At 41.1% G+C, this 57671-nt stretch carries 44 protein-coding genes (2 of these 44 cut by a window edge); 29 read left to right on the top strand and 15 right to left on the bottom strand.

The features are described from left to right. The 8 genes from hemH to panB form a co-directional block, all read right to left on the bottom strand. Positions 1-197, bottom strand: the 5' portion of a protein-coding gene (gene hemH, locus J4N25_RS25235; protein WP_207424671.1) for a ferrochelatase. It extends 820 nt beyond the left edge of the window; only the first 197 of its 1017 coding nucleotides appear in the window; the start codon lies at positions 195-197; its stop codon lies off the left edge, out of view. Between the two features lie 111 nt (positions 198-308). Continuing rightward, entirely contained in the window at positions 309-992 is a 684-nt protein-coding gene (locus tag J4N25_RS25230; RefSeq protein ID WP_207424670.1) for a fatty acid desaturase, read from the bottom strand. 34 nt (positions 993-1026) lie between these two features. After that, the gene (locus J4N25_RS25225; RefSeq protein WP_207424669.1) at positions 1027-1875 is read right to left on the bottom strand and encodes a 4-hydroxy-3-methylbut-2-enyl diphosphate reductase; all 849 of its coding nucleotides are present in this window, start codon (positions 1873-1875) and stop codon (positions 1027-1029) included. A 19-nt stretch (positions 1876-1894) separates the two neighbouring features. Next, a complete protein-coding gene (locus J4N25_RS25220; RefSeq protein WP_207424668.1) occupies positions 1895-2533 on the bottom strand; it encodes a carotenoid biosynthesis protein in 639 nt (212 codons plus the stop codon). Continuing rightward, positions 2530-3621 carry a glycosyltransferase family 2 protein gene (locus tag J4N25_RS25215; protein ID WP_207424667.1) on the bottom strand — a complete coding sequence of 364 codons (1092 nt, stop codon included), beginning with the start codon at positions 3619-3621 and terminating at the stop codon, positions 2530-2532. Before J4N25_RS25215 ends, J4N25_RS25220 begins: the two co-directional genes overlap by 4 nt. Positions 3622-3624: 3 nt before the next feature. Then, positions 3625-4236: a 1-acyl-sn-glycerol-3-phosphate acyltransferase gene (locus tag J4N25_RS25210; RefSeq protein ID WP_207424666.1), complete on the bottom strand. Its 612-nt coding sequence runs from the start codon at positions 4234-4236 to the stop codon at positions 3625-3627. A gap of 51 nt (positions 4237-4287) precedes the next feature. Next, positions 4288-5016: an RluA family pseudouridine synthase gene (locus J4N25_RS25205; RefSeq protein WP_207424665.1), complete on the bottom strand. Its 729-nt coding sequence runs from the start codon at positions 5014-5016 to the stop codon at positions 4288-4290. A gap of 201 nt (positions 5017-5217) precedes the next feature. After that, positions 5218-6033: a 3-methyl-2-oxobutanoate hydroxymethyltransferase gene (panB, locus tag J4N25_RS25200; RefSeq protein ID WP_207424664.1), complete on the bottom strand. Its 816-nt coding sequence runs from the start codon at positions 6031-6033 to the stop codon at positions 5218-5220. Positions 6034-6187: 154 nt separating this feature from the next. On the opposite strand from panB, the gene J4N25_RS25195 reads away from it, so the two are divergent. The 4 genes from J4N25_RS25195 (at position 6188) to J4N25_RS25180 (ending at position 9463) form a co-directional block, all read left to right on the top strand. Continuing rightward, positions 6188-6406, top strand: coding sequence for a hypothetical protein (locus J4N25_RS25195; protein ID WP_207424663.1), 219 nt, complete (start codon positions 6188-6190; stop codon positions 6404-6406). Positions 6407-6409: 3 nt separating this feature from the next. Next, complete coding sequence (gene carA / locus J4N25_RS25190; protein ID WP_207424662.1) at positions 6410-7513, top strand: glutamine-hydrolyzing carbamoyl-phosphate synthase small subunit; 1104 nt, start codon at positions 6410-6412, stop codon at positions 7511-7513. A gap of 203 nt (positions 7514-7716) precedes the next feature. Beyond that, on the top strand, positions 7717-9012 hold the full coding sequence (eno, locus tag J4N25_RS25185) for a phosphopyruvate hydratase (RefSeq protein ID WP_207424661.1): 1296 nt from the start codon (positions 7717-7719) through the stop codon (positions 9010-9012). A gap of 88 nt (positions 9013-9100) precedes the next feature. After that, on the top strand, positions 9101-9463 hold the full coding sequence (locus tag J4N25_RS25180) for a septal ring lytic transglycosylase RlpA family protein (RefSeq protein ID WP_207424660.1): 363 nt from the start codon (positions 9101-9103) through the stop codon (positions 9461-9463). Between the two features lie 71 nt (positions 9464-9534). Here J4N25_RS25180 and J4N25_RS25175 read toward each other — a convergent pair whose 3' ends face one another. The 3 genes from J4N25_RS25175 to J4N25_RS25165 all read right to left on the bottom strand — a co-directional run bounded on the left by J4N25_RS25175 (position 9535) and on the right by J4N25_RS25165 (position 14635). After that, a complete protein-coding gene (locus J4N25_RS25175) occupies positions 9535-10314 on the bottom strand; it encodes a GLPGLI family protein (protein ID WP_207424659.1) in 780 nt (259 codons plus the stop codon). After that, positions 10314-13112 (bottom strand): outer membrane beta-barrel family protein, encoded by a 2799-nt coding sequence (locus J4N25_RS25170; protein WP_207424658.1) that lies wholly within the window; start codon positions 13110-13112, stop codon positions 10314-10316. Before J4N25_RS25170 ends, J4N25_RS25175 begins: the two co-directional genes overlap by 1 nt. 161 nt (positions 13113-13273) lie before the next feature. Beyond that, positions 13274-14635: a methyltransferase RsmF C-terminal domain-like protein gene (locus J4N25_RS25165; RefSeq protein ID WP_207424657.1), complete on the bottom strand. Its 1362-nt coding sequence runs from the start codon at positions 14633-14635 to the stop codon at positions 13274-13276. Positions 14636-14760: 125 nt separating this feature from the next. On the opposite strand from J4N25_RS25165, the gene J4N25_RS25160 reads away from it, so the two are divergent. Then, positions 14761-17049, top strand: coding sequence for a hypothetical protein (locus J4N25_RS25160; protein WP_207424656.1), 2289 nt, complete (start codon positions 14761-14763; stop codon positions 17047-17049). Between the two features lie 183 nt (positions 17050-17232). Here the strand turns inward: J4N25_RS25160 and J4N25_RS25155 are convergent, their stop codons facing one another. The 3 genes from J4N25_RS25155 to J4N25_RS25145 form a co-directional block, all read right to left on the bottom strand. Further along, entirely contained in the window at positions 17233-18192 is a 960-nt protein-coding gene (locus J4N25_RS25155; RefSeq protein ID WP_207424655.1) for a bestrophin family protein, read from the bottom strand. A 106-nt stretch (positions 18193-18298) separates the two neighbouring features. Continuing rightward, the gene (locus tag J4N25_RS25150) at positions 18299-18916 is read right to left on the bottom strand and encodes a hypothetical protein (RefSeq protein WP_207424654.1); all 618 of its coding nucleotides are present in this window, start codon (positions 18914-18916) and stop codon (positions 18299-18301) included. Continuing rightward, positions 18913-19644: a GntR family transcriptional regulator gene (locus J4N25_RS25145; RefSeq protein ID WP_207424653.1), complete on the bottom strand. Its 732-nt coding sequence runs from the start codon at positions 19642-19644 to the stop codon at positions 18913-18915. Before J4N25_RS25145 ends, J4N25_RS25150 begins: the two co-directional genes overlap by 4 nt. A gap of 223 nt (positions 19645-19867) precedes the next feature. Here J4N25_RS25145 and J4N25_RS25140 point away from each other — a divergent pair, with 223 nt between their 5' ends. From J4N25_RS25140 to J4N25_RS25075, 14 genes are all read left to right on the top strand, one after another. Next, a complete protein-coding gene (locus J4N25_RS25140) occupies positions 19868-21685 on the top strand; it encodes a class I mannose-6-phosphate isomerase (protein WP_242696028.1) in 1818 nt (605 codons plus the stop codon). Continuing rightward, positions 21682-23115 carry a sugar porter family MFS transporter gene (locus J4N25_RS25135; protein WP_242696027.1) on the top strand — a complete coding sequence of 478 codons (1434 nt, stop codon included), beginning with the start codon at positions 21682-21684 and terminating at the stop codon, positions 23113-23115. The genes J4N25_RS25140 and J4N25_RS25135 overlap by 4 nt, the downstream gene beginning before the upstream one ends. A gap of 19 nt (positions 23116-23134) precedes the next feature. Beyond that, positions 23135-26281: a SusC/RagA family TonB-linked outer membrane protein gene (locus J4N25_RS25130; protein WP_242696026.1), complete on the top strand. Its 3147-nt coding sequence runs from the start codon at positions 23135-23137 to the stop codon at positions 26279-26281. Between the two features lie 20 nt (positions 26282-26301). Further along, positions 26302-27906: a RagB/SusD family nutrient uptake outer membrane protein gene (locus J4N25_RS25125; RefSeq protein WP_207424652.1), complete on the top strand. Its 1605-nt coding sequence runs from the start codon at positions 26302-26304 to the stop codon at positions 27904-27906. Positions 27907-27920: 14 nt separating this feature from the next. Continuing rightward, on the top strand, positions 27921-29036 hold the full coding sequence (locus tag J4N25_RS25120) for a SusE domain-containing protein (RefSeq protein WP_207424651.1): 1116 nt from the start codon (positions 27921-27923) through the stop codon (positions 29034-29036). Between the two features lie 88 nt (positions 29037-29124). Then, on the top strand, positions 29125-30336 hold the full coding sequence (locus J4N25_RS25115; RefSeq protein WP_207424650.1) for a glycoside hydrolase family 76 protein: 1212 nt from the start codon (positions 29125-29127) through the stop codon (positions 30334-30336). 5 nt (positions 30337-30341) lie between these two features. Continuing rightward, the gene (locus J4N25_RS25110) at positions 30342-32711 is read left to right on the top strand and encodes a GH92 family glycosyl hydrolase (protein WP_207424649.1); all 2370 of its coding nucleotides are present in this window, start codon (positions 30342-30344) and stop codon (positions 32709-32711) included. A gap of 27 nt (positions 32712-32738) precedes the next feature. Beyond that, the gene (locus J4N25_RS25105; RefSeq protein ID WP_207424648.1) at positions 32739-33920 is read left to right on the top strand and encodes a glycoside hydrolase family 76 protein; all 1182 of its coding nucleotides are present in this window, start codon (positions 32739-32741) and stop codon (positions 33918-33920) included. Between the two features lie 9 nt (positions 33921-33929). Further along, positions 33930-34808, top strand: a complete 879-nt coding sequence (locus J4N25_RS25100) for an ROK family protein (RefSeq protein ID WP_207424647.1) — start codon at positions 33930-33932, stop codon at positions 34806-34808. A 213-nt stretch (positions 34809-35021) separates the two neighbouring features. Beyond that, positions 35022-36071 carry a glycoside hydrolase family 43 protein gene (locus J4N25_RS25095; protein ID WP_207424646.1) on the top strand — a complete coding sequence of 350 codons (1050 nt, stop codon included), beginning with the start codon at positions 35022-35024 and terminating at the stop codon, positions 36069-36071. A gap of 93 nt (positions 36072-36164) precedes the next feature. Beyond that, positions 36165-37007 carry an N-acetylglucosamine kinase gene (locus tag J4N25_RS25090; protein WP_207424645.1) on the top strand — a complete coding sequence of 281 codons (843 nt, stop codon included), beginning with the start codon at positions 36165-36167 and terminating at the stop codon, positions 37005-37007. A gap of 29 nt (positions 37008-37036) precedes the next feature. After that, a complete protein-coding gene (locus tag J4N25_RS25085) occupies positions 37037-38608 on the top strand; it encodes a beta-N-acetylhexosaminidase (protein WP_207424644.1) in 1572 nt (523 codons plus the stop codon). A gap of 98 nt (positions 38609-38706) precedes the next feature. After that, complete coding sequence (locus J4N25_RS25080; protein ID WP_207424643.1) at positions 38707-39906, top strand: copper amine oxidase; 1200 nt, start codon at positions 38707-38709, stop codon at positions 39904-39906. A gap of 52 nt (positions 39907-39958) precedes the next feature. Then, positions 39959-40768, top strand: coding sequence for an alpha/beta hydrolase (locus tag J4N25_RS25075; protein WP_207424642.1), 810 nt, complete (start codon positions 39959-39961; stop codon positions 40766-40768). On the opposite strand, the gene J4N25_RS25070 is transcribed toward J4N25_RS25075, so the two are convergent. Then, entirely contained in the window at positions 40754-41965 is a 1212-nt protein-coding gene (locus tag J4N25_RS25070) for an ROK family transcriptional regulator (protein WP_207424641.1), read from the bottom strand. The two genes, J4N25_RS25075 and J4N25_RS25070, sit on opposite strands and share 15 nt — an antisense overlap. Before the next feature lie 532 nt (positions 41966-42497). Between J4N25_RS25070 and J4N25_RS25065 the strand changes: the two genes are divergently transcribed. The 10 genes from J4N25_RS25065 to nagB form a co-directional block, all read left to right on the top strand. After that, positions 42498-45680, top strand: coding sequence for a SusC/RagA family TonB-linked outer membrane protein (locus J4N25_RS25065; protein WP_207424640.1), 3183 nt, complete (start codon positions 42498-42500; stop codon positions 45678-45680). Between the two features lie 16 nt (positions 45681-45696). After that, positions 45697-47493 (top strand): RagB/SusD family nutrient uptake outer membrane protein, encoded by a 1797-nt coding sequence (locus J4N25_RS25060; RefSeq protein WP_207424639.1) that lies wholly within the window; start codon positions 45697-45699, stop codon positions 47491-47493. A 16-nt stretch (positions 47494-47509) separates the two neighbouring features. Continuing rightward, positions 47510-48418 (top strand): DUF5017 domain-containing protein, encoded by a 909-nt coding sequence (locus J4N25_RS25055; RefSeq protein WP_207424638.1) that lies wholly within the window; start codon positions 47510-47512, stop codon positions 48416-48418. Positions 48419-48490: 72 nt separating this feature from the next. Beyond that, the gene (locus tag J4N25_RS25050) at positions 48491-50326 is read left to right on the top strand and encodes an FAD-dependent oxidoreductase (protein ID WP_207424637.1); all 1836 of its coding nucleotides are present in this window, start codon (positions 48491-48493) and stop codon (positions 50324-50326) included. A 51-nt stretch (positions 50327-50377) separates the two neighbouring features. Next, entirely contained in the window at positions 50378-52225 is a 1848-nt protein-coding gene (locus tag J4N25_RS25045) for a sodium:solute symporter family protein (RefSeq protein WP_207424636.1), read from the top strand. A gap of 1 nt (position 52226) precedes the next feature. Beyond that, complete coding sequence (locus tag J4N25_RS25040; RefSeq protein ID WP_207424635.1) at positions 52227-52901, top strand: GDSL-type esterase/lipase family protein; 675 nt, start codon at positions 52227-52229, stop codon at positions 52899-52901. 1 nt (position 52902) lies between these two features. Further along, entirely contained in the window at positions 52903-53640 is a 738-nt protein-coding gene (locus tag J4N25_RS25035) for a GDSL-type esterase/lipase family protein (RefSeq protein ID WP_207424634.1), read from the top strand. A 2-nt stretch (positions 53641-53642) separates the two neighbouring features. Beyond that, a complete protein-coding gene (locus J4N25_RS25030; RefSeq protein ID WP_207424633.1) occupies positions 53643-54584 on the top strand; it encodes a DUF4434 domain-containing protein in 942 nt (313 codons plus the stop codon). Then, positions 54577-55779, top strand: a complete 1203-nt coding sequence (locus J4N25_RS25025; RefSeq protein ID WP_369410885.1) for a n-acyl-d-glucosamine 2-epimerase — start codon at positions 54577-54579, stop codon at positions 55777-55779. Before J4N25_RS25030 ends, J4N25_RS25025 begins: the two co-directional genes overlap by 8 nt. A gap of 28 nt (positions 55780-55807) precedes the next feature. After that, positions 55808-57671, top strand: partial view of a glucosamine-6-phosphate deaminase gene (nagB, locus tag J4N25_RS25020; RefSeq protein ID WP_207424632.1) — the 5' portion only. Its footprint extends 56 nt past the window's final position; only the first 1864 of its 1920 coding nucleotides appear in the window; the start codon lies at positions 55808-55810; the stop codon falls past the right edge of the window.

Genomic DNA, 57671 nt, shown 5'->3' with positions numbered 1-57671 from the left:
ACTTCTTTATATACCTTCGCTGATTTAGGTCCGCGGAAAGGCACGATAATACCTTTTACAAGAAGAGTTCGGTTGATCGGGTTAATGTCAATAACTCGCTCGTCCATCAAAAATTCATCCAGGTACTTTCGTACGTCGGATACCGAAGGACTGTCTGGCGTTCCCAGATTTACTAATAATACTCCTTGTTTTCTCATCGTGTTTAAATTCCTGCTCGCTTAACTTTTGCTGTAGCCTTCTTAAATAGTTTGCAAATATAGAATGACAATTTTGAACAAGGCAGAAAGCAATAGCTTTTTACGTAAGATTCACAATTTAGTGGCGTCTTTCAACTTCCATAGTCGCCACCAGGGAGTGGCGGGAGAGTCGTGATGTTCATAGTGATACCCAAAGAAATAGCATGAAATAAACGCAAGAAAGTGGTTTTTCTTCTGAGAACCTGAATAATGTTTGTTGGAGTGTTCACCGTGGTGAGGAAGCCAGGTACCGAAGTAGAATAGCTGCAATGTGCTTAGTAATGAAGGTAATACCCAAAATAGCAACAAGTTTTTCTCTTCAAACCATAATTTAAGAACGTTGAAAACGGCTGCTAGAAATATGATTTGCCATATAGATATATACTCCCTGATAAATTTAAAATACCAGGGCCAGAACTTGCCTTCGTAAAAGTCGGGATCACTATCTGTGTGAACAAACTTATGGTGTTCGTGATGTTTTTTGTTGAGATTTCGAAATGGGAATGCGGCATAGAGAGCGGTACAAATTGCTCCTATCCAATTGTTTAAAGTAAGGTTAGGGGAAACAGTCCGGTGCATTGCATCATGTGCGGTAATAAAAAGTCCGGTATAGAGATGAGTTTGAACAAGTACTGCAGGTATTATCAGCCATAGATTAGAGGCAATATTGAAGCGCAACAGAAAGCTAAGCGACGTAAACCAGCACGTAATAATCAATAGTCCGATAAAAACGCCGGTATTCTTGGCAGGTTTCATACATTGTTAAACCTGATTTAAATAGATAAGTTTTCTAATAACTTTCCAGCAAGGATTTTACCTGCTGCATTAGCCACATCGGGGTTGAGGTAGCACCGCAAATGCCAACTTTATCACCAGGGTTGAACATGGAGATGTTAAGTTCTTCTGGCTGTGAAACAAAATACGTGTTCTCATTATGTTTCTTACATACATCGTGAAGGACTTTCCCGTTAGACGACTTTTTCCCTGATACGAAAACAATTTTGTCAAAGTTTTTAACAAAGGTGCTTAGGTCATCATATCTGTTCGAAACCTGGCGGCAGATCGTATCGTTTGCTTTCACTTCATACCCTCTTTCGAGAAGCTCAGATTTAATTTTGTAAAATTTGTCGGTGCTTTTCGTTGTTTGGCTATACAAAGTGAATTTTCCGGGAAGCTCTACATTTTCCAATTCTTCAAGATCCTGGAAAACCAGGGCTTCTCCATTGGTCTGCCCTTGTAAGCCAATCACTTCAGCGTGCCCGTGCTTTCCAAAAATCAGGATCTGTTCTCCTGAATCGTATGAATTCTTTATGCGGTTCTGAAGCTTTAGTACAACAGGGCAAGATGCATCGATCAGGGTTATATTATTTTCTAATGCAATCTTATAGGTTTCCGGAGCTTCGCCATGAGCCCTGATAAGCACCTTTTCATCTCTCAGGGTATCAAGGTCTGAATGGTTAATAATACGAAGGCCCTTAGCCTTCAGACGGGCCACCTCTTCATCGTTATGAACAATATCGCCCAGGCAATACAAATAACCATCCTCTTCCAGGATCTCTTCAGCCATATCAATTGCGTATACAACGCCGAAGCAAAATCCAGAATCTTTATCAATCGTTACTGCCAGATTATATCCCATAGTGCAAAAATACTCTTTTTTAGATTATCGTGATGTTTAGAGCAAGGAAGAACAGTGCCTGTATAATAAATAAGATAGAACCTACCGGATTGTTTTTTTCAAATCGCAGCATGTAAAATACCGACATCATAAAGATCGAGAAAAAAAACCAGCCTACAGTATTGTGAAACGGTATTTCAGCATTTGCCCAACTCCAATAATCATATTTTACAGCTACTGGCTCAATTAATATATCAACAATTGACAAAAGGCCGGCACCTAATAAAGCAAGGATCACTCTGCTTTTGATTCTCAGGTTTTCGAGGATTGCGCCCGTAGAATACACCATTAAAACCCAGTTGATACCTATTATTAAAGGGATATCTGCTATTTTATAACCCAATGTTGCTCCATAGGTGTAGTCTCCAAAAATATAGCCTGTTTTAACGCCAGCCAGTTCTATCAGGAATCCGGCTATATAGGTTACCACCACAAATGTATAAAAGGCTCTGTTTTTATTATCGTGACTGATCATGATCAACAGAAACATTAACAAGAGGTGGAATGGAACAAGGTCTTTAAACAGTTCTACAAGCATGTCACTGCTAAGACCGAAAAACCCTACAGTATAAAAAAGAACAACAATTAGTCCGCAGATGCGAGCCTTGGAAAATTTCATGACTTTATAATTCGGCCCTTCCAGCTTATTTCAGATGAAAGGTTTTTTTTAATGGACAAAATGGCAATTATTACGAATGATATCATTTGAAGCGGATGAAGAATGATATTTAGGAAAGCGTTCTGCCCGCTAGCTAATGAGATCATGATGCGGCTCAAAATTATTAGAGTTATTGCGAAGAACAATAACTGAACATCGAGGTACAAGGCAATAAAGATAGGGCCAATTATAACAAGTAATAAATAACAAATCAGACCAGCAATATTATTATTAAAGCCTGCCAGAAGGTTTTTACTAAAGCCCTGTATTGCTTCACCATAGCTTTTATACATCCTGCAGTAAATATATCCGTTGCCCAGCAAGGATTCGGTATTATATTGATAAGCCTTAACAAGTTTGATAATCTCAACATCTTCCACCACATTGCTTTTTACTTGCGCATGCCATGAGTGCTTATGATAAACAGCAGCATCGAAAAACATAAACTGTCCGCTTGCGGCGGCCAGAGATGTCTTCTTAGATAATTTCACTAAGCGTAGGGGCAAGGAGTTTAATAGGATGAAATGCATTAGAGGTACAACTAAACGCTCGCCTACTGTCTCCATTTGCTGGTTCGTGAATAAACTTAGCAAAGCCAATCGCCCTAGTTTCATCCGGTGAATTGAGTTGTTGATTAGGCCATCTTTTATCAGTTCATCAGCATCCAGAAATAGAAGATATTTCCCTTTAGCCTGACTGGCCAGTTGATGGCAGGCGAAGTTCTTTCCGAGCCATCCTTCAGGCAGCTCCTGTCCTTTGATCACCCTGAAATTCTTGTTCTTCTCACAGAATCGCTCGCAGATAGTGTAGGTGTCGTCTTCTGAATTGTCGTCCAGAATAATTACCTCATAATTTTCATAATCCTGCAGTTTTATAGATTTCAGCAAGGTAATAATATCTTCTTCTTCGTTCCGGGCGGGTATAAGGATTGAAACAAGTTCGTTGTACCGGCGAGGCGATTTAGGAAGTTTAGGATTCGAAATGAAATTAAATAGCGTAATCGTAAAGCGGATAATTAAAAAAAAGAATACTACATAAAATATTAGCATTGCTTAGATTGTAATGCGACTATGTTGCTGTCGCGATTCCTGATAGTGTTTGTTATAGATTTCCCTTATCATAGATAAACCTTCCAGTTCATTTGCCGGTACCTGCTTCAGCTTACACCAGACCGAGGGTTTACGTTTATCAAAATAATCAACGAACATAGCAGAAAAAAGGTATTGATAGTTTTTGTTCGATGCATTTATTAAGTTGGTTAGCCCTTTCTCAAACACCACTTCGTCTACATGGTTTGACCCTAGTTTCCCCTGTGGGAAGATAAGGACAAGATTTTGGGGATCATTTAATAATCGGCCGGTACCGTTCAATGTAGACAGCATTTCCTTGGATCGTTTCTTAAGTGATATTGCTCCAAGGTATTTTAAGAAAAAAACCTTTTGATAGTTCTCTTCAGTAACCAGCACATGGAAATTTTTGTTCAGACATCTCCGGTTTAGCTCAAACAGTAAGAACCCATCCCACCAGGAAAAATGATTTGCAATCAGGAGGATTGCTTTATCGGGAGCGATTTCTGGCTGGTTAAAATGAAATGACTGAAAATCCCTTTTTATTATATAAGAGATGTAATTGCTAAAGAAGAATTTTATGAAAATCCTAAACATGCAGGCAAGATAGTTTATGTTAACCTGCCTGCTATACTTTTAGTTTAAATATTAGAGATCTTTGTCTGCAAAGACTTCAAATTTATCCCAGAACCCATCTTTCGGTAGTGGAGCCTTTATGTCAATCGGCTCTTTTTTAATGGGATGAATAAAGCGAAGCCTCTTTGCATGAAGGCATATGCTTTTTTTCAAACTTCCTCTCGGATAGCCGTATTTATTATCGCCAACAATAGGGCAATTTAAGGTGGAAAGTTGGACGCGGATTTGGTGGGGGCGTCCGGTAATTGGATCAACTTCAATAAGATGATAGCCGTTTAGTTCCCCAATCAACTTATAGTTTAACTCAGAGCGCAAGCTTCCGTTAACTTCTTTAGTATGGGCCTTCGTGACGTTTTTCTGCGGGTTTTTTACAAGCCAATGAACAAGGTTTCCTGCTTCAGGGACTGGCCTGTTCCGAACAACGGCCCAATAAGTCTTTTTCATTTCCCTGCCCTTGAACATTGCGTTTATTCGATCGAGGGCTTTGCTGGTCTTTGCAAAAAGAATTACGCCGCTTACAGGTCTGTCAAGCCGGTGTACCACTCCCAGAAAAGCACCGTTAGGCTTATTGTACTTTTTAGCTATATATCTTTTAACTTTTTCGTCGAGGGGGTCATCTCCAGTTTCATCTACCTGTACAATATCACCTGCTCTTTTATTAACAGCTATTATATGATTGTCTTCGTATAAGATGTCTTTATCAGTAATTTCAGAATATTCGGTTCGAGCGCTTTTTTGCATGCTATAACTACGGAAAATCTAGTGCTTGAGTTTCAACTGAAGGAGTCCGTTTTCAAGCTCGGTCTTAACTCTAATTCCATCGGTTGGGTAAGTTCACTTTAACAGAAGAACTATTGTGCGGGAATGCACACGAAAAGCCATTCAACCCATGCCCAGAATCTGTTTCTTTCAAAAGGATGCATTGCGTCCTGTTTTGAAAAACTAATATTGTTCTTTCTCGTTTGGGAAATCATTGCTTTTTACATCCTGTACGTAACCTTTAACCGCACCATTTATCTCTTCGTACAGGTTGAGGTATTGTCTCAGAAACCGCGGGCGAAATCCTTTGGTAAGGCCAAGCATGTCATGTACCACCAAAACTTGTCCATCGCAATGCGGACCAGCTCCTATTCCAATTGTAGGTATTTTAACACTTGCTGTAACTTCTTCAGCGAGTTTAGCCGGTATCTTTTCAAGAACAACAGCAAAACAACCCGCATCTTCCAACAACAATATATCCTTTTTAAGCTTTTCTGCTTCTGCCTCTTCTTTAGCCCGTACTGTATACGTACCAAACTTATAAATAGATTGCGGGGTTAACCCCAGGTGACCCATCACTGGTATTCCTGCCGTTATTATCCGGTCTATCGATTCTCGTATTTCCTGACCACCTTCAAGTTTCACTGCATGGGCTCCAGACTCTTTCATGATGCGGATAGCTGAATTCAGTGCTTCTTTTGAATTTCCCTGGTAAGATCCGAAGGGAAGGTCTACTACTACCAAACATCTGCTTGCGGCCCTCACCACAGACGACGCGTGATAGATCATCTGATCTAATGTAATTGGTAAGGTGGTTTCATGGCCTGCCATTACATTCGAAGCAGAGTCTCCAACCAGTATAGCATCTATCCCCGCCTCATCCACGATTTTCGCCATCGAGTAATCATAGGAAGTGAGCATCGCGATCTTCTCGCCCTTCATTTTCATTTCCTGGATAGTGTTGGTTGTGATTCGCCTAACTTCTTTATTAATTGACATTGCCAGTTATTTTAGGTCAAAGGTAGAAAAACCGGAAGTAAAGTTGAAGGGCTGAATCGTATTATAGATATATTGAAACAATAGGGAGGATGGTTTAAACTGTAATTTTAAAAATGGTTTTAAAAAAAGGATAAAAAGCATACCTTTGTCTCTTGTGAAATTTGAAGTCGATTGCTTCAGTCTATTACCATTTAAAGCCCGAAATTCTTACGGGGATTTACAGTTTTTCCATTTATTTTCTGATAGTGATGATGTAGAATTCAATGCATCTGAATTCCTGATAGCTTATGGAAACGGAAGTGACATGTTCGCCGTAGAATGGATAAGAGACAATAATCAGAGTAATACTAACAATAAAAATAACATCAATTAAGAAATGACTAATTACACCAAATTACCTGCTGTACTTTTGCTGGAAGATGGAACTGTTTATCACGGAAAAGCTGCCGGCAAAATTGGCACTACAACTGGTGAGATTTGTTTCAACACCGGCATGACCGGATACCAGGAAGTTTTTACCGACCCGTCTTACTTCGGGCAGATAATGGTTACCACGAATGCTCATATCGGTAACTACGGTGTTAATGAAGACGAAGTTGAGTCTGGTGATATTAAGATTTCAGGTTTGGTTTGTAAGAATTTTAACATCAATTACAGCCGTAAAATGTCTGATAAATCTATTCAGGATTATTTTCAGGAAGAGAACATCGTTGCTATTTCGGACGTAGATACACGGTCTTTAGTCCGTCACATCCGCGATAAAGGAGCGATGAATGCTATCATTTCCTCTGAAATCTTAGATATCGACGAGCTTAAACAAAAGCTTGCAGATGTTCCTTCAATGGACGGTTTAGAACTTTCGTCTCAAGTTTCTACTAAAGAGCCATATTTCTATGGTAATGAGAATGCTGCTCATAAAATTGCTGTTCTTGACTTAGGTGTTAAGAAGAACATCCTTCGTAATTTTGATCACCGTGATGTTTACGCTAAAGTGTTCCCGGCAAAAACGAGTTTCGAAGAAATGGAGAAATGGGCTCCCGACGGCTATTTTATTTCTAACGGCCCTGGTGACCCATCTGCTATGCCTTACGCGATCGAGACTGTTAAGAAAGTTCTTGAGGCAGATAAACCTCTATTCGGAATTTGTTTAGGCCATCAATTGTTGGCTCAGGCAAACGGCATCCGTACAAAGAAAATGTTTAATGGACACCGTGGTCTTAACCATCCTGTTAAAAACATCATTATTGACCATTGCGAAGTAACGTCACAAAACCATGGATTTGGTGTAGTAGCAGAAGATATTGAGAAATCAGAAAAAGTAGAAATTACTCACGTAAATCTTAATGATAACTCCATCGAAGGTATTCGTGTGAAAGGTAAAAAAGCTTTCTCAGTGCAATATCACCCAGAGTCATCTCCTGGCCCGCACGATTCACGTTATCTTTTCGATCAATTTGTAGATTATATCGAAAATAAATAAAAATATTCTTTTCAAACCCGTTTATTATCTGATAAACGGGTTTGTTTTTTTTCTGAATTAACAGAAAAGTAACCATAATCATTTTTCGAACAATATAAAAAATGCTATTTTTGGCACGCTTCCAAACTTAGTGTTTTTGTTACACTAACTGTAACCTATTAAGTTTGAAAGAACCTTTCAGGTAAACAATAAATTAAAAAGAAATGAGCTTAATTTTAGACGTACACGCCAGGCAGATACTTGATTCCCGTGGCAATCCTACAATCGAAGTAGATGTTATTACTGAAAACGGTGTTGTTGGTCGTGCTGCAGTACCTTCTGGTGCTTCAACAGGAGTTCACGAAGCAGTAGAACTTCGTGACAATGACAAATCTCAATACCTTGGTAAAGGTGTTTTGAACGCCGTTAAAAATGTAAATGAAATCTTAGCGAAAGAACTTAAAGGATTAGATGTATTTGAACAAAATACTATCGATGCTTTAATGATCAAGATTGACGGAACGGAGAATAAGGGTAAAATTGGTGCTAACGCTATTTTAGGTGTTTCATTGGCAGTAGCTAAAGCTGCAGCACAAGAGAGCCGTCAGCCGCTTTACCGTTACATTGGTGGTGTTAATGCGAACACTCTTCCCATCCCAATGATGAACATCGTTAACGGTGGTTCTCACTCTGACGCTCCTATTGCATTCCAGGAGTTTATGATCATGCCAGTTGGTGCTTCTTCTTTCTCTGAAGCCTTACGCTGGGGAACAGAAGTATTCCACAATCTTAAAAAGATCCTTCATGACAGAGGTTTATCTACAGCAGTAGGTGATGAAGGTGGTTTCGCTCCAACTTTCGAAGGAACTGAAGATGGTGTTGAAACAATTTTACAGGCTATTGAAAAGGCTGGATACAAACCAGGTGAAGATATCTATTTAGCATTTGATTGTGCTGCTTCAGAGTTCTACAAAGACGGTAAATACGACTATACTAAGTTTGAAGGCGAAAAAGGTGCTATACGTACCAGCGAAGAGCAAGCTGAATACTTAGCATCATTAACTGAGAAATATCCTATCATCTCTATTGAGGATGGTATGGCTGAAGATGACTGGGCTGGTTGGAAGTTGTTAACCGACAAAATCGGTTCAAGAGTTCAGTTAGTAGGTGATGACTTGTTCGTAACTAATGTTAAACGTTTGCAACAAGGAATCGATAACAGTACTGGTAACTCTATCCTTGTTAAAGTTAACCAAATAGGTTCTTTAACTGAAACTATCAACGCTGTTTCTTTAGCACAAACAAACGGTTATACTTCAGTAATGTCTCACCGTTCTGGTGAAACTGAGGATGTTACAATCGCCGACCTGGCCGTAGCATTAAACTGTGGTCAAATCAAAACTGGTTCTGCATCTCGTTCAGACCGGATCGCTAAATACAACCAACTACTTCGAATCGAAGAAGAATTAGGTGAAAACGCAAAATTCATTGGTAAGAATTTCAAATTCTTAAAAAAATAATTCAGCTAATATTAGTTGATCCAAAAGCCCGCTTGTCGGGCTTTTGTTGTTTCTGGGAAGGAGTGTATCTTTATGCGATTATTGTGTTATGAGGTATCGTGCAATTTTCTTGTTTCTTATTATCTCTGTGGTTACATGCGCCTGTAGCCCGAAAGCCACTCAAACAGGAGGAGCTTCCTATTATGCCAAAAAGTTTAATGGCAAAAGAACTGCCAGTGGCGCCAAGTTCAGGAGTTCTAAGAGAACAGCGGCTCACCGTACCCTTCCATTCGGTACGAAAGTCAAGGTGACAAATTTGAGGAACGGAAAGTCCGTTAAAGTAAGGATCAATGACAGGGGACCGTTCGTAAGCGGCCGAATAATAGATCTTTCACGAAAAGCTGCCCGAAAAATAGATATGCTCGACGCTGGAGTAGTCCGTGTAAAAATAGAATATAAGAAAAGGAAATGACAGTTGAAGAAAGCCTTTTACGGCTCTCTTCGTTTGACACATTAAGGATCTTTGCCCCAAAGCAATACATCTTATAACATTATTGGCTTCAACGCTTCTTTTCCAATAGCGCCCCAGTCTTTCATAGAATTTTCTACCGTTTTTTTAAGTTCGGTATTCGTTTGAGGTTTTCCTTTAGTAGGCGGTTTTATTGTTGCGGCGTGACCGCTTTTTTCAGTAACAGAGGTGGCAAACCAGGTGATATTTTCGTGAGGTAAAGCAACACCCAGGATCATCCCTGGTAGACCTGTAAATGATTCAGGTCCGCCGGACACAGGAATTTTATCAGTATAAAAAGCTACCACATAAATAGAGTCCATAACAATTGCATTGGCCCTTCTGCAATGGTATCCTGCTATTTCCCTGGTTTCATCCGTAATTTTCCATTTGATATTTCTAATGGAGTCTTTAACGAGGAAGTTCTGCTCGAATATATTTTTCTGCGTAATGAAAGTTCTGCTGTTTAGGTCAATATAAGTGGTATTAGGCTGACTAGCTGCGGGATGAAAGCTCATGAAGTTTTGACCTGCAGCCTGCTGATCGGGCTGAGGCGTGTATAAAGTAGCTCCTGAGGAAAAGCTAAGAGTGCTCTTCAATGTTTTAAATTGCGGTTGAGTCTTTTTATACTGGTCAAAAGCCATTTGCATGTAGCTCTCATTGTCTTTATTTATGGCCCTTTTGAAAATAGCAAACATATTTACCCTTTTTTCAAACTGGATAACTCCCTCCGAGGGGAAGTTTACAAACTGAGCAGAAGCACTTAAACCTGTTAGAATGCTGCATACTATGGTAAGGATATATTTAAGTTTCATTATTTGATAGTATTAGAAGTTGATGATTTTAGTCCTCCTCCCATTTTATTGAATTCCCATACAAGGGTAGCAAGGAAGTATCTTTTAATGGTTTGGTAGCTGCGCTGAGTAATAAAGTTATTGCTCACCCGGCGACTAAAACCGTTGTTCTGGTTTAATAAGTCATTTCCTGAAACTACCAGCGCTAGGTTTTCTGCCTTTGTGAATTTTTTCGTTACAGAAGCGTTAAGCAATAGTCGTTCAAAGGTTTCGTTAAAGGCTGCTGTCTTCTCTCTGAATTCATAATTTGCACTAGATCCGATCTGAAATCTTCCCGGTAGATATATGTTGAACCCGCCATTGGAGTTGTAAACCCACCCGTTATTGTTTCTATCTAGCTGCAACGAGGACTCGTTTTGACTATAGGAGGGGTTTAAGGAGATATAAAAATCATACTTTTTTGGCTTATTCTGCGAAATCGAAACATCCCCATAGTAGTTACTTGATGTCGCTCTGTTAAGATTCCCATTGCTGATGCTATAATAAGTGCTACCATCCGTACCTAAACTTCCACCAACATTCAAATCCCATTTTTGGATTTTCCGGCTCAGATACATATAAGTATTATAGTTCCTCGAGTCATGGCTTTTCAAGTTAATAGATTGATAAGTGTTGACATTGGTACTGAGATCTGTGAAAGTTGAATTTACAATGGGGTTCATGGTGAAGGAGTAAGATCCATATATGTAAAACCCTTGATTAGCGAGTACTTTATAGGTGTTATAATTGAAGTTAAAGGTGTTGGTGAATGAAGGTTTTAAGTTTTGGTTACCTATAGTAATGTTCAAAGGATCTGTATTTACCCTAACAGGTTGTAACTGGTCTGTTGAAGGTTGGCTCGTTCTGCCGTTGTAATTGATCCGGAACGATTTATAATTTGAAAACTTATACTGGTAGCTTGCTTGCGGTAACCAGTTTATAAACTGACGGTCGTATCTGGTATTTCTGAAAAGATCCTTTTGGTGAAAGTTAACCGAAGTTGCCCTGGTGCCGAAGTTTACGTTTGTTTTTTTTGCTTTGACGTTGAAAATTGCTCCTCCCTGGTGAGAAATTTGATTCAGGTCAAAATCATTACTATAAACTGAATCCAGAACGTTATAGTTTCCTCCGGCTGAATTATAAGACTTGCGGACTGAAGAACTGTTAGTAATTCCAAAGCCGTAATTAACAACAAGCGAGAATACCTTTGTAAGTGGCTCGGTATAAGTCAGGTTAGTGTTTGTCCTAAACGTGCTGTTATCATTGTCTTTGAACTGGTCTATTACCATCGAATCTCTCCTGGTTCCAGCGCTATCGAAGGTGACGTTTGTAGACTCAAGGTAGCCTGAATTATTGCCTTTGTTCAAGCCTTGGGTGAAATTCACCGAAAAGGTTCTTCCTTTTTTTCTTAGTCTTTTGCTAAAAAAGGCCGAGGCATTAAGGCTCTGCTGTTCTCCATCATTGTCCAGAGTTCTGCGGTTATCATTAATCCTTACATTATTGAAATTTAAGCCCGTTCCAATGTTAAAACTATTACTCTTTGTATTGCGTAGTGAGGCATCAATAGAGAATTTCCAATTGGTAGTAGAATCGGGCCTTAACTGGTAGGTAGCATCTAGCTTTTGACGGAAAGTCGAGTTTGAGAAAATTGAATTATTGGTGTTGTTAATAAAGCTCTCCTTTAGATTATTCTGTGATAAGTTGCTTTCTATTCCATCTACACTAAGGTATCCGCTTTTGTAGTTAGTATTGATAGACTCTTTATCCTTATTCCATTTATTATCGTAATGAACGCCCCCAGTTTGTATTTCCGGTATTCCACTTCCCCGGTAGTTTGAAGCATCCAGATCGTCACGATCGTTAGAGTACATAATTATACCACCATCGTCGGTCATCTCCATGTTGCCACCAGTATATTTATTATTGTCAGACCAGTTCAATCCTGTTCTTCCTGTATTTCCAACAGTTCCATAAGCCGAAAACTTCTTCTTTCCTTTAAACTTATTGAACATTCCCTGACCAGCATAAAAATTGCCATCGAGCCCCCCTCCGTCAAGCTTACCAAAATATCCGTTCTTTTTGTCCTCCTTCAGTTTTAAATTAATTGTTTTATCCTTTACCCCATCATCTATCCCTGTAAAGGTGGCCTGGTCACTTTTTTTATCATAAAGTTGAACTTTGTCGATCATATCACCCCTAAGGTTCTTAGTAACCAGTGTGGGATCGTCTCCAAAGAACTCTTCTCCATCTACTAATACTTTATTTACAGTTTGACCCTGTGCTGTGATCTTTCCGTCTTTATCTACCTGTATTCCTGGTAGCTGCTTTAACAGATCTTCTACCTTAGCATTAGGGGCGATCTTGAAGCTTGATGCGTTATACTCTGTTGTATCTCCCTTAATTTTAATAGCTGCAACAGTTCCCTTTACTACAATGTCTTTCAAGAGGTTGGATTTCAGAAGCATATTAATATTCCCAAAGTCCTTAGTAGGAGAGAGGGAATCTAACTTGAAGCTTTCTACATAGTCGGCGTAGCCTGGATAGGTAGCTAATAGGATAAGTTTACCTGCTGGTAGCCCACTAATTGAGAACGAACCATCTCCCGCGGCCCTGGTAAACTTTATAAGGGTAGAGTCTTTTGCGTTCAGGATAGAAACAGAGGTGTTCTTTAATTTAATAAGAGACGTTGTGTCTCCGATCGTGCCTTTTACTGATGAGGTTTGGGCGTTGAGGTTGCAAAACGACAGCGTTAGAAACACTGCCATGAGTAGCGCTTTCATTTAGGTTGTTTTTGAGGTTTTTGTGTAAGTAATTAGTTTGCCTAAAATAGAGAAATTTTCATCTCTGTTAATATCTTTTTTAGGTAGACGCTGGTTTTTGTGAACTGTTACATGAAAAATTAATTAAAGATAAAGATTAGGAGAAAAGATGTTCCAGGTGGTTAGATCTCTTTCAGTATTCTCAGTTCCTTAGGCAGATAATTATTAATCCTGTTCGACAGGATTTTTGCCCATCCCAGGCCAAATCCTTTAAAGGTCATCAATGTCCATCCCTGACCGATGTTTTCTAATTTTAAATCATCTTTTCTAAGATAGCTGATCGCTTCTTCGTAATTTAGTTCGGCTTTCTGTATGTTCTTATTAAGGATCAAACTAAGGGCGAGTTCATGATCTGGTATAAGGTCTTTTCCAACGATTTTCCCTGCAAATACACCTGATTTTTTCAGGTATAGATTTGATTGCAACAAGGTGATATCCGCTGCATGTACGGGATTGATTATAGAATAACCCTCTTTAACAGGAATAGGTTGTAGTGGCAGCTCACCTGTGATCCACCTTTCAATAACAGGAAGTTCATTCTTAGGTATGTTTGCAGTTCGCGACTTTGTACTTTTTATCATTGAAGAACTGTCATTCTTTATAAAGCAACTGACAAAAAAGCCCTCTCCCTTAACAAGATGCGGGTAGAAACGGTATCCGTGGTTCTTGTGTTTTACCGATAAGCTTTCCTGAATTTGCCACTCTGGCTTAACTGGAATTTTAACAGTAGTTACATTAAATGTGTCGGATAGCCAATCTGTTATTTCCTCATTCTCTTCTTCGGAGTATGAGCAGGTAGAGTAGATCAACAAACCTCCTTCTTTTAATGCAGGGTAGATATCTGCAAGTATCCTCTGCTGTCTCTGGCTGCAAAGCTGCACATTGTTCTCCGACCATTCGTTGATCGTCTGTGGATCCTTCCTCCACATACCCGATCCAGAGCATGGAGCATCCACAACGATTACATCAAAGTATCCTCCTAATCGCTGAAAATCCCTCGGATCGTTATTGGTAACCACCGAATTAATTACTCCCCATTTAGTCATATTATCCGCCAGAACAGGGACTCTTGTTTTAATGATTTCATTAGATACAAGAAGACTGTCACTATTGATAACTGAAGAGATCAAAGTGCTTTTACCTCCGGGAGCAGCACAAAGATCAAGTACCTTTAGGTCTTCCTTCAGATCCGTGCTATGTCTCAGAATATGCTCTACAAACATTGAAGAAGCTTCCTGCACGTAATAACCTCCTGCATGGAACAATGGGTCGGCAATGAAAGAGGGGCGTTCCTCTAAATATCGGCCGTACTCTGTCCATCCTATTCTATCCGCCTCTTCAAAAGCATTAGATGGTTTGAAGGGATTTAACCTGACAGATGTAATGAACTCTCCTTCTTCATGTACCCTGAAAAAAAGCTCCTGGTCCAGGCCGAATTTTTCATTCAATGATCTGATTAAAGAGGAAGGGAGGATGTTGCTCATAACGCAAAGGTAAGGCTTTATACCAAGGCCTGAAAGATTTGTGTAGCGGCTTCTTCCTGCCTCCAAATTTTATTTGTTTCTACAATTCCCCTAAATCATTATTTTTACGCATACTTTTTTTTAACATGATTTCTTGTTTTAACCTTCATCACATTCAAAAGGAGATTTCTCCTTTTACACGATTTTACTTAAAGTTTTTCATCTCATTCTTTCTTGTCTTAACTGTCGCAGGCGAATCAGCCTCAAGTCAGAAAAAAAGCAGTTCGCAAGGTGGTGAATGGATCACTTTCAAACAAACTGCTGGTGCCTTTTCTGTTAAAATGCCTCATCAACCTGAGTATATGGAAAAGGAGATGGACAATCCTGGCGGGAAACCAGGGGAGTACAAAATGAAGATCTATTATGCGAGCGATGATAATAATAAGGCAAGTTATCTGGTTCGGTACAACGATTTTCCCCAGGGAATATTCCTTGCTGACAGAAACAAGGTTTTTGAGCTGTTTCAGAAAGACCTAGCTGCAAAGGGAGAAATAGTTTACGGACCAGAAGCTGTTAAACATAACGGAATGGATGGAGTAGAGTTCAGGATGATGTTGGATAATAAGTACTACACTATTTGCAGGGTTTTTACAAGGGGGAGCAGAATATATTTTCTGATGCGACAGAACCAGGTAGAAAAAATCCGTCTAACAGTGCCTGACGAATTTTTTGAGTCTTTTAGTCTGCTGCCCTACCAGGAAACTAAACTTCTTTCCTATCAGCCAGAAGGTGAAATGTTAAAAATGCAGGTTTCGGAGACTCCTAATTTTTTGAGAAACCAGGTGGCAGATCATAGTTCTTTTTTAAAGCATGATTATAACGTTATCTTCAATAATCCATCCTCAGGAGGAGCTTACAATTTCGAGAGCTATACAATAAAGGAGTATCTTAAAATTAAGGATTTGGATAGCCTGTATTCACTAATGTTGAAAGGGATGAGAGGAAGCTCAGATACAGTTTCAAAAACAAAATCAATTACAGTTAACGGACTTTCCGGAAGAGAATTTGAAACAAGTATAGAAGGGAGTGATTTGCGAACAAAGACCAGAATATGGGTCGACGGGAACAAGTTCTTTTTTTTAAGCTCAAATACTACCGAGGAAGAACTTAGAGGTACTGTTAATCAAAAGATCTTCAATTCCTTTGTAAGTACTAAAAAAAGTTCGCCCCTTATGTACTCGTCGTCAAAGATAGCGACGATACTGAAGGATCTGTCATCTTCAGATACAAGCGTTGTGGAGGATGCCAAGGGAGCCTTGAATTATTATAATCTGCAGAAGGGTGAGCTTCCTGCAATACATAGAGCAGTATTAGAAAGGACCTACCCGGATGACACTAAAAGTGATGGCATTAGGGTGAGAATGATTGAGACCATGGCGGCATTAAGGGATAGAAGCTCGTCCTTAGTTTTAAAAGATTTGTTCTCAAAGGCCGAAGGTTTGGATCATATCAGAGCCGCTGCTTTGGTTGCTCTTCCAGAAGTAGACACTGTAGCTGGGTACGACAACTATTTGCAGTTATTAACCACGAATCCTCTACATAATTTGGGTAATGATCGGTGGATGATCTTTAGACCGCTGTCCGACTCAGTTCAATTTACCGCCGACCATTTAGACCAACTTTTACCATTGTTCAGGTTTCCCGATTATAGAACTGAGCTACTAACAAAAATATCTTATTTGTTATACGCCGAAGACCAAAAATATAATGCTGCAATAGTTCCAAAATTTAAAGCAATCTCTTCATACGCGAATGAGGACCTGAACAGTTACCTCGCGGAAGTAAAGGCTGGAACGGATACTTTGGGTTACAATAGGAAAATTTACTCTTATTTGCATCTCCTTCAGGAGATAAAAGGTCAATCTTTAGCTGATGCTTTTACCGCGAAGCTCATAAAAGAGAACGGGCAGGGAAGTATGATCCCAGAAGCATTGGTAACACGAATAGTTAATAAGCTTAAAGTAGATGAAAAACTGACAGGAAAATTCCTGGATAGCATCGGCACCCGGTATAGTATAATGGAGGCCTTTCACAAAGTTGGTCAGTTGAGCAGGGTGCCGCAAAAGTTTAAAAGTCAGCGAGAGTTCGCCCGGTTATGTTTATACAATTATTTGAATGATGATGACGAGCCTACAGAAAATATAGAGCTATTAGGAGAGATAAGCGTTAAAGATTCGGTTTACTACGCCTATAAGGTACGCTACCCGGAAGACGAAGGGAAAAGCTATTTAGGTTTAGCTGGAGGACATAAATCCGGCTCGCAGGAATTGAATTTTAAAGATAGTTTCTCCTTTTTTGACTGGTTAGAAATAGATGAAGACTGGAAAAAGCAGGCAGTAAAGTTACTGGAAGATATTAAGTTGACGCAGAATTGAAGCTAACTGCTGAGGGGCTCATCTCTTCTATAAATAAATCTGCCCTAGCTCATCTAACTTAATGGCTTTGGAGGTAATAGAGAGGCAGGAATCACCTGGCATTACAAGCATCACCTGGCTTAGGTAGCTTCCAGTTATAAACGATAGAGGCGGTTACGTCTCTATCGTTTATAACTGGATTAGCTATAAGACTATGCCCCTATAGTAATCCTTAGGTTTGGGGAATTCTTTTTCTCCGAGCTGCTCTTTTAAGTTGGTTTCAATTGTTATACTTAATGCTGTAAGCGGAACATCCTCAATCCTATTTTCGAATGGATCTTCCGCTCGCTCACCCATAAGGTCAAGACAGCGGAAAACAAAAGAAATGATAACCGAAAAAGGTATAGAAAGCCAACCCAGGTCTTGAATAAATACGAATGGTAGCAGTGAGGCATGAATGAGAACGAAAACTTTGGAGAAGCTGCTATATTGCCGGGGGAGGGGAGTGTTTTTTATCCGCTCGCATCTGCCTTGAATGTTGTTGAATTCAATGAGTGTTTCCTCCAGTCTAACAAAAAAGAATTCGGAGATCCAGCCTTTATCATACGCATTTTTAAGGTCTCTTCCTTGTTGTTCGATCAAATAATTTGGAGGATTGTTTTTATGAGTAAACTCTTCATATTCCAAAGGAGATATAAAATCCCTCACATCAGAATACTCATTCGGGCCTTCATAGTACTCTTGCAAACCTGACTTGTTGTAATAATGCTGCCTTCGCAAAAATACACGCAATCCATGTACGAACGCGATATGCCGGTAGATGATTTTTTTATGAAGTTGTTTAATTTCTTCCTGCTCTGCTTCATTGCTTGAAGATATCAGCAACATAACTTCCCTGGCCCATGCCCTGCTATAGTTAACTAGTAATCCCCATATTTGCCTTGCCTCCCACCATCTGTCATAGGCATTGTTGTTTTTAAAACCCAGAAAGATAGCGAGAGCTGTGCTAAGGGCAGCAATAATATTGAAAGGAATGTGCAGGCTAGTAAGGTTAAAATAATTGTTAACCAAATAAACCGAGAGGGAAAGGAAAAAGTAATAAAAAAGACTAGGCCAGGTATAATGAAAAATAATTGGCCATTTTAATTTCCTGTAGACTAACATAGAAAGTTTTTCTAGTTAACTAAGAAATCGGATAATGGTTGAATGGTTTAGTAACTTTCGCAAGTTTAGCTCTTCTTTATCCCGTAATTGGCACCATTTGCTTGTTTTATTTGCCAATAAGCACATCGTACTCTTTTGGAATTGCTACTCCATTAAAACGATTTGTGAGACCGTAAAAAATTGCAAAAGATAAAATTATTCCTGATAATAAAATTACAATAGATTGGCCTGCTGGTGACAAGCCTATAATGGTGTGTTTCATTTTTCTGTTGTGAATTGCAGCCAGGTGGCCAAAGAATGAAAAAAGGGCAAACCCGTAATAAGGGATGAAAAATAGGTTCGTCGGAAATGAATTAAGGCCAGCGACTCCGAAATAGAAGTTAGTGTCAAGATGTAGCAAGTATCTGCCGCCAAATACAGCCGCTAAATGAACGAGATAAAAGATCGCTAGATAAAGTCCAGTCCAGATTTGGAGTTTTTCAAACGTTGTGCCCGCTGTTTTTCTGTTTTTCATGAATAGCCTCATGCCTGAAATTATTTGAGCAAGCACAGCCAGTAATAGAAATCCTTCTGCCAATGGATTGCGGTAAAAGAATCGCATTGTATTCATCACTGCAATATGTTCACCAGCTCCATAAATACTGGATAAATGGTTTAATAAATGAAAGGTAATAAAAATTGATACTGTTAGTCCTGAAACATAATGTACTTTTCTTCCGGTCATTCTCTCCTGCTTTCAACCGTATATACAAAACTGCCGGCTTTGTAATAGCCTAAATTATATTCAATAGGTCTGTCGCCCTGATCGAAAACAAATCTTTTCCTCAGTAGAACAGGACTATCAACAGGAATTCTAAGTTTATCAGCTATAAATTGATCGGCACCTTTAGCACTGATTTCCTCTTTCGAGAGAGTTGCAATTACAGAATAATCGTGCTCAAGCAATTCATACAATGGTCTTTTAAAGTCTTCATCTCCAGTTAGACCAATACGGGGATGGAAGAACGAAGCGAAATACACAAAAGGTTCTTCCGGCCTTCCCCGGACCCGCTCCATCTTTAAAACCTGCCGGTCTTGTGCTATATCGAAAAAGTTCGCTAAGTTTTCGTCTGGATAAACCCATGTAACATGAAGCTCGAAATTCTTGATGGTTATCCCTCTCAATTTCATTTCCTGAGAAAAGCTGAGCCAATTGTTTGACCTGGAGCTTACTGCATTATCCGCAACCTTCGTTCCTTTCCGTTTCTTCCTGACTAACAGTCCCTCAAACACCAGTTTATTTATTGCTTGCCGGAGTGTCGTACGTGAAATCGCCATAAGTTTAGCCATCTCTACCTCATTGGGCAATATCTTTCCGTTCCTGTACTCTTCAGAGGCTATTAGCTCTCTTAATGCAGCTTCTGCCTGTATATGAAGGGGGATAGGGCTTTTGTGATCAATGGAGTTCTTCATAAAAAATACAATACTAAAAATTATTTCTTGCCCAATCAATTTGTCGATACAAAAAGACCGTACATATTTTTTTAAAAAATCCCTTTTATATTTCAATACATAATTTATATGTTTGTACATATCATCGCTTAAGGCAGCGTTTTCCATTGATAACTAACCAGAAATCCCGGATTATGCTATTTTGCTGTTGCCTTAAAGTAAATATGTACATACAATATTAAAAATGAATACTATAAACGAATCAGAAAGATCTATATTGGAGTCAGAACGTGGAGATATTAGTCGTAGAAAGTCGACCCAATATCTTATGCCTGTTAAGCTGGAAACCTATTCAACTGAAGAAGAAGATTATAACATCTACCCCTTTTGCCCATTAGGAGACAATAAGATATTTAACGGCTACGCGGGACTTGCCCAATATATTATGGAGCAGCGCGAAGTGCTTATAGACGGCTACGCAGGGATTTTTTGGGACGATGTAGTAACCGGTTTAACAGATTTTTTCCGTAATGCTGGATTAACAATTAACATCTCAAAAACATCTGACTTTTTTAAGTCCGCCGATGAAATTGAGAAGTTGGTAAAGCCCTTTCTTGGAGCAGATGATTCTGTTTGGGGTAGTAAGTGCACTTTCGAATTATCAAACCTCTATAATCAGGAGTTACTCGAAATACAGCCAAAACCTGGTTATGATATCAATATTGTTATTGGTTGCGGTGCGGCTTTAGTAAACTGGGACGCTCCTGTAATCTATGTCGACCTACCCAAAAACGAACTTCAATTCAGAATGCGTGCCGGCTCGATCACCAATTTAGGTTGTGAATCTCCTAGTGAGCCTACCAGTATGTATAAGCGTTTTTATTTTGTGGATTGGGTGCTTTTGAATAACCACAAAAAAAGTATTCTCGAGAGGATTAAAGTTATTGCGGACGGGCAGTGGGGGGATGATATTAACTGGATGTATAAAGAGGCTTTGGTAGAGGGTCTCAGTAAAATTAGCCAATCGGTGATTCGGGTAAGACCTTGGTTTGAACCAGGCGCCTGGGGAGGCCAATGGATTAAAGATCGCATTAACAACCTTAATAAAGATGTGATTAATTATGCCTGGTCATTTGAACTGATCGTCCCTGAAAATGGGTTGGTCTTTGAAAGTGAAGGGTATTTACTCGAAGTTTCTTTTGATTTCTTAATGTTTAGCAACCAGGCGAAGGTATTAGGAAAACATGCACCGGTTTTCGGAGACGAATTTCCCATTCGCTTCGACTTCTTAGATACGTTTGATGGTGGCAACTTATCCATTCAGGTGCATCCCAGATTAAAGTATATACAAGAGGTTTTCGGAGAAAATATCACTCAGGATGAGACCTATTACATTTTGGACTGCAAAGAAGATGCTAAGGTGTACTTAGGATTTCAGGAAAACATTGATGCTGCTGAGTTTAGGTCTGCTCTGGAAACAAGTCAGGCACAAAGTAAAGAAGTTCAGATTGAGGAATTTGTACAATGCCATCCTGCAAAGAAGCACGATCTGTTTTTAATTCCAAACGGAACAGTCCATAGTTCTGGTAAGGACAACCTTGTGCTTGAAATTAGTGCAACCCCCTACATTTTTACTTTTAAAATGTACGATTGGCTACGACTGGATTTAGAGGGAAAACCGCGCCCGATAAATATTGCCCACGCCTTTAATAACCTTGATTTCGAAAGAAAAGGTGATCGGGTTCAGCAAGAGCTGATCTCAAAGCAATACGTTTTGGAAGAAGGTGCTGATTGGCAGATCGTCCACCTACCAACCCATGCCGACCATTTTTATGATGTACACCGACTTGAATTCGCCGGCTCTATGGCAGTGAATACAGATAATTGCTGCCATGTAATGATGCTAGTGGAAGGCTCTTCAGTGATGGTGAAAACCTCCGATGGATCCAGCCAGGTGTTTGCCTATGCGGAAACCTTTGTTATCCCAGCCGCCACCTCCAATTATGAGCTTATAAACATGGGAGAAGGCAAAGCGAAAGTGATTAAAGCCTTTTTGAAATGAGCACCTTAATCAACGAAACCAGCAACGTTATGGAAAAGAAAAGCAATGGTTTTCTATACCTGATCTGTGCAGTAGCTGCACTTGGAGGATTCCTGTTTGGATTTGATACAGCAGTTATTTCCGGCACTGTTACTCTTGTAAAGAACGACTTCAATTTAAATGCAGTTAGTGAAGGTTGGTTTGTTAGCTGCGCCCTGCTGGGTTGTATTGCTGGGGTAGTATTATCGGGCAGGTTGAGCGATAAATATGGCAGGAAACCTGTTCTTCTTATTTCAGCAATTTTGTTTCTTGCCTCCTCTATTGGCTGCATGCTTACCGATTCCTTCAGTACGTTGATCATCTTCCGGTTAGTTGGAGGGGTAGGTATTGGAGTTGCTTCTATGGTTTCTCCTCTGTATATCTCTGAATTTGCGCCCCCTCAATACAGAGGAATGATGGTAACCTTATATCAGCTTGCCTTAACTATTGGTATAGTGATCGCCTACTTTTCAAATGCCTACCTTGCCGGTCACACCTCACCAAATCTCGAAAGCCAAATACTTAACAAGATTTTTTCAGCGGAAGTATGGCGGGCAATGCTGGGGCTTGGGGCCATTCCCGCGGCTATATTCCTACTCTGTATCTTTCTGGTGCCCGAATCGCCAAGATGGCTATTATTGAAGGGACAAAGGCAAAAAGCTACCGACATTTTAGTTAGGGTAAATGGCAGAAAAGTTGCCGAAGAAGAGATCCAAGAATTTGATTTATCACAAGATGAAAGTAGGAATGAGTCTTTAAGTGAGTTATTCAAACCTGTTTACAGGAAAGCACTCTGGATTGGACTTTTGCTACCTTTTCTCTCGCAGATCTGTGGTATTAATGCCGTAATATATTACGGGCCAAGGATACTGGAAGAAGCTGGATTTACTTTGAATAATGCCTTAGGCGGACAAGTAACGATCGGACTGGTAAACGTTGTATTTACGTTTGTTGCAATTTTTACTGTTGATAAATGGGGGCGGCGGCCGCTTCTTTATGTTGGTATAACAGGAGCAGTGTTGTCTCTAATCCTGATAGGAGGTCTGTTTGCCCTGAACATCATATCCGGACCCTGGATATTGATTTTCATTCTGGCTTTTATCGCATGTTTCGCCTTCTCGTTTGGACCGGTTTGCTGGGTTGTGATCGGAGAAATATTTCCAAATGCAATCCGGGGGAAATCTATGGCCCTTGCAACACTGTCACTCTGGATCGGAAACTTCATAGTAGGGCAATTGACGCCTGTAATGCTGGAAGGCGTTGGCGCATCCTGGACCTTCTGGTTATTTGCCTTATGCTGTTCCCCCGCACTGTGGCTTACCTGGAAACTAATTCCCGAAACCAAGGGGAAGTCGCTTGAATATATCGAGAACTACTGGACCGAAAGTTATAACGCCAACCGCAATAATTAGAACTAAATAAACCAATTATATGAAATACAAAAACTTACCAAACCAATTCCGGCCATGGATGTCTCTTGGAAAAAGACAGTGTTTCGCTGTATGCCTTGCTGCAGCCGGTTATATTGGAGTCTTACCCTCTGAGGTAAAGGCTGAGAACCGTATTTATTTTAACGCAGAAGCAAAGAGTCAGGATATCATCATCACTGGAAAAGTGACAGATGAAAAGGGTGAGCCTCTGCCTGGTGTTTCCATTCGCAGAAGTGACGCAACTGCTGGAACAACATCAGATGTGAAAGGGGAATTCCGGATAGCTCTGCCAGGTGGTAATGTTACCTTGACATTTTCCTTTATAGGATATGTCAGTCAGCAGGTAACAGTAACCGATTCCCGGGTACTAAACATTAGCTTGAAGCCGGATAATAACGTGCTTTCAGAAGTGGTTGTTGTTGGTTACGGCACACAGAACAGATCAACACTTACTGGGGCTGTAAGCCAGATCAAAGCTCAGGACATCGAGTCAAAGCCATCTGTTAACTTATTGCAATCCTTGCAGGGAGAGGCCCCTAACCTTATCATTCAACAAAATAATTTTAATCCCGGAAGCGGTGTTAATCTGAACATAAGGGGTTTAGGAACACTTGGGGATAATACTCCTTTAATCGTTATCGACGGAATTGTAGGCGGAGATATCAACTTGATAAATCCTAATGACGTTGCAAGTGTTTCAGTTTTAAAAGATGCAGTTTCTGCAGCAATCTACGGTTCAAGAGCTGCTAATGGAGTACTTTTAATTACTACCAAAAGCGGTAAATTTAACCAAAAGCCATCTGTTTCCTACAACGGGAATTACGGTTCGCAGCACGCTTATGTTGGATTGAAAAAGGTAAGCAGTTGGGACAATGCGTATTATAAAAACCTCTCTTTGATCAACTCAGGTTTGGCTCCTATTTATACGCCAGATCAGCTACAGGAATTTAAAGCACAAGGTAATGGCGATTGGCAAAGACAATCCCTCCTTCAGGATGCCCCTCAACTAAATCAGAATATTTCTATTTCTGGAGGCGGGGAAAACAGTTCTTATGCTATTTCGGCTGGTTACCAGGAGCAAGCGAGCAACTTTGTAGGTCCAAACTTCGGATACAAGAAATACAACGTTCGTTTAAATCAAACTTCTCAAGTTGGTAAGTTCAGATTAAATACCATCTTAAACTATGTAAAGTCGCAAAACAAATCCCACTCTAATGCCGATTGGGTAATATTTGCAGATGCAGACAGAGTGCCTTTAAATTACAGCTTTCAGGATGCAGATGGAAATTACCTTACTAATGCCGTGGCTTCACAGTACAACGTTAAAAGCGTTCTTGAGCAGGGTGGGCGATACTTGAGCAATAACGATCAGGTGTTTGGAAGCCTGAATGGTTCTCTATCAATTACTCCTGATCTAAAATTAACAGGTGTTTTTGGTGGAACCATCAATGCGAATACCGCAGATTTTAGAAGGACAATGGTAAAAAACTTTCCTAGCGGAGTATATGGAGATGATCGTACGGTGTTTGATAATAGCTTTAAGAATATGCTGATCAACACGCAATTGTACGCTGAGTATAATAAAACGCTGAAATTAAATAGTTTTAGAGTACTCCTTGGAGCCAGCAATGAGTCCTACGAATCAAAAGGCTTCCAGCTGCAAAAGACATTGACGGACCCATTGCTTGGAACTCCTACCACCGGTACCATTATCGATCCTGTAAATTCTAATAATAGTATTAACTCTACAAATGAGTGGAGTATTAATTCTTTCTTCGGCAGATTGGCCTATTCATACAACAATAGGTACTTTTTAGAAAGTACGTTCCGTGAGGATATCGCTTCAAGATTTGCTAAAGGTAACCGTGCAGGATTTTTTCCTTCCATCGGAGCATCGTGGATGCTAACGGAGGAGCAATTTATGAGCCCTGTTAGATCAGTAGTAAACCAATTGAAACTGCGGTCCTCCTATGGCATTACGGGAAATCAGTCGGTAGCAGCTTATCAATATCAGACAACATATTTTAATTATCCGAATTCTTATGGCTTTAATAATACAGTTGTTGGCGGTGCCGGATATAATTTAGGAAACCCTGATTTAACCTGGGAAAAGTCAGCAACCTTCAATCTTGGTTTCGACGCAGGGTTCTTCAATAATAAATTGAATTTCTCGCTAGACTTTTTCAATAAAACAACCCGCGACATATTAGCATCAAGACAAGATGTACCAAGGTTGTTTGGAGCAGGATCTCCTGATCAGAACATCGCAAAAGTGAGAAATCAGGGTTGGGAAACTACTTTATCATATGCCGTAAACTCTAAGAATCTTAAACAGAGCTTTAGCTTTAATTTGGCCGACAATAATAACAAGCTACTGCAATTAACAGGTGGGGTAACAGAGCAAATAGCGAACACAGATGCATTCTCATTTATCAGGCGTGTTGGCGAACCTATTACCCAGTATTTCGGATATAAAACAGACGGATTTTTTCAGAATGAAAATGATGTGAACACCTATGCAAAACCTGCAGGTGTGGATGTTGGGCCGGGTGATCTTAAATACGTGGATCAAAACCGTGACGGACTTATCGATGAGAAGGATAGGGTGGTACTCGGTAATCCTTTCCCAAGGTTTACATTTGGGTTTACCTATAGAGCTGCTTATAAAGGTTTCGACTTTCAATTCTTTATTCAGGGCGTTGGAAAACGTGACCTATTCTTACGCGGTGAAGAAGTAGAGCCATTCCATTACAACTACGGGGCTACTATGTATGAAAATCAAACTGACTTCTGGACACCAACCAATACTGATGCTAAGTACCCAAGACTCGCAGCGATTGGGTCTCCATCCAATACCAATAATTGGCGTTACGGTTCAGATATTTATAGGTTCAGCGGCGCTTATGCCCGTTTAAAGAACGTAAATATCGGTTATACTCTTCCTTCGGCTCTTACGCAAAAGGCTGGGGTTCGCAGGGCAAGGGTGTCGTTAATTGGGCAAAACCTGCTTACATTAACTAAACTGAAATTTATTGATCCTGAAACCACCGAGTTTGGTAATAATGTCGCTTTAAACTCTTCATCAAACAGTGCGCGTAATTATCCCCTGCCTATTTTCTATGGAGCCGGGCTTGACATCACTTTTTAATAATATTTAAAGAACCAATTATGAAACGTTTAAAATATCTTCTTTTACTACTGCCTATATTGGTAGCAGGCGGATGTAAAAAATTGGACCTTGCACCTACTGACCGTTTTTCTGATCTGACCTTTTGGAAGTTCAGCGAAAATGTAGAGAACGCGTTAAATAATAATTATAGCGGGATGTATAACAGCGGCTTGTACTTCTACAATGAAGCGCTGTCTGACAACGCAGTTTCAGCAAGGGAAATTGTTGCAAGTGGTAGCTTCAATTCAGCCCATCCCGGGTTCTTAAACGACTGGGGGTATTATTATTCGGGCATCAAATCCTGTAATCTTTTTCTTACCCATGTAGACGAAAATACCTCTCTTCCTTCTACTACAATAGATAGAATGAAAGCAGAGGTCCGCTTTATCAGGGCATTTCATCATTTCAACCTGATGAAAGTTTTTGGAGATATTCCTCTGATAAACTTTGATATCACTCCCGAGCAGGCTCAAACAATCGGTAGAACACCGAGGGCAACTGTTGCAAAATTCATCGTTGATGAATTAGCTGAGATTGCTACAATCTTGCCCAAAAAAGAAGCAACAGATAATGGCAGAATTACAAAAGCTGCAGCTCTGGCCTTGCAGGCAAGGGTATTGCTTTATGAAGGTAACAGAATGGCGGAAGTAGCTGCAATCTGCGAGAAGCTGATGAATGATCAGAATACAAACGGAGCCTATTCATTAAACCCAAGTTATATTGCTTTATTCAATGATCTGGGTGTCAATAAAAATAATCCTGAAACTATTCTTTCGCTTCAGTATGTGCCAAACCAAAGAACGTGGTCAGAATATTTTGACTTTGCTCCCAGAAGTGCTGGCGCAAGAACAAATAACCTGGCACCTACTCAGGAGCTTGTTAACAACTATATTCTACTTAATGGTAAGAATATAGAAGATCCTGGATCAGGTTACAATGAAAATAATCCTTATGTTAACCGCGACCCGAGATTAACTGCTACCATTGTCTATGATAGGTATAATTGGGTTAACCCTAATGGAACAACTCAAACCATCTATATTAGACCAGGCTCTGATCCAAATCAACCAGGTTTGAACGAGTATAACCCGAACGGACAAGGTTCAGTAACAGGTTATTACTGGCATAAATATTTCGACAGAACTTCTGTTGATAATCAATTCAGGTCAGGCCTCAATCTTCATCTTATCCGCTATGCCGAAGTTTTACTAATGTATGCTGAAGCAAAGAACAGCCTTGGACAAATGACCGAGGATGTATGGAATAGAACAATTAGGGCTCTGCGCCAAAGAGCTGGCTTTACCAATGCGGAGGCCTTAAACTATCCCGGAAATACAAACATGACCGAAACTATCAGAAGGGAAAGAAGAAGCGAGCTGGCTATGGAAGGTTTTAGAACTGATGACATCAGAAGGTGGAAGATAGCTGAAGTAGTTTTAAACGGATATGCACACGGTGCAAGGTTTGGCGATCCTGGCATTGACAATGGGTATATACGTGCAGAAAGACGCCAGTTTGATGCTTCAAAGAATTATTTGTGGCCGATACCAGCAGCAGAAATTGCACTTAATCCGAATTTAAATCCTCAAAATCCTAACTACTAATTCAGAACCAGAATATGAAAAGTGTAATTAAAGTATACAGCATGGCCCTGTTGCTTATGCTGCTAGCCATAGTATCTTGTAAGGAGGATACTACCGCCCTGAATGAGAACTTAAGCACTGTTGGCAGCCTGTCTTTGCCAGCTGATCAAACCAGTATCGAATTAAAAGCAGACAATACACCGTTGTTATTTCAATGGACAGAAGCAGTTGCAGAGGATGGCGATAAAGTCTTGTACGAAATTGCTTTCGATCGTGAGAATGGAGATTTTAGTAACCCTGTTTATAAGGTTTTATCTAATGGAAACGGTGTTCAGCCCCAGAAGACGCTTTTTCATACTGACCTGATAAGAATTGCTGCGATGTTGGGTATACCTTCTGCAGGGACAGGAAAAGTTAAATGGACTGTTCTTGCTTCAAAGGGCACTAACCGTAAACTCGGTTCCGTAAGTCGTACAATGACTTTAAAGAGACCCGAAGGATTAGCAGAAATACCAGCTGAGCTATATATCACAGGATCGGCAACTGAAGCTGGAGAGGATATTACTAAGGCTCTAAAACTTAAAAACAAAGGGGATGGTCAGTTTGAAATCTTCACTTCTTTAAAGGCGGGTACCTATTATCTCACCGATAAGCCAGGCGCAGGAGGGAAGAAATTTTACATCGAGAACGGAAAGGTTAAAGAAGGTGATTCTCCAATAACTGTCGCCGGACCTACAAAGGTTTATCGTTTAAACTTCAACGCAGCTACTGTTCTACAAACAGAAATTCAAAGTATAGGCTTATACCAGTCTGCATATAATGCAGAGAAAGGCCAGCTTACATATAAAGGCAATGGAGTATGGGAAGTAGCAAGTATGCCTGTTGAATTCTTTCCTTTTTCATGGGGCAGAGACGAACGGTATAAGTTTATTTTACATACTTCTTCAGGCTTAGAATATTGGGGAAGTTCAAAGCCTGATAATGTGAGCCCAGGGGGTCAACCTGCATCCTACTTCTTCCTTGAGCAGAAAACAAGCGATCAGTGGGCTAATACCTATAAGTTTGCACCGGCAGCTGATAATAAAAACGTTAAGGTGACTGTAAATTTTGGTGCTGGAGCGGAATATACTCACGAGGTAACGGTGCTTTAGTCAGACGCACTCATCTTCTGAAAGACAATGGAACATCAGTGCTTGCTGCTGGTGTTCCTTTTAATCAAATACTCAACAACGATAAGTGATGAACAGATTACGTTTAACCAGGTGGGCATTATTCATTATGATTGTAATTGCTTCCTGCAAGAAAGATAAAACAGAACCGGAGCCGGTAACTCCCGTCACCCCTCCGCCAGCTTCAGAGCCGGTATCCTATATGAATTTGGCAAAAGAAACCCATAATTTCATTTTAGGCAACTTCCTTACATCTCACGGCAGCTATAGGGCTAATACAACGAATCATTCTCAGAATGCCTACGAGTGGTATATTACGAGCCAGATCTATGCAGATGCTGCCATGATTGGAGCAGGTGACGCATCTTATCTTCCCTACATGAACAAAACTTTTAAATGGATGGAAAACATGTGGGATAAAAACTCTAACATAGGAGGGTATTTTGCGGCAGCCAATTTAGATGGTACCGGGGCTGCAGGAGATAAGTACATCGATGATAATGCATTAACCGGAATGGTTTATCTGGAAGCCTATGACGTGACCACAGGAGCCGACAAAGAGGCTTACCTTGCTAAAGCCAGAGCTTGCGCAAACTGGCTGATGAACGCGGGTGTTTGGGATAATACTTACGGAGGTGGCTTCTGGTGGAACACTACAAAACCAGAAAAACCGACGCAATCGAACGGACTGGCACTACAGCTTTTCTTGCGTTTATATAAGATAACCGGAGAGAGTTATTATCGCGATTGGGCAATATCTGTTAACAATTGGTTGTCCACTAGAATGTTTGATACCAACCGCGGGCTGTTTATCTGGAAAATTGATGGAGCGGGTAATGGTGTTAAACACAATGAGCTTTTTACTTATGATAATGCTATCATGGTAGAAGCATATATAATTTATAGCCAGGTAATGAACGACCCATCTTATCTCCAACGGGCTCAGGCATTGGGTGCGGCAATGAATACCGTTTTGTGGAATGCATCACGTAAGCAATATATCTTCAATACAACTGATAATCGCGTAAATCCTGCATGGTGCGCATGGGGGTCGCAGGCCATGATACGCCTGTACGAAGCGGATAACAATCAAACCTGGCTTAATTATGCCAAACAGAATATCGATGGATTGAATGTTTCTAACAGGAATTCTACAACCAAGGCCTATCACTTTTTTGCAAGAATGGACGGTTCTGATCGCTCTCCGGAAATTGAAGGAGTCGACCAGGCATGGATGCAAAGAGTACAAGCATTATATTCAAAATATAGCACTAGTAAATAGTTTAGATGAAATTACAAAAGCATATCAAGACAGCCTTGATTCTGTCTGCTATTGGTTTGGCCTCCTGCGGGGTTAAACGTGAAAACGTTCTCAAATACGTAAATCCAAATATTGGTACTGCTCATAGTCGCTGGTTCTTTTACACCCCGGCAGCAACACCATACGGGATGGCGAAATTGGCTCCCTCCACTAACGGAAGTTATGGAAATAACCAGGGTTGGGAAGCTGTCGGGTACGACACGCGCCACAATTCTATAGAGGGATTTGTTCATTTCCACGAATGGCAGGTAGGGGGGGTGAGTTTTATGCCAACAGCCGGTGAGTTGAAAGTAAAACCAGGAGACCTGGAAAAACCTGGTTCTGGTTACCGCTCCAACTTTGATCGTAAGAATGAACTTGCAGAACCGGGTTACTATAAGGTGAAACTTGACGACTATAACATCCTGGCCGAGTTAACCGCAACAAAACACGTAGGTTTTCATCGTTATACTTTTCCTCAAAATCAGCAGTCTCGGATAATTTTAGACATTGGTAATGTACAGGGAGAAAGTGGACCAGTCGACGACGCCCTAATTCGCATGACAGACGATACGCATTTTGAGGGATTTGTGAAAACCTATCCAAAGTATTTCGTCCAGTACGATCCGCAGGGTAGAGTTTTTATGTATATCTACGGCGAGATCAGCAAGAAACCAGCTAAAGTAGGTTCGTTCACTTCTGCCGGAATCCAACAGGGTTCAAACTCTGCCTCCGGAAAGGGTGCTGGCATTTTTATGGAGTATCAAACACAGGATAATGAATCAATTGAACTTAAGGTTGGACTTTCGTACACTTCAATAGAGAATGCTAAACTCAACTTGCAGGCAGAGGCTGGAAAATTATCTTTCGACAAAGCAAGAAGACTCGCTCAAGAAACCTGGCAAAAAGAGCTCAGTAAATTGTATGTTGAAGATGCTAACGTGGCAAACAAAACGAAGTTCTATACAGGGCTATTTCACGCTCTGCTCGGACGTGGGGTAGCAAGTGATGTAAACGGATCTTTTCCGAGACATGACGGGGCAATCGGGCAACTTCCAAAAGACAATAAAGGGAAATTCAGCTATGACTTCCTTAATACTGATGCTATCTGGGGCGGATACTGGAATTTAACGCAGTTATGGTCGCTCTCCTACCCTCAGCATTATAACAACTTTGTGCATACTCAACTGCAGGTATATAAAGAAAGAGGATGGTTTGGCGACGGTATTGCTAATAGCAGCTTCGCCTCAGGTGTAGGTACAAATATGGTAGGACTTGCAATTGCTGCAGCTTATAATGCTGGGATCAGGGATTACGATACAGACCTTGCTTACAAAGCAGTTTATGAGAATGAAATGGGCTGGAAGAACAGGAAAGTGGGTGCAGGAAAAATGGATGTAAAAGCCTTTGTAGAGCGAGGATATAGTCCTTTTATCGGAGGTACCGACAATAACTTCATCACTGATTCCACCGGATCAACTTTTTCTGCCTCACACACCCTTGAGTATTCTTACAGTGCCTTCGCTGCTGCTCAAATGGCAAAAGCAATGGGTAAAGAAGGAGATTACCAGAAGCTTATGAAGTATTCAAACGGTTGGAGGAACTTATTCAACCCTGCATCAAAACTTATCCATCCTAAGGACTTAAAAGGGAATTTCATAAGCAATTTCGATCCGAACCAAGCTTGGAAGGGTTTTCAGGAAGGTAATTCTGTTCAGTACACGTTTTTTGTTCCTCAAAATCCAGAGGGCTTAATTAATGCAGTTGGCAAACAGGAGTTTAATGATCGCCTGGAGAACATTTTTATTAATTCACAAAAGAATGGCTTTGGTGGTGGAAAGACGATTGATGCCTTTGCAGGCGTTAGCTCCCTTTATAACCATGGAAATCAACCTAACCTCCATATAAGCTGGTTGTTCAATTTCTCGAACAAGCCCTGGCTAACGCAGAAGTTTACAAGAGCAATTTGTGATGAGTTTTATGGTACTGAAAGTATTCATGGATACGGTTATGGTCAGGATGAAGACCAGGGACAATTGGGGTCATGGTATGTATTATCGGCATTGGGTTTATTTGACGTAAAAGGCTTCACTGATCTAAGGCCTGTTGTGCAAGTGGGAAGTCCAATCTTTAAACGCACCACGGTAACACTCGGAAATGGCAAAAATCTGGTTATAGAAACAGAAAATAATTCAGCTCAGAACGTGTATGTACAATCAGCAAGATTCAATGGTAAGCCATTAACCTCTTGTTGGCTTTTTAGAGACGAGTTAATGAAGGGTGGAAAGCTTCAGTTAGTAATGGGAGCCCAACCAAATACCGCCTGGGGCATTGTTGCTCCTCCATCAACGCAGTAAGGTGTTTTATAATCTCATTCTTCAATTATGAAGTTGTCAACAATCTTTATTATATCTAACGTTCTTATAACGAATGTGCTATTTGCTCAGCCAAATAGTACAAAAAGCAGCGAGTATTTGCGTCGGGCAGAAGAGATGTATCATAAAGTATGGCATCATTACAGGGTCCCGTCCCATAATTTATTTGCAGAAAACTTTCCTTCCAGAGGTACCGACACCCTTAATTACTTCCAGGGCAGCGCTGTAAAAGAAAAAGAGGTTAGCTTCTTATGGCCTTTCTCCGGAGTATGGTCTTCCACAAACGTCTTATTAAAAGTCCCGGGAAAGAAAGCGAAATTCCTTCCCTATTTGGATAGCCTCGTAGCTGGTGTCGAAAGTTATCGTGATAGCCTGCGAAAGCCGGTGGGCTATCAGGCATATCCGGGAAAATTTGAAAAGGCAGACCGGTATTATGACGATAATGGTCTGGTAGCAATTGATTATGCCGAAGCTTATTTAAATACTAAAAACCCGCTTTACCTTAAAAGAGCAAAAGAAGTATTTGAGTTCATTTTAAGTGGCTGGGATGAAAAGCTAGGCGGGGGAGTGACCTGGCTGGAAGGCCATCGCGATCAAAAACCAGCTTGCAGTAACGGCATGGCGACTCTTGCAGCCTTAAAGATCTACCAGTGCAGTAAGGAGGCATATTACTTAAAATGGGGGAGAGCATTTTATGATTGGATGCATACTAACTTGCGCGACCCTAATGGTGTTTACTGGAATGATATAAAGGCAGATGGAAAAGTTAATAAGGTTTATTACACGTATAACTCCGGTTCAATGCTCGAGGCGTCCGTATTGCTTTATGAATTCACCAAAGAGCCGAAGTATCTAAAGGAAGCCAAGGCTATTGCAGAAGGTGCTTTTAACCATTATTCTGCTGCTAATAAAAATCCAGCTCTTACTTTTCATATTGATCTTCCCTGGTTCGTAACAGTTCTTTTTCGGGGATATGAGTCACTATACCGGAAAGATGGTAACTATAAATATCTTGGGGCCATTGAAAAGGACCTTAACTATGCCTGGGATAACTCAAGGGATAAATACGGGTTTATTACTCATAGTTGGTTGCCTGGAACAGCGGAACTAGAGAAACCAAAATGGTTATTAGATGAGGCATGTATCGCTGAATTATATGCGCGTCTGGGTATTATAAGCAAAAAGAATTAAAGTAATAGGATGCAAAGCTCAGTTATACTTGGAGTTGATATTGGTGGTTCGCATATTACTGCGGCACTCGTCGACATAAGCAATAGAAAAATAGTAGAAAATTCCCTAAGGCGGGAAAGAATAGATTCTCAAGGCTCTACTGAAGATATTATCAATGCATGGGCAGGGGTGCTTAAAGAAAGCCTGTTGTTCAGCCCTAACTCGAAAATAGTGAGTGTTGCTATGCCCGGGCCTTTCGATTATGAGAACGGGCTGTCTTTAATTACCGGGCTAAACAAGTATGAATCACTGTATAACCTGAACTTAAGGGACCTTTTATTGAAAAAGCTTCAACCTCTGGCAGAGGAGATCATATTCACAAATGATGCTGCTTGTTTTTTGCAGGGAGAGGTTTTTTGCGGTGCAGCAAAGGATCATGATAGAGTGTTAGGCTTCACCCTTGGTACCGGATTTGGTTCTGCTACGTTCGAGAATCAGTCTACAGAGGAGGCTGGGTATTGGAAATACCCATTTGCAGACAGCATCTGCGAAAATTACTTCTCGTCTCGCTGGTTCGTGAAAAGATACTTCGAACTATTCGATCGAAAAGTTGCCAACGTAAAGGAAATTGTGGAAAGTGCAGGTACAGGAAACGAACAGCAAATAATCTTCGCGGAGTTCAGCCACAATCTTTCCTCTTTTTTAATTCCCTTAATAAAAAATAAAAATTATACCGCAATTGTCTTTGGAGGTAACATTGCGAAGGCAGCCTGCTTCTTCCTGCCAGCCGTACAATCCGCTTTAACTCAAAACGGCATAAATGTAGAACTGGTTGTGTCTGAATTGGGCGAGAGCTCTGCTATAATAGGTGCAGCCAGCCTTATTCAGAGTACTGCAAATCCTTCATAATATTCCTCAATTTGTCCTTCTCTATATTGGTTATATAACAAAGCTGATCCTCTTCCCAGGAGGATCGCTTTTAGTTAGCGTATTGCTTAATAAAAGCATAAGTTCTCCTGCTTCGACATTCATACTCAAAATTTTCCTTACAATAAACATCGATAATAACTTAACCTTATATTAGTAACAATTTCTTTTGTTACTGACCAAGCTTAAAGGAGAATGAGATTCTGTAAAATTTTAACAATAGCCCTTATAACAGTTTTTGCACTGAATGTATCGAATGTTAAGGGGCAAAAACTGAAGAAGAACCAGTTTGACAACCCGATAGCCCTGCAACGCGCAGATCCTTTCGTCACTAAATCAGACGGGATATATTACTTCATAGCCACTGTTCCCGAATATGACAGGATAGAATTGAGAGCTTCAAAGACCATTAACGGGATCAAGAATGCGCCGGCCGTAGTTGTATGGCGTAAGCATGATAAGGGCATAATGGGTAACCACATTTGGGCGCCCGAGCTTCATTTTATTGAAGGGAAATGGTATATATATTTTGCTGCGGGCTCTGCAGAAAATAAATGGGAGATCAGGAAATATGCTTTGTCTAATTCCTCAAAAGACCCTCTGAAAGGCGAGTGGAAGGAAGAAGGGCAGATCGTAAGTAAAAGGAATGAATTCACTCTTGATGAAACCACCTTTGTGCACAAAGGTCAGAGATACATGGTATGGGTTGACAGAGCTTCAAACACAGTAAGTAACACCGGTTTGTATATAGCCAAAATGACAAGTCCTACCACCCTGGATGATAAGCAGGTAGTAATATCACAACCTGAATATGCATGGGAGACGAAAAAGTACCGTGTGAATGAAGGGCCTGCTGTCATCGTCCGGAATGGAAAAGTGTTCATGACATTCTCTGCAAGTGCTACTGACGCTAATTACTGCCTGGGACTTCTGTGGGCAGATGAATCCGCTGACCTTCTGGATCCGAGTTCCTGGCATAAACTGCCTGAACCAGTCTTTTTTACTAACGAAAAGTTTAAACGCTACGGTCCGGGACACAATAGTTTCACAGTCTCAGAAGATGGTAAGACAGATATCATGATCTACCATGCACGCGACTATAAAGAAATCAAGGGCGAGTCGCTTTATGATCCAAACAGACATACCCGTGCAAGAGTGTTAAGATGGACAAAAGATGGAATGCCCGACTTTGGTCAGGACCTCGACGATAATGATATGGCTTTAAAGAAGGTGAAAAAGAAGTAGTTTCAGGTTCTACCTCCAGAATTGTAAATATTATAGAAAGTAGTTTTTAATTTATTTTAAAAACTTTTATTACTTTTAAAAAAAATATTAAATATGATTCTGATAGCCGATAGTGGTTCCACTAAAACTACCTGGTCTGCAGTAGAAAAAGGCAGGGAGGTAAAACGCTTTGAAACAGAAGGTTATAACCCTTACTTCGTTACTGGTAATTATATAGCTAATTCAGTTCTCAAATCCTTGGATAGCAGTGTTTCTACTGCAGCTGTTGAGGCCGTTTACTACTATGGTGCAGGATGTGATGCCGACAGAGGTTCGGTAGTCCAGCAAGCTCTTTCAAGGGTTTTTTGGCGGGCAGAAGTCTTTGTATCCTCCGATATGCTTGCAGCTGCACGCGGTACTTTAGGAGCTGAAGATGGTTTTGTTGCTATTCTTGGAACAGGTTCAAATACATGTCTTTACAGTAAAGGGAATATCTCTATTAATATTGATTCTTTAGGATTTATCCTCGGGGATGAAGGTAGTGGTGCTTACTTGGGAAAGAGGGTGTTACAAGATTATCTGAGAAACACGATGCCCACAACGGTAAGGGAACGGTTCCAGAGTACTTATTCTTACCAAAATGATCAATTGATCTATAATGTGTATTCGGCGCCTTTACCGAACCGGTTTTGCGCTACTTTTTCAAAGTTCCTTATAAACAGTTGCGACTACTCCCATAGAGTCATAAAAGAAGCTTTCAAATCCTTTTTTTTAAATTTAGTAAGCTTATATCCCGATTATAAAAGCCATAGTTTCAACTGTGTGGGTTCTGTGGGATTTGTGTTTGCAGATATTCTAACAGAGGTCTCTAAAGAGTTTGAGATGCAGCCGGGAAAGATTGTTCAGTCGCCCATGGATGGACTCATTGAATATCATCTTCAAAAGCAGTTACTCTAATCATTCCGCCATTTCAACTCAGGAAGCTGATGTTAAAAACCACCCTATTTTTTTTTATCGCGGGTTTTGCCTGGAAGACGTATGCCCAGCAATTTCCAGGAGTTATTCCTGCGCCAGTTAAGATGCTTTCTTCAAACGATAATCTTACATTTGATTGCCAACCAACAGTTCATGGTCCGAAGAGTTTGGCAAAAGAGCAGCGCCTGGTGAGATCCTGCTTCAATTCACTTAAAAAAAACAGGCTCAAGCGGAATTTATCTGTTATTCTTTCACTTGATTCTTCAATAGCCAAGAGAACTAAGGATGGGTACGAACTAGCGATCGATTCAAAAGGAGTGACTATAAAAGGAGGAAGTGCTGCGGGAGTTTATTATGGTATTCAAACATTAAAACAAATCATCGCGAATAACTCCCGCGGAAGGATCGCTATTCCCTGCCTTTCTATTGTTGATCATCCTCGCTTTGCATGGCGAGAGTTCATGTTTGATGAGGCAAGGTATTTTAAAGGGAAGCAGGTAGTCAAGCAGTTATTAGACGAGATGGCGCTTTTGAAAATGAACATTTTCCATTGGCACTTAACGGATAATACAGGCTGGCGATTAGAAATCAAAAAATACCCTCTCCTTACTAAAGTTGGAGGAAAGAGAGATTCCTCAGAGATCAAGATCAATGGCATCAGAGGCTTTTATGACGGAAAGGCTCATAGTGGTTTCTATAGCCAGAAGGATGTAGCAGAGATTATCCGGTATGCCGCGGAAAGGCATATTACTGTAATTCCCGAAATTGATATTCCAGGACATACCAGCGCCGCAATAGCTGCATATCCCTGGTTAGGAAGTTCTTCGGTTCCAATCACGGTACCTTTTTCGTTTGCCAACCAGCCAAATGTGCTGAAAGTCTCCGATCCACGGGTAAGAGGCTTCGTAGAGGATGTGTTGGATGAGGTTATTCGACTTTTTCCTTCCCAGGTGATCCATGTAGGCGGTGATGAAGTGCTATACAAACACTGGGACGAGTCGGATGAGGTGCAAGCATTTATTAAGGAAAAGGGATTATCTTCTTCAGCCGACCTGCAGCTTTGGTATATGAATACGGTTTCACGTTATCTTGAGTCAAAGGGTAGAAGAATGATGGGTTGGAATGAGATCCTCGGGGATAAGATCCACGACGAGATAGCAAATGGCGATTTAAAAGTCAGTGGTAGTCTCGCTCCAAATACTATTATCGATTTTTGGAAAGGGGATGTAAAGCTGATGAAGAAGGCCGCCCAAAACGGATATGAAATAGTGAATTCCATCAACTATAAAACTTATATGGACATTGAAAAAGTTAAGCTGAAGGATGCTTATGGCTTTGAACCTGTTCCCGAAGGATTGCCTTTGGAAGAGAGGCAGAAATTTCTAGGTTCTGCCTGTCATATGTGGAGCGAATGGATCCCCCTGGTGGATGATCTGCATGGCAGGGTGTTTCCCAAACTTGCAGCTTATGCAGAAGTTGGATGGACTCAGAAAGAAAACAAATCATATGAAGGATTTCGGGACAGGCTTTCCTGGTTCTATCTGCATTGGCAAGATGCAGGCATAAAATATCTGAAAGATTAGTCTTCTTTTTCTTTTTAAAAATATTTAAAAAGTGTACCTGTCTTGTTAATTTTATTCTTATATTTACAATCAAGCTGGTATACAAACACACATTAATTATGATCTCTACTTCAATTTCAACGCTTGCTAAAGGGTCTGTTCTTGCTTTTTCTTTACTGGTATCTGCTTTTGGTTATTCGCAGACGATCACCGCCGAACAGAACCAAAAAATCATTAATGCTAAGCAAGGAGGCGTTATTTCTCTTGATGGTTTTCTTACTGAAAAGTTTCCTCTGATAAATTATCAAAAGGTTGTATTGCCTGGTCCTCAGTATATAATATCCGATGATCCTGAGTATATAAGGGAGCCTGAAGGGATATCATTGCAGGAAAAAGTTCAGCCGGGCGCTGTACGTTTATATGTCTATAATGTGAACGGAGTAAAGGACCCGCAAAAAATTGAAAGGAAGATTACTGCGGTAATAAAGAACCTGGGATCTTCAAAACTCAACATGCGAATGCTCAAGTACTCTTCGCAGAAGCCAAGTTCAAACTATTTTCAAATTGGTAAACAGGGTCTTGCAGATTATTTCGCTTCAAATGGAGAAGAAAGGGTAAGGACAATAAAGCCGGGAGAAGCTATCCCGGTTGACGAGCAGCTGGAGAAGAATGTGGTAAAGTATGATGAATTGGTCCACGGCTTTTATGAGTTCGTGATTGATCAGCCAGCAGAGATAAGTATTATTCAAACCTCTCCCAAAGAGAAAGGTCCTGAGGCGCTAAAACGGATCAAGAATATTCTTCCTCCAAAAGGGCATAGCGGAGCAGGGCGTGGAGTATTTGGTGTTAGTAATTATGACATAATAACGGATGGAGTGGTCGACACCAAAAATGGTGTAGCTCAGATCATGTTGGCTGATGGTAAAATAGATCCATGGGTTTTAGGCAAGGAAAGTAGTCGTGGCCAACAGGCAAAGCTTGCTGGAAATTACGGAGTGATGTATAATATTAATATGAAGTGGAAAAGTTCTGATGGCAAAGGTTTGGCTTTGGTAAGCTGGAACTCGCGTTCGGCTGATAATAAATGGTGTAATGGAATGGCCATGACTATGGTGGTGGATAAGGGTAAGTTTGAGAAGGGGATTGTAAAGCTGCCTTCCGATAAGCTCACCACCCGTGGAGCTCCAGAGGCAATAGTAATTCAGGTATTTCCTCCTGCGCCTAATGGTCAAGAGCAAACCATTAACCTGACGTATTCCCCGCCGGGAGCCTCTTGTTTGCCAACACCTTTGATCTTTATTCCCGTGGATTTGAAATAATTGATGTTATTGTTGGTATTGCTAAGAAAAGATTAACGTTCTTTCAGAGAATATGAAATCGCTGTTTTTATTATTATTCCTGTGTTTTCCGATATCGATATTTGCACAGGATAAGCTCGTGCTGGACTCAAAGTATCTTCGAACCCAGGATTCGATCCTGGTATACAAACCAGAGAATTACAAAAAAGATAGGTCATATCCCGTTGTCTATCTACTGCATGGTCATTCGGCTAACTATAAGTCCTGGAGCAAGCTTGTGGATCTTCAGGCCTTGAGCAATAAGTATAGTTTCATTATTGTTTGTCCTGATGGGTTGAAGAAAAGCTGGTATATGAATTCGCCAAATAAAGATAGTCTGCAATACGAGTCTTTTTTCATGGAGGAGTTCTTACCTTATATTCAGAAGCGTTACGTTATTGATCCGCAAAGGCAATTTATTACCGGTGCAAGTATGGGTGGTCATGGTGCTATGTGGCTGTTTTTGCGCCACCCTCAGATTTTTATGAGTGCAGGTAGTACCTCCGGGGTTTTAAACCTTAGATATTCAGGTTTTAAGAAAACTACTCTTGCTGCAATATTGGGTCAGTATTCTGATGATAATAAGGCTTTTGACAGTTGCTCGGTGGTAAATCTCTTGCCAAATATTGCCGGATTGGGCAAACAAATAATTTTTGATTCGGGGACAGAGGATTATCTCTACATCACCAGTCGTAAGTTTCGCGAAAAGTGTGATGAGCTTAAAATAAAGGCTACTTATATTGCCCAGCCCGGAGCTCATACCGGCTCATATTGGTCGCACTCTATCTTGGCTCATTTTGAATTCTTCAATCGCCTTGCGGTTACCGGTCTAACTAAGCGATAATAGTCTGTTCCTGACCAGGAGGCATGCACCTGTTACCCCAGCTTTCTCTTTTAAGGTGGAAATTTTGAGCTGCGTATCTGCATTTACAAGACTAAGGGAGTATTTGTTAATAGCACTTTTAATGGGGAGGCGTATAAATTCACCTGTTTCTGCGAGGCTTCCCCCTAAGATTACAAGTTCCGGATTGAAGATGTTGATCAGTAGTGCAATTCCACGGCCCAGGTTTTCTCCCACTTGTGCTATCAGTTCAATAGCAAGTGTGTCATCATTTTGGGCTGCTTCTAAAATATCCTCTAGCTCAATATTCTCAGCCTTCAGATCTAAAATGCTTGACGAGCCTGTCGTAATCTTGTCTTTAAACATTCTTTTTAGAGCCCATCCTGATGCTTCCGTCTCCAGGCATCCCTTTTTTCCACAGTGGCAAATAATTTCATTTTTGAACAGAGGCATATGTCCAAATTCACCAGCAAAACCCGACTTGCCATAATAAAGCTGACTGTTAAGCATTATACCCATTCCCAAACCATAATCCAGGTTAAGGAATAATACGTTTTTTTCGTCTTTAACCACCCCAGACGAAAATTCTCCATAAGCCATTGCTCTTGAGTCGTTTTCAAGAAATACTTTTATTCCAAGCTGTGATTCTATAATTTTTGATAAAGGTTCTTCGTGGAAATGGAAGAAACTATAGCTGTATCCTGTGGCATAATTAATTCGTCCGGAAAGATTGATCCCTATACCTAAGATCTTGTCTTTTGGAGCATTAAACTCTTCTATAAAAGTAGAGATAAGCTTACATAATTCGTCTAGGGATTCCTGGTTGTTACTCAGGCGGTACGGGAGGTGTTCCGCCAGTTTTACCATATTCTTCTGAAGGTCAGAAATGCCGATATTTATGTGACTTTGCTTTACATCAACCCCAATAAAAAAAGCTGATTCGGGTAATAACCCATAGAGGTTCGGTCTTCTTCCTCCGGTAGAATCTACTTTTCCATAATCTTTAACCAAGCCATCGGCAATTAACTCGTTGAGTAGATTGTTCACTTTTGGAGCACTAAGAGCCAGTTCCTTGCAAAGGTCGGCAATCGTAGAGTTTCCGGAATTGGCAAAATAAGCAAGTAGGGCTTTCTTAATATTGATATTCTTATAAGCTACCCCCGTAATATTGTCGTTGTTTAATTCCTCAAAAAAGGTCATCCGTGTCAAGCAAGTTCTAATACAATAATAAGTATAAATCCTATTTTTCTGATGCTCGGCCCTTATAAATCTTGTACTTTTTAAAATATTTAAAAAACATCTTGTATTTATTAGATATCTTTTATTAAATTGCATTGAATTATAAACCGCGAGAACCCGCATTTTTCTTGTTTTTTAAGTCAGTTAATAGCATTGCTGCTGCTATTGATGTATCTGTTGCTTTTTTTAGGCGGCATATAGATCTATTGTCTTGGTGATTTTAATATTTATGAAGCTTTTTCTTTAAAAATGTATTGTTTAAATGCTGTTTTTTTTATTAATCTTTAAAATAGTCTGCTTTTGTAAGGAAGTGGGAGGTTATTTTCTGCTTTTCTTTCAAAAAGATCAAGAAAAAAGGCGTTTGTCGAATAAATCTTTTTAATTTTTTTTAAAAAGTTGATTTCTTTTTCTATGTTTGTTATGCGCGCATCTGGAAAAGGAATCCTTTTCCAATAATCCAATAAAAAGTACTCATTAATCTTAATCGTATGTTATGCGAAAACTAATTACAAAAAAAGATCAGCTGTTGCACGTTCTCCTGGCAGTTGTTCTCATGCTTTGTCAATACAACGGGGCCCGGGCTCAGACAAGGATCATTACAGGGACTGTTACTGACTCCAAAGGGGAAGCTTTGATTGGTGTTTCGGTTAAGGTGAAGGGAGAGGCCAGAGGGGTAAGTACAGATGTTAATGGTAAATATAGATTGAACCTAAGTTCGGCTAATTCTGTATTGGTTTTTTCTTATATCGGTTTCACAACAAAAGAAATTGCCTTAGGTGATAAAGCCGTTGTAAATGTCTCTCTTGCCGAAAGTGCATCTAAATTAAATGAAGTGGTGGTTGTAGGTTTCGGTACCGCCCGCCGTGCAGATCTTACAGGCTCTGTTGGAAGTGTTCCTATTGAAGATATGCAAAAAAGCCCGGTTAAATCATTAGACGAAGCTTTGGCAGGAAGGGTTGCCGGTGTTAGGGTTACCTCCAGCGAAGGCCAACCTGGTGCACCCGTGGATATTGTAGTGCGTGGCTATAATTCTATTACACAGAATAACTACCCTTTATTTGTAATTGATGGTTTTCCGATGGAGGATGTTGCAAATTCGGCGGTTAATCCATTAAATACGATTGATTTAAATGATATAGAGTCAATAGATATTCTGAAAGATGCTTCTGCTACGGCAATTTGGGGTGCAAGGGGTGCTAATGGGGTTGTGATGGTCACCACTAAAAGAGGAAAAGCGGGAAGGTCTGTTATTACTTTTGATGGCTACTACGGCGTTCAGAATAACAAGAAGCGGATGGAGGTATTAAGTCCCATGGAATTTGTTAAAATGCAGAATGAAATAGATCCCGACAAAACGCCGCTCATTTACGGGGAAAAAGATCCCGTAAGTAATAAGATGGTGTTGGATCTGGAGAAGTACCGCAATGTAAAGGGAGTCAATTGGGAGGACCAGGTAACGAAGAAGGATGCAGCAATGCAGAACTACTATCTCTCTTTAACTGGCGGTAACGAGAAGACAAAGTACTCCGCCTCTCTTTCTACACTTTCCCAGGATGGTATAATTTTAAATTCAGGGTTTAACAGGACTCAAGGCCGGGTTGCTCTCGATCAGGAAGTTTCTAAAATCCTTAAAGTAGGGTTTAATGGAAATTATTCCTACCTTAAAAATTATGGTTCTCCTTCCTCAACGGGGTCGTATAATAATGAAATAAACTTGCTATTTAACGTTTGGGCATATCGACCGATCACGACAAATGGAAATGTAACCATCGATCAATTACTTGAATTGCCCGTAGATCCCGAGGTTGCCACTGCAAATGACTTTCGCTTTAATCCTGTTCTCACTACACAGAACGAGTTAAGAGAAAATTATAGCAACAGCTTTAATACGAATGGCTACGCCGAATTCACGTTAAGCAAGGCGTTGAAGTTCAAGGTAATGGGCGGGTACAGCAATGGTGTCAGGAGGTATGATGTGTTCAACGGTTCCATGTCGAGGTTCGGTAATCCTCAAACAAACTTTAGAGTAAACGGTTCAAGGACTTTTTTGAATAGCAATTCATGGCAAAATACCAATACTCTGACCTATAATAAGCGTATTAACAAAAAAGATTTATTAACCGCTGTTGGAGGTTTCTCCTTTGAGGGTAACAAGAATTCCACTTTCGGCGGTACATCTGTTCTTCTTCCCAATGAAGGCCTTGGGCTTAATGGTTTAGATGAGGGTACTTTTAATAATATTGCTTCTGCCGGCTCAGAAAATTACCTTGCGTCTGGTTTTGCAAGGTTAAACTATAATATTAATTCCAAATATCTTTTCACTGCCAGTTATCGTGCAGATGGTTCTTCCCGTTTTCCAAATAACCGCTGGGGTTATTTCCCTTCAGGTTCATTTGCCTGGGTTTTTGGGAGAGAGAAATTTTTAAAGAGCAATCCTGTTTTGTCTAATGGCAAGCTTAGAACTTCGTGGGGCCGCACAGGTAATAATGGAGTTGGAAACTATGCAGCATTTCCGCTATTAGCTTTGACTACCACCAGTGGTTATATGTTCAACAATACCGCTACTTATGGTAGTGTCCCTGCAAGTCTAGGTAATAGTGATCTGAAGTGGGAAACTACAACTCAAACAGATATCGGGCTTGACCTGGGATTCTTACAGGACCGGATTTCCTTAACTGCCGATATTTATAGAAAGAACACATCCGACCTTCTTTTAAATGCCGACCTACCCGCGTCTATCGGATACAGTAAGGCAACTAAAAATATTGGAAAAGTAAGGAATGAAGGTTTAGAGTTAACGCTTTCGGCAAACCCTGTTAAGAACAAGAACTTTAGCTGGAACTCCCAGTTCAATATTTCCTTCAACCGTAATAAAGTCTTAGGCCTTACTGAGAATCAAAATTATATGCTTACATCCCAATACTGGGGGGATGACTGGGTGAATATCTTTCCGTATGTAGCAATGCTTGATAAGCCTATATCTCAATTCTACGGATATATCTGGGATGGTACTTACAAGTATGAAGACTTTGTAAAAACGGGAAATACCTATACATTAAAGAATGATATCACCGCCAATGGTGAGGCCAGAGCAAGTGTGCAACCGGGAGATATCAAATACCGCGATGTTAATGGTGACCTTGTTATTGATGAAAAAGATAAGGTTATTATTGGTCAGCCTTATCCAAAGCATACAGGAGGATTCACAAATAATTTCAACTATAAGGGCTTCAGCTTAAATGTATTCTTCCAATGGTCTTACGGGAATGATGTGTTGAACGCAAATCGTCTGATGCTCGAATCTGGGTATAAATATAATACCAACCAGTATGCAACTTATGCAAACCGTTGGTCTCCCGAAAATCCTGATTCGGATATTCCTGCTGTAAGAGGATCAACTATGAAAGCTTATTCAACAAGAATAATAGAAGACGGATCGTTCCTTAGATTAAAAACCGTGGCTCTGGGATACACATTGCCCCAAAGGCTTAGTAAAGCCATTCAGGTAAGCAGTCTCGGGCTTACTCTGACAGCACAAAACCTGTATACCTGGACAAATTATTCTGGTTATGACCCTGAGGTTTCTGTGCGTAACAGTGCTCTTACTCCAGGATTTGATTATTCAGCATATCCTCGTGCAAGAACCCTAACCTTAGGCTTGAACGCTAAATTTTAAGATTAAGAACATGATTATGAAAAGATTTATATACAGCCTGATTGCGGGAAGCTTGCTCTTCGCTTCATGTAAGAACTTTCTGGATGTAACTCCCGATTCTCTTTCTCCCTCAAATTACTACAAAACAGATGAGGATATCAATACGGCGTTGACGGGTGTTTACGATGTATTAGGTAAAACAGCCACCTATGGCAGATATCTCTACTTTGAGATGGACGTTAGTGATGAAAGCTTCCCTGCTTCATCAAGTTGGACCCAGGATGTGGCCTTGTTCAACTACGATCCGGGTGATATTAAATTAACAGCAACCTGGAACACCTTATATGATGGGATCAACAGAGCTAATATGCTTCTGGATAACATTGATAAATCCAATTTGACAACCGAAAAGCGTAGGGTAGCCAAAGGTGAAGCGCTATTTTTAAGGGCATATTATTATTTCCTGCTCGTTCAAAATTGGGGCAGTGTTCCCATGCGTTTAACGGCAGCCAAAGATCCGAATGATGTCAACATCGCTAAAACTCCATATAAAACTATTTATGAGCAAATTGTAAAGGACATGGAAATTGCGGCCGATTCTGTAAATGGCATTGATAAGTATAACTATACAGGAAGGGTAAGCAAGTCTGCTGTCTGGGGGATCCTGGCCCGCGTAAACCTTAAAATGGCGGGAGCTCCTTTAAGGGATGTAAGTCGTTATGCCGAGGCGCGCAAGTGGGCTGCCAAAGTAATGGAAGCAGCAAATGGACACAACCTTAATCCTGATTACAAGGATGTGTTTAAGAAGATGGCTGCAGACCAATACGATAAAAAGGAGGTGATTTGGGAGGTGGAATTTGGTCTTAAAAATGGAACTCAGGACGAAGGCGGTGCAGTTGGAGGAGTTAATGGAATCGGGACGCCAAATTCTGAAATTTTTACCAAGACCATCGGTTTTAGTTATGGTGTTCAGCACCCTACTGATCGTTATGTCAAACTTTTTGAAGCTGGCGATGTCCGCAAGGATTGGTCTGTAAGCAACTATACCTACAATGGCGAGGGAGGCAAAGTCTATACTCCACCAACACTAACAAATTATGCCAGGTTTGCTGCAAAATGGAGAAGAGAGTATGAAACAGCTGGTCCGAAATTCCTTAATACTACTGCTATCAACTTTCCCCTGCTTCGTTATTCAGATGTTCTGCTAATGTTTGCAGAAGCCGATAATGAAATCAATGGTCCTACAGTGGATGGTATCGCCGCTGTAAATACTGTCCGCAGGCGGGCGTATGCCCGGCCCCTTAAAACAATTACTTTAACTAATGGAGGCAGTGGATATGCTACCGCTCCTACAGTAGTCATTGGCGGACCAGGCTCTGGGGCAACAGCTACAGCAACGGTATCCGGCGGAAAAGTTACATCTGTAACTTTAAATGAAATCGGCTTAGGTTATAATACTATTCCAACCATCACTTTTGATCCCGGGCCGGGTAATCCGGGAAGCGGAGCAACTGCAACAGCTGAAATATACACTGTTGATGGCGTGCTTACTCCAGAAATGACAGCAAACCGAGATGCCTTCCGGGAGGTAATTCGTGCTGAAAGATCGCGGGAGCTAGGTTTCGAGGGATTAAGAAGATTTGACCTTGTAAGATGGGGTCAATGGGTTCCGGTTATGAAGAACCTTGCGAACGAAATCGCCACAACTGCCCCAGCCAATTACGTTTACGCGGCTCGCTCAGGGCAAAATATCTCTAACCGCGACACGCTTTTGGCAATTCCCTCAAAAGAGGTTTCACTTAATCAGAGTTTGATCCAAAATCCAGGATGGTAATTTCAAATGCAACTTTATGAACAAGTTTAAAAAAATAATAGGCATGCTTGCAGTAGCATCGGTAGTTGCATGCACTAAAGAAGAGGTGAGTATTCCTGATTTTGATGTGTCAGTCAATGGAACCGAATACACCACTCAGGACTCAGTTACTTTCAATTTCCAGGGAGATGCAGATATTGTTACCTTCTATTCTGGCGAAAGGGGTAAGATGTACGAATTTAAGAACCGCATAGAAGCCGTAGGAAAGCTGGAGTTGAACATGGAAACTCAGGTATTATTCGGTTCTCAAGCAAATAACTTAAGCGTTTTGGTATCTACCGACTTTAATAACACGTATGATTCCACAAATGTAAAAGCCGCTACCTGGACAGACATCACCAGCCGGTTTACCTTGTCCTCGGCTGCAGCGGGAGCGTCAGGGGCACGGGTAGTTAGCAGCAAAGTCGACGTCTCTGATTTGGCTGTACAGGGAAAACCAATGTATTTTGCTTATAGATATATTGGTCAGCCTATAAGTCCGGCATCTCAACGCACCTGGCGGATTTATGCCTTTAATTTAACCAATACTCTGCCAGACAATACAGTCCTTTCAGCTGCTACTATCAGCACAGCAGGTTGGTTAAATGTTGATTTTGCCCATCCCACCAGATGGACTATTCAGGCCACTGCACCTGTACTTTTTTATGCGCCAGTAAGCGGAACCATTACGCGGTCAGAAGACTGGGCTATATCTAAAGCGCTCTATCCAACTACTGTAAATCCAGACCTGGGTACAGCAATTAAAACTTTTCTGGATAAGCCTATGCGGTCCTTCAAATATAAATTCCCTTCCCCCGGCCAGTACGACGTCACGTTTGTGGCTAACAATGCTAATAATCAGGGACAGGAAACGAAGGTTAAAACGATCCGTTTGACAATAAAATAACTTTTTAAAAAAATTAAATAAGTAGTTGTATCTTTAGTAATAATATCGTTATTTAGTAGAAATAAATCTCATATGCGTCTTTTAACTCCTCTGATTGCCCTCCTTTTTTTCCTTTGCTCCCTTACTGCTGCTGCACAAACGCTTAGCACTGATGTGCTGATTGTGGGTGGAGGGGCTAGCGGAACAACAGCAGGAATTCAATCAGCGCGAATGGGGGTTAAAACGCTGATCATAGAAGAAACTCAGTGGTTAGGTGGCATGTTAACTTCAGCTGGGGTCTCCGCGATTGATGGTAATCATAATCTTCCGGCGGGCTTGTGGGGCGAGTTCCGTCAAAAACTTTATGACTACTATGGAGGCCCCAAAGCTGTTGAAACAGGATGGGTAAGCAACACCCTGTTCGAGCCTGCAACAGGAAACAAGATTCTTAAAGAGCTTGCGCGAAATCCGAATCTTAGTATCTGGTACAATACCACCTGGAAGGAGGTAAAAAGGAATGATGGATACTGGAAACTGACCGTGATTTCGAATGGTAAAAAGAAAACAATCCAGGCAAAGATCCTCATTGATGCAACCGAACTAGGAGATGTGATGGCTGCAGCCGGGGCCCGTTACCGGATAGGAATGGACAGCCGCTTTGATACAGGTGAGGAGTTCGCGCCCGAAAAAGCAAACAATATTATCCAGGATATGACTTATGTGGTAACACTTAAGGATTATGGAAAAGGAGCTGACAAGACCATTGCTAAGCCGGCAGGTTATAACGCAAACGACTTTAAAGGTAGTTGCGATGTGTCCGATCCGGCTGCATTTGGTTCTGCAGACAATAACTGCTATCAAATGATGCAGTATGGACGGCTGCCGAATGACAAGTACATGATCAATTGGCCGAAGTTTGGTAATGATATTTATCTTAATATTATTGAAAAATCATCTGAAGAGAGAGTAATTGCTCTTAAGGAAGCGAAGCTGCACACACTTAGATTCCTTTATTACCTGCAAACAGAACTGGGATACAAACACCTCGGCATAGCGGATGAATACCCAACTAAGGACAAACTTCCGATGATCCCGTATCATCGCGAGTCAAGAAGGGTGAAAGGTTTGGTAACGCTCACATTGAATCATGTTGCGAAGCCCTACGATCAAAAGGAAGCTCTTTATCGTACAGGGATTGCAGTAGGCGATTATACCATCGATCATCATCATTTGAAGAATCCTTCTGCACCAAAAATTGATTTTGTCAAGATAAAAGTGCCTTCTTACAATGTTCCTTTAGGTTCATTGATCCCTGAAAGTACCGAGGGTTTGATCGTTGCCGAAAAGAGTATTAGTGTAAGCAATATTGTGAATGGTGCAACTCGTCTTCAACCGGTAGTACTAACAATTGGGCAGGCAGCGGGAGCATTGGCAGCAACAGCAATTAAGGATAATGTTCAGCCGGCACAGGTAGATATCCGTCATGTTCAACAGGCTTTGCTAAATTCAAAGGGCTATCTGATGCCTTTTATAGATGTTAAACCTGAGGATAAGGATTTTCAGGCTATACAAAGGATTGGAACTACTGGTATATTGAAAGGTACAGGGCTGGCTTATAAATGGGCAAATCAAACATGGTTCTACCCCGACAGGGAGATTAGTGAGCACGAGTTGGTCACCGGGCTTAAAACGTATTATCCGGAGTTGAATCAGGTGCAGGCATCGGGACAGCCACTTACACTGAATTTCCTTGCAGAGCAGATCTCTCTGGTTAATAAGCAAGTTCAGTTAGATAAGATAATATCTGAGGCCGGAAGTTCTCTCCGGGGAGACTCTGCACTAAACCGAAGGCAAACTGCTGTTCTTCTTGACAGGTATCTTAATCCATTTAGTTTAAAGGTCGATTTTACTGGAGCGATTATCCGCTAGTATCTCCTTCAATATTCGCACTACGCTTTTTAACACATTAATCATTAACACATGTCATTAAGTTTTATTGATATCACTATCATTATGACCTACATCGTAGGGATCCTCCTATTGGGTTTCTACATCTCGAAAAAAGCGTCGAAGGACCTGAATTCGTATTTCCTTGGAGGGAACACAATGAAGTGGTATTACCTGGGTCTAAGTAATGCCAGCGGTATGTTCGATACCTCCGGCACTATGTGGACTGTAAGTATCCTCTTTATTTATGGGTTAAAAAGCGCGTGGATCCCCTGGTTATGGCCAGTTTGGAACCAGGTTTTTATTTTTGTTTACCTGGCAATATGGATGCGGCGATCCGGAGTGATGACAGGTGCCCAATGGATCACCTTCCGTTTCGGAGACGGTAGAGGTGCAAAGCTTTCTCATATCATCATCGTCATCTTTGCAGTCATAAGTGTAGTTGGGTTTATTGCTTATTTTTTTGAAGGGATTGGCAAGTATTGTACTTCAATCCTTCCCTGGGACCTTAGCGCCAATATCGCTGGATATCATCTTTCTTCGGAAAGGAGTTACTCCCTTATAATTTGCCTTCTAACTACAATCTATACGGTGAAAGGGGGAATGTACAGTGTGGTTGCAACAGAAATACTTCAGTTCATCATTATGACCCTCTCATGCTTTGCTATCGGCTATATTGCCTATACTTCGGTTACTGCCGAACAGATACAGGCAGCAATTCCGGCCGGATGGTCTGATCTTTCTTTTGGATGGAAACTGGATCTGGACTGGAGTAAAACTTCTCTGCCTAACGTTAGCGAAAAAATCGCCACTGATGGTTTTGGCATGTTTGGCGCGTTGTTTATGATGATGCTCTTCAAGGGCATATTTGCTTCAATTGCCGGACCTGTTCCAAGTTATGATATGCAGCGTGTGCTTTCTGCCCGTACTCCCTCCGAAGCTGCAAAAATGAGTTTCTCGACAATTTTTGTAATGTATATTCCGCGCTACCTGATGGTGGCCTCCTTCGCCGTCCTGGGATTAGTTTACCTCGGTCCTGAAATGGGTAAGATGGGGAGCAATATTGATTTCGAGAAAGTATTGCCACTTTCGATCAATCAGTTTGTGCCAACGGGATTGAAAGGGCTCGTTCTTGCAGGTTTTTTATCGGCCTTTATGGGTACCTTCTCAGCCTTTGTTAACTCTGCTCCCGCGTACATTGTAAACGATATTTATAAAAAGTATATAAATCCACATGCTTCGAACGCCAAGTATATACGCCTGAGCATTATCTCTTCTGTTTTGCTTGTGGTAGTAGGAATAATCTTTGGTTTTAACGCCTCTTCCCTTACAAAATTGACATTATGGCTTACCTCTGCCCTTTATGGTGGATATGTAGCCGCGAATGTTCTGAAGTGGGTGTGGTGGCGCTTTACAGGAATGGGATATTTCTGGGGTATGTTGTTCGGACTTATCGCCTCTACCATCAAGCTTTTCGCCTTCCCCGACATTGTGGATATCTACGTGTTTCCGGTAATCCTACTCGTTTCGGCCTTGGGCTGCATTGTCGGAACCTACCTCGAGCCTTTGCCTAATCGGGAGGATGTTAAGGAGTTTTACAGAAAAACCCGTCCATGGGGCTTTTGGGGACCGATTAAGGAAGAAGTAATGCGCGAAGATCCGGGATTTAAACCGAACAAGGATTTTCAAAGGGATATGAGCAATATTATAGTGGGCATTATCTGGCAGATGTCGCAAGTGGTTATACCCATCTATTTTATGATCAGGGAGAATACGCAAATGGTGATCTGGAGCGGTGTCCTTATCCTTACAAGTATTTGGTTGAAGAAGTTCTGGTGGGATAAATTAAAAGAAGCAGATGTTGAATTTGCTAGTCGTTAATATGAGAAAGTTACTATCAGCATTATTGATCTTGGGCAGTGCAGCTGGCTTTGCTCAAGACACAACAACTATAGACAGTAGTTATCAGAACTCCTGGTACCAGCTACGGTCAGATTTTTTCAGGAAACTTCCAGATCACAAGAAAGAAATCGTATTTCTTGGAAACAGTATAACAGAACAGGGCGAGTGGCAGGAAGTAGTACATAAAAAGCACGTGCTCAATCGCGGGATTAGCGGGGATGTAACTTTTGGTGTGCTGGCAAGACTGGATGAGGTGCTGTCCTCAAAGCCTTCCAAAATATTCGTACTCATCGGCATCAATGATCTCAAAAGAGGAATGCCTGTAGAAGTTATTGCTAACAATTATGTGCGGCTGATTAAAAAAGTACAGGCTGAATCACCGAAAACAAAGCTGTATTTGCAGAGCCTTTTACCGCTTAATATGGCCATGCTGCCCAAGTCTTACGAAAAGCTGAGTAACGAGAAGGTGAACGAGGTAAACAACAGGATGAAAGTGATCTGCCAGCAATACAAGGTAAGTTATGTCGACCTCCATCCGGTTTTTGTGGACGAAAAAAAGCAGTTGAGGAAAGACTTAAGTACTGATGGGCTCCACCTGCGGTTTGCAGCCTACATCCTTTGGGCCGATTATCTTAAAAAATTAAAGCTATTGTAAGATGACGAACAGGCAAATAAGTAAAAATAAATACGGCAAAAACCTTACAGCATGGTGCCTATTGGTATTGTCAGGGCTATTACTGCCTAACAATGCATTTGCGCAAACGCCGGTTTCAAAGCCTCTGGCAAAAATTGATAGTAATTATAACCACGCGCATTACCAGCAAAGGACCGAGTTCTTCAGAAAGTCGCACCACTTCAAGCATCCCATAGTTTTTCTGGGAAACAGCATTACCGAACATGGCGAATGGCAGGAAGTGTTTGACAATCATAATATCATTAATCGTGGTATAGGTGGGGATAATACCTTCGGTGTGCTTGCCCGCTTAGACGAGGTCCTCGCTACAAAACCCCGGAAGATTTTTCTTCTAATCGGAATAAATGATCTCTCCAGAAGGCTTCCCATCGATGTGATCGTGAATAACTACAAGAGAATTATCACCAGGGTTAAAAGGGAGTCTCCTAAAACAACACTGTATATACAGAGTGTACTTCCTGTACGCGAAAGCATGACAACTGCGTCTTATCTAAAAAATATCAGCCCTCTTGTTACCGAGCTGAATAAAAGAACCAAGGAGCTGGCGGCAGCTGAGCATTTAATCTGGATAAACCTCCACCCTTTGGTAGCCGCACCCGACGGCCAGCTCCGTGAAGAGCTTAGTCGCGATGGAATCCACTTAAAACCCGAAGCCTATATCACTTGGGCGAATTATTTAAAGTCACAGAAATATTTATAAGAATGAAGATTACAGGCACCTTTTTAGATGAGATCTCTCATGATATTCCGCACCAGAACTGGGGACGGGAAGAATGGGATCGCGATTTTTCCTATATGAAAGCCATCGGGATAGATACTGTGATCCTAATTCGCAGTGGTTATCGCCGCTTCATCACTTATCCGTCTCAATTCCTGCAGAAGGAGTTTGGCTGTTACCAGCCGCCGGTTGACCTGGTCGAGATGTACCTGCAGCTGGCCGACAAGTACGGAATGAAGTTTTACTTTGGCCTTTATGACAGCGGCTTATACTGGGACACCGGTAATCTTTCTCATGAAATAGATTCAAACCGGTTTGTAATAGATGAGGTATGGCAGAAATACGGTCACTACAAAAGTTTCGGAGGCTGGTACTTGAGTATGGAGATCAGTCGCCGGACCAAAGGGGCAACTGAAGCATTTCGTACGCTAGGCCTTCAATGCAAGGCTGTGAGTAAGGGCCTACCCACTTTTATTTCCCCATGGATAGATGGTAAAAAAGCAGTAATGGCAGCCTCAGGAAGCTTAACCAAAGAAGATGCAGTTTCCCTCTCCGAGCATGAAAAAGAATGGAGCGAAATATTTGATGGTGTGCAGGGAGCCGTTGATGCCGTTGCATTCCAGGATGGACATATCGAATACCATGAGTTGGAGGACTTTTTCGCAGTCAATAAAAGTATGGCCGACAAATATGGACTTCAATGCTGGACCAATGCAGAGTCCTTTGACCGCGACATGCCTATTAAATTCCTGCCTATCAAGTTCGAAAAATTGAGGTTAAAACTTGAAGCTGCCCGGAAAGCAGGATATGAAAAAGCAATCACATTTGAATTTTCACATTTTATGAGCCCACAGTCTGCTTACCTGCAGGCGGGACATTTATATAACAGATACAAAGAATACCTAGAACAATTGGCACATGGATAAGATGAAGAATTACAGCAAAATGTATAAAGAGGAATTACTGCAGAATATAATTCCTTTTTGGATGGACCACTCAATGGATAATGATGCAGGGGGATACTTCACTTGTCTGGATCAATTCGGTAAGGTGTTCGATAAAGATAAATTTATCTGGCTGCAGGGAAGGCAAGTCTGGATGTTTTCTACCTTGTTCAATACAGTTGAAACAAGGCAGGAGTGGCTTGACATGGCCGAGCATGGAGCCAGATTTCTTAAAAAACATGGCCGTGATTCTGAAGGAAACTGGTACTTTTCTTTAAATCAGCATGGGCAGCCGCTCGTGCAGCCTTATAATATTTTTTCAGACTGCTTCGCTACCATGGGGTTTGCTGCTCTCTACAAAGCAAACGGTAAAGATGAGTATGCTGATATAGCGAAAAGTACCTTCGAAAATATCTTGAAACGAAGGAATAATACCAAGGGGATCTATAGCAAGATCTATCCCGGAACGCGCGACCTCAAGAACTTCTCCCTGCCCATGATCTTAAGCAATTTGTCGCTGGAGCTAGAGCACCTGCTGGATCCTGAACTGGTGAACAATCTAATTCATGATGTCATTAATGAGGTGATGAATATATTCTACCAGGAGGAAAGCGGCCTGATCCTCGAAAACGTCTATACGGACGGCAGCTTCGCCGACTGTTTCGAAGGACGCTTATTGAACCCTGGTCATGTTATAGAGGCTATGTGGTTCATCATGGATCTTGGAGTAAGATTAAAAGACCAGAAGCTTGTCGATAAGACGATTGAGATTGCTCTAAGAGCAATAGAGTATGGATGGGATGATGAATTCGGGGGCATCCTTTACTTCAAGGATATTAAGGGCTATCCTCCGCAACAGCTTGAATGGGATCAGAAACTATGGTGGGTACATGTAGAGGCGCTGGTGTGCATGGCAAAAGCTTATCAGCTTACGGGAAATGAGCAGGCAAAACATTGGTTTGAGAAATTGCATCAATACACCTGGAACCATTTCCGGGATGAACAGTACGGCGAATGGTTCGGCTATCTGAATAGAAGGGGAGAGGTTCTCCTGCCTTTGAAAGGCGGCAAGTGGAAAGGCTGCTTCCATATACCAAGAGGCTTAATGCAAGTTTGGAGAACGCTGGAGAAGGATGTGTTAACAGCCAATAAAAAAGAAGTTATTACTTCAGTTTAAACTCTATTCTAATAAATAACGCATACAAATGTCGAGACTAAATTTACTTGAAGAAACCCGGTTCGAAAAATTACCTGTATCGATATATCAGGATCAGGCTTCGGCTTCTAAAGCCATCGCCAAACGTATTGCAGACCTTATCACTAAGAAGAATGCAGCAGGTGAAAAAACAGTTTTAGGTCTGGCAACAGGGGCAAGTCCGGTACAGGTATATGCAGAACTGATACGGCTGCATAAACATGAAGGCTTGAGTTTTCGTAACGTGATCACCTTCAACCTGGATGAATATTATCCTATGCAACCAACTTCGGCTCAGAGCTATGTTACGTTCATGAAGGAGAATTTATTCGATCATATTGATATTGATCCTGACAACGTACATATTCCAGACGGAACCCTGCCTTTAGAAAGCATCGCTGGATTTTGCCTGGAATATGAGAAGAAGATCAGCGATTTGGGAGGCCTGGATCTTCAGGTGCTGGGTATTGGACGAACCGGGCATATAGGTTTTAATGAGCCAGGTTCTGCTCCTAACTCAGGAACACGCTTGGTTACTTTGGATGACCTTACCCGCCGCGATGCTTCCAGAGACTTTGGTGGGAAGCAGAATGTACCTACCAAAGCCATCACTATGGGGATTGGAACAATCTTTAAAGCCAGGGAAATTATCCTGATGGCCTGGAGTGGTAAAAAGGCTGAGATTATTAAGAAAGCCGTAGAGGGCGAGGTTTCTTCAGATGTTCCGGCTACCTATCTTCAACTTTCAGATAATGTGGAATTCGTTCTTGATGCTCCGGCAGCATCTTTACTTACCCGGAACGATACGCCATGGCTCGTAAAGGATTGTGTTTGGGATGGTGCTTTAATTAAAAAAGCAGTGATATGGCTGGCCCGCACGCTAAAGAAACCTATCCTGAAGCTTACTGAAGAAGATTATAATAGCCATGGAATGGCTCAGCTGGCAACTGAAAAAGGACCGGTCTATAACATTAATATCGAGATCTTTAATAAGATCCAACATACGATAACAGGATGGCCAGGAGGGAAACCAGGTGCCGACGATAGTCAGCGACCAGAGCGGGCATTGCCAGCTAAAAAGCGCTCGCTGATCTTTTCGCCACATCCTGATGATGATGTAATATCAATGGGAGGTACTTTTATCCGTCTCGCTGATCAGGGGCATGAAGTTCACGTTGCCTATCAAACATCAGGTAATACTGCTGTTTGGGATGATGATGCACTTCGATTCGTTGAATTTGCTATTGACTTTGGCAAATCTCAAGGTAACGATTGTTCTGCTCTGGAAAGCCTTTATACCCAAATGCGTTCTTTCTTAAATGAAAAGCTACCTAATCAGTCGGATACAGCAGAGATTCAAACGGTAAAGGGACTTATCCGTAAAGGAGAGGCAATTGCAGGTGCGCGCTTTGCCGGACTGCCTGACGAACGTATCCATTTTATGAGCCTGCCATTCTACGAAGTTGCCAAGGTTAACAAAAAAGTGGATTACGAAAGGGATATAGAGCTTACTATGCAGCTTCTGCAGCAGGTAAAACCTCAGCAAGTATTTGCCGCAGGGGATTTTGCAGACCCGCACGGAACACATAAAATATGCTTTGATATTGTATTGAAAGCGCTGCAGCGTTTAAAAGAAACTGAGGACTGGGTGAAAGATTGCTGGTTGTGGTTATACAGGGGAGCATGGCATGAATTCGAGATTCACGAAATTGAGATGGCCGTTCCATTATCGCCCCAGGAGGTGGAAAGAAAGCGTCTTGCTATTTTCAAACATCAGTCACAGAAAGACAAGCCAGTATTTCCTGGTGACGATTCCCGCGAGTTCTGGGTGAGAGCAGAAGACCGGACGAGCGAAACTGCAAAAGCCTACAACG

It is taken from the genome of Desertivirga brevis (assembly GCF_017355835.1).
The sequence above is the reverse complement of the archived record's forward strand: the minus strand, read 5'-3'. Positions and strand labels throughout refer to the sequence as shown.

Bases quoted from the DNA above. Each gene is read 5' to 3' on its own strand.
- eno (WP_207424661.1), top strand. From the start codon at position 7,717: ATGAGCTTAATTTTAGACGTACACGCCAGGCAGATACTTGATTCCCGT.
- J4N25_RS25150 (WP_207424654.1), bottom strand. From the start codon at position 18,916: ATGACCGGAAGAAAAGTACATTATGTTTCAGGACTAACAGTATCAATT.
- J4N25_RS25220 (WP_207424668.1), bottom strand. From the start codon at position 2,533: ATGAAATTTTCCAAGGCTCGCATCTGCGGACTAATTGTTGTTCTTTTT.
- J4N25_RS25130 (WP_242696026.1), top strand. From the start codon at position 23,135: ATGAAATACAAAAACTTACCAAACCAATTCCGGCCATGGATGTCTCTT.
- J4N25_RS25025 (WP_369410885.1), top strand. From the start codon at position 54,577: ATGGATAAGATGAAGAATTACAGCAAAATGTATAAAGAGGAATTACTG.
- J4N25_RS25065 (WP_207424640.1), top strand. From the start codon at position 42,498: ATGCGAAAACTAATTACAAAAAAAGATCAGCTGTTGCACGTTCTCCTG.
- J4N25_RS25035 (WP_207424634.1), top strand. From the start codon at position 52,903: ATGACGAACAGGCAAATAAGTAAAAATAAATACGGCAAAAACCTTACA.
- J4N25_RS25090 (WP_207424645.1), top strand. From the start codon at position 36,165: ATGATTCTGATAGCCGATAGTGGTTCCACTAAAACTACCTGGTCTGCA.
- J4N25_RS25115 (WP_207424650.1), top strand. From the start codon at position 29,125: ATGAACAGATTACGTTTAACCAGGTGGGCATTATTCATTATGATTGTA.
- J4N25_RS25105 (WP_207424648.1), top strand. From the start codon at position 32,739: ATGAAGTTGTCAACAATCTTTATTATATCTAACGTTCTTATAACGAAT.
- J4N25_RS25045 (WP_207424636.1), top strand. From the start codon at position 50,378: ATGTCATTAAGTTTTATTGATATCACTATCATTATGACCTACATCGTA.
- J4N25_RS25145 (WP_207424653.1), bottom strand. From the start codon at position 19,644: ATGAAGAACTCCATTGATCACAAAAGCCCTATCCCCCTTCATATACAG.
- J4N25_RS25125 (WP_207424652.1), top strand. From the start codon at position 26,302: ATGAAACGTTTAAAATATCTTCTTTTACTACTGCCTATATTGGTAGCA.
- J4N25_RS25030 (WP_207424633.1), top strand. From the start codon at position 53,643: ATGAAGATTACAGGCACCTTTTTAGATGAGATCTCTCATGATATTCCG.
- J4N25_RS25135 (WP_242696027.1), top strand. From the start codon at position 21,682: ATGAGCACCTTAATCAACGAAACCAGCAACGTTATGGAAAAGAAAAGC.
- J4N25_RS25175 (WP_207424659.1), bottom strand. From the start codon at position 10,314: ATGAAACTTAAATATATCCTTACCATAGTATGCAGCATTCTAACAGGT.
- J4N25_RS25095 (WP_207424646.1), top strand. From the start codon at position 35,022: ATGAGATTCTGTAAAATTTTAACAATAGCCCTTATAACAGTTTTTGCA.
- J4N25_RS25055 (WP_207424638.1), top strand. From the start codon at position 47,510: ATGAACAAGTTTAAAAAAATAATAGGCATGCTTGCAGTAGCATCGGTA.
- J4N25_RS25140 (WP_242696028.1), top strand. From the start codon at position 19,868: ATGAATACTATAAACGAATCAGAAAGATCTATATTGGAGTCAGAACGT.
- J4N25_RS25100 (WP_207424647.1), top strand. From the start codon at position 33,930: ATGCAAAGCTCAGTTATACTTGGAGTTGATATTGGTGGTTCGCATATT.
- J4N25_RS25120 (WP_207424651.1), top strand. From the start codon at position 27,921: ATGAAAAGTGTAATTAAAGTATACAGCATGGCCCTGTTGCTTATGCTG.
- J4N25_RS25040 (WP_207424635.1), top strand. From the start codon at position 52,227: ATGAGAAAGTTACTATCAGCATTATTGATCTTGGGCAGTGCAGCTGGC.
- J4N25_RS25165 (WP_207424657.1), bottom strand. From the start codon at position 14,635: ATGAGCAACATCCTCCCTTCCTCTTTAATCAGATCATTGAATGAAAAA.
- J4N25_RS25215 (WP_207424667.1), bottom strand. From the start codon at position 3,621: ATGCTAATATTTTATGTAGTATTCTTTTTTTTAATTATCCGCTTTACG.
- J4N25_RS25155 (WP_207424655.1), bottom strand. From the start codon at position 18,192: ATGTTAGTCTACAGGAAATTAAAATGGCCAATTATTTTTCATTATACC.
- J4N25_RS25170 (WP_207424658.1), bottom strand. From the start codon at position 13,112: ATGAAAGCGCTACTCATGGCAGTGTTTCTAACGCTGTCGTTTTGCAAC.
- J4N25_RS25075 (WP_207424642.1), top strand. From the start codon at position 39,959: ATGAAATCGCTGTTTTTATTATTATTCCTGTGTTTTCCGATATCGATA.
- J4N25_RS25160 (WP_207424656.1), top strand. From the start codon at position 14,761: ATGATTTCTTGTTTTAACCTTCATCACATTCAAAAGGAGATTTCTCCT.
- J4N25_RS25180 (WP_207424660.1), top strand. From the start codon at position 9,101: ATGAGGTATCGTGCAATTTTCTTGTTTCTTATTATCTCTGTGGTTACA.
- J4N25_RS25060 (WP_207424639.1), top strand. From the start codon at position 45,697: ATGAAAAGATTTATATACAGCCTGATTGCGGGAAGCTTGCTCTTCGCT.
- J4N25_RS25205 (WP_207424665.1), bottom strand. From the start codon at position 5,016: ATGCAAAAAAGCGCTCGAACCGAATATTCTGAAATTACTGATAAAGAC.
- J4N25_RS25080 (WP_207424643.1), top strand. From the start codon at position 38,707: ATGATCTCTACTTCAATTTCAACGCTTGCTAAAGGGTCTGTTCTTGCT.
- J4N25_RS25050 (WP_207424637.1), top strand. From the start codon at position 48,491: ATGCGTCTTTTAACTCCTCTGATTGCCCTCCTTTTTTTCCTTTGCTCC.
- J4N25_RS25070 (WP_207424641.1), bottom strand. From the start codon at position 41,965: ATGACCTTTTTTGAGGAATTAAACAACGACAATATTACGGGGGTAGCT.
- J4N25_RS25110 (WP_207424649.1), top strand. From the start codon at position 30,342: ATGAAATTACAAAAGCATATCAAGACAGCCTTGATTCTGTCTGCTATT.
- J4N25_RS25210 (WP_207424666.1), bottom strand. From the start codon at position 4,236: ATGTTTAGGATTTTCATAAAATTCTTCTTTAGCAATTACATCTCTTAT.
- J4N25_RS25085 (WP_207424644.1), top strand. From the start codon at position 37,037: ATGTTAAAAACCACCCTATTTTTTTTTATCGCGGGTTTTGCCTGGAAG.
- panB (WP_207424664.1), bottom strand. From the start codon at position 6,033: ATGTCAATTAATAAAGAAGTTAGGCGAATCACAACCAACACTATCCAG.
- J4N25_RS25225 (WP_207424669.1), bottom strand. From the start codon at position 1,875: ATGGGATATAATCTGGCAGTAACGATTGATAAAGATTCTGGATTTTGC.
- carA (WP_207424662.1), top strand. From the start codon at position 6,410: ATGACTAATTACACCAAATTACCTGCTGTACTTTTGCTGGAAGATGGA.
- J4N25_RS25230 (WP_207424670.1), bottom strand. From the start codon at position 992: ATGAAACCTGCCAAGAATACCGGCGTTTTTATCGGACTATTGATTATT.